Source organism: Herpetosiphon sp. (assembly GCF_003512625.1).
Classification (GTDB): Bacteria; Chloroflexota; Chloroflexia; order Chloroflexales; family Herpetosiphonaceae; genus Herpetosiphon; species Herpetosiphon aurantiacus.
Genome location: NZ_DOPT01000063.1, coordinates 46,571 through 97,939, shown reverse-complemented (window position 1 = coordinate 97,939; position 51,369 = coordinate 46,571). Strand labels below are relative to the sequence as shown.

General features: G+C 50.0%; 44 protein-coding genes. 23 read left to right on the top strand and 21 right to left on the bottom strand.

The features are described 5' to 3' along the window. Nucleotides 1-134: 134 nt before the first annotated feature. The 3 genes from uvrA to DEF47_RS14715 form a co-directional block, all read right to left on the bottom strand. Entirely contained in the window at nucleotides 135-3,176 is a 3,042-nt protein-coding gene (gene uvrA / locus DEF47_RS14725; protein WP_012192105.1) for an excinuclease ABC subunit UvrA, read from the bottom strand. A gap of 291 nt (nucleotides 3,177-3,467) precedes the next feature. Continuing rightward, nucleotides 3,468-4,403, bottom strand: a complete 936-nt coding sequence (locus DEF47_RS14720; RefSeq protein ID WP_012192104.1) for a cation diffusion facilitator family transporter — start codon at nucleotides 4,401-4,403, stop codon at nucleotides 3,468-3,470. After that, nucleotides 4,400-4,798, bottom strand: coding sequence for an ArsR/SmtB family transcription factor (locus DEF47_RS14715; RefSeq protein WP_012192103.1), 399 nt, complete (start codon nucleotides 4,796-4,798; stop codon nucleotides 4,400-4,402). The genes DEF47_RS14720 and DEF47_RS14715 overlap by 4 nt, the downstream gene beginning before the upstream one ends. 181 nt (nucleotides 4,799-4,979) lie before the next feature. On the opposite strand from DEF47_RS14715, the gene DEF47_RS14710 reads away from it, so the two are divergent. From DEF47_RS14710 to typA, 6 genes are all read left to right on the top strand, one after another. Beyond that, a complete protein-coding gene (locus DEF47_RS14710) occupies nucleotides 4,980-5,447 on the top strand; it encodes a GbsR/MarR family transcriptional regulator (RefSeq protein WP_287045207.1) in 468 nt (155 codons plus the stop codon). A gap of 2 nt (nucleotides 5,448-5,449) precedes the next feature. Next, a complete protein-coding gene (locus DEF47_RS14705) occupies nucleotides 5,450-6,352 on the top strand; it encodes an ABC transporter ATP-binding protein (RefSeq protein WP_012192101.1) in 903 nt (300 codons plus the stop codon). After that, nucleotides 6,342-7,154 (top strand): ABC transporter permease subunit, encoded by an 813-nt coding sequence (locus tag DEF47_RS14700; RefSeq protein ID WP_012192100.1) that lies wholly within the window; start codon nucleotides 6,342-6,344, stop codon nucleotides 7,152-7,154. Before DEF47_RS14705 ends, DEF47_RS14700 begins: the two co-directional genes overlap by 11 nt. Before the next feature lie 149 nt (nucleotides 7,155-7,303). Next, nucleotides 7,304-7,804: a GNAT family N-acetyltransferase gene (locus DEF47_RS14695; protein ID WP_012192099.1), complete on the top strand. Its 501-nt coding sequence runs from the start codon at nucleotides 7,304-7,306 to the stop codon at nucleotides 7,802-7,804. A gap of 186 nt (nucleotides 7,805-7,990) precedes the next feature. Beyond that, the gene (locus tag DEF47_RS14690) at nucleotides 7,991-8,500 is read left to right on the top strand and encodes a restriction endonuclease (RefSeq protein WP_012192098.1); all 510 of its coding nucleotides are present in this window, start codon (nucleotides 7,991-7,993) and stop codon (nucleotides 8,498-8,500) included. Between the two features lie 295 nt (nucleotides 8,501-8,795). Next, nucleotides 8,796-10,619: a translational GTPase TypA gene (gene typA / locus DEF47_RS14685; RefSeq protein WP_012192097.1), complete on the top strand. Its 1,824-nt coding sequence runs from the start codon at nucleotides 8,796-8,798 to the stop codon at nucleotides 10,617-10,619. A gap of 232 nt (nucleotides 10,620-10,851) precedes the next feature. Here typA and DEF47_RS14680 read toward each other — a convergent pair whose 3' ends face one another. Continuing rightward, nucleotides 10,852-12,870: an RICIN domain-containing protein gene (locus DEF47_RS14680; RefSeq protein WP_012192096.1), complete on the bottom strand. Its 2,019-nt coding sequence runs from the start codon at nucleotides 12,868-12,870 to the stop codon at nucleotides 10,852-10,854. A 702-nt stretch (nucleotides 12,871-13,572) separates the two neighbouring features. Here DEF47_RS14680 and DEF47_RS14675 point away from each other — a divergent pair. Together DEF47_RS14675 and DEF47_RS14670 are read left to right on the top strand one after the other, a co-directional pair. Beyond that, nucleotides 13,573-14,193 (top strand): RNA polymerase sigma factor, encoded by a 621-nt coding sequence (locus tag DEF47_RS14675; protein ID WP_012192095.1) that lies wholly within the window; start codon nucleotides 13,573-13,575, stop codon nucleotides 14,191-14,193. After that, entirely contained in the window at nucleotides 14,186-14,962 is a 777-nt protein-coding gene (locus DEF47_RS14670) for an anti-sigma factor (RefSeq protein WP_012192094.1), read from the top strand. The genes DEF47_RS14675 and DEF47_RS14670 overlap by 8 nt, the downstream gene beginning before the upstream one ends. 50 nt (nucleotides 14,963-15,012) lie before the next feature. On the opposite strand, the gene purF is transcribed toward DEF47_RS14670, so the two are convergent. After that, nucleotides 15,013-16,419, bottom strand: a complete 1,407-nt coding sequence (gene purF, locus DEF47_RS14665) for an amidophosphoribosyltransferase (RefSeq protein WP_012192093.1) — start codon at nucleotides 16,417-16,419, stop codon at nucleotides 15,013-15,015. 137 nt (nucleotides 16,420-16,556) lie between these two features. On the opposite strand from purF, the gene DEF47_RS14660 reads away from it, so the two are divergent. Next, nucleotides 16,557-17,192, top strand: coding sequence for a YqiA/YcfP family alpha/beta fold hydrolase (locus tag DEF47_RS14660; protein ID WP_012192092.1), 636 nt, complete (start codon nucleotides 16,557-16,559; stop codon nucleotides 17,190-17,192). 265 nt (nucleotides 17,193-17,457) lie between these two features. Then, nucleotides 17,458-18,594, top strand: a complete 1,137-nt coding sequence (sucC, locus tag DEF47_RS14655) for an ADP-forming succinate--CoA ligase subunit beta (RefSeq protein WP_012192091.1) — start codon at nucleotides 17,458-17,460, stop codon at nucleotides 18,592-18,594. Nucleotide 18,595: 1 nt separating this feature from the next. Here the strand turns inward: sucC and DEF47_RS14650 are convergent, their stop codons facing one another. Further along, nucleotides 18,596-19,027: a helix-turn-helix domain-containing protein gene (locus DEF47_RS14650; protein WP_012192090.1), complete on the bottom strand. Its 432-nt coding sequence runs from the start codon at nucleotides 19,025-19,027 to the stop codon at nucleotides 18,596-18,598. A 140-nt stretch (nucleotides 19,028-19,167) separates the two neighbouring features. On the opposite strand from DEF47_RS14650, the gene gmd reads away from it, so the two are divergent. Continuing rightward, the gene (gene gmd, locus DEF47_RS14645; RefSeq protein ID WP_012192089.1) at nucleotides 19,168-20,145 is read left to right on the top strand and encodes a GDP-mannose 4,6-dehydratase; all 978 of its coding nucleotides are present in this window, start codon (nucleotides 19,168-19,170) and stop codon (nucleotides 20,143-20,145) included. A 205-nt stretch (nucleotides 20,146-20,350) separates the two neighbouring features. Then, on the top strand, nucleotides 20,351-21,232 hold the full coding sequence (gene sucD / locus DEF47_RS14640) for a succinate--CoA ligase subunit alpha (RefSeq protein ID WP_012192088.1): 882 nt from the start codon (nucleotides 20,351-20,353) through the stop codon (nucleotides 21,230-21,232). An 82-nt stretch (nucleotides 21,233-21,314) separates the two neighbouring features. Here sucD and DEF47_RS14635 read toward each other — a convergent pair whose 3' ends face one another. The 4 genes from DEF47_RS14635 to DEF47_RS14620 form a co-directional block, all read right to left on the bottom strand. After that, the gene (locus DEF47_RS14635) at nucleotides 21,315-22,457 is read right to left on the bottom strand and encodes an ABC transporter permease subunit (protein WP_012192087.1); all 1,143 of its coding nucleotides are present in this window, start codon (nucleotides 22,455-22,457) and stop codon (nucleotides 21,315-21,317) included. Further along, entirely contained in the window at nucleotides 22,450-23,487 is a 1,038-nt protein-coding gene (locus DEF47_RS14630) for a carbohydrate ABC transporter permease (RefSeq protein ID WP_012192086.1), read from the bottom strand. Before DEF47_RS14630 ends, DEF47_RS14635 begins: the two co-directional genes overlap by 8 nt. A 167-nt stretch (nucleotides 23,488-23,654) precedes the next feature. Then, nucleotides 23,655-24,974 (bottom strand): extracellular solute-binding protein, encoded by a 1,320-nt coding sequence (locus DEF47_RS14625; protein ID WP_012192085.1) that lies wholly within the window; start codon nucleotides 24,972-24,974, stop codon nucleotides 23,655-23,657. A gap of 109 nt (nucleotides 24,975-25,083) precedes the next feature. Continuing rightward, on the bottom strand, nucleotides 25,084-26,328 hold the full coding sequence (locus DEF47_RS14620) for an ROK family transcriptional regulator (RefSeq protein ID WP_012192084.1): 1,245 nt from the start codon (nucleotides 26,326-26,328) through the stop codon (nucleotides 25,084-25,086). 143 nt (nucleotides 26,329-26,471) lie between these two features. On the opposite strand from DEF47_RS14620, the gene DEF47_RS14615 reads away from it, so the two are divergent. Further along, the gene (locus DEF47_RS14615) at nucleotides 26,472-27,833 is read left to right on the top strand and encodes an anaerobic glycerol-3-phosphate dehydrogenase subunit C (RefSeq protein ID WP_012192083.1); all 1,362 of its coding nucleotides are present in this window, start codon (nucleotides 26,472-26,474) and stop codon (nucleotides 27,831-27,833) included. Here DEF47_RS14615 and DEF47_RS14610 read toward each other — a convergent pair. Beyond that, nucleotides 27,826-28,704, bottom strand: a complete 879-nt coding sequence (locus DEF47_RS14610; RefSeq protein WP_012192082.1) for a tetratricopeptide repeat protein — start codon at nucleotides 28,702-28,704, stop codon at nucleotides 27,826-27,828. The two genes, DEF47_RS14615 and DEF47_RS14610, sit on opposite strands and share 8 nt — an antisense overlap. Before the next feature lie 88 nt (nucleotides 28,705-28,792). Next, on the bottom strand, nucleotides 28,793-29,488 hold the full coding sequence (locus DEF47_RS14605; RefSeq protein WP_012192081.1) for an aspartate/glutamate racemase family protein: 696 nt from the start codon (nucleotides 29,486-29,488) through the stop codon (nucleotides 28,793-28,795). A gap of 175 nt (nucleotides 29,489-29,663) precedes the next feature. Here DEF47_RS14605 and DEF47_RS14600 point away from each other — a divergent pair, with 175 nt between their 5' ends. Together DEF47_RS14600 and DEF47_RS14595 are read left to right on the top strand one after the other, a co-directional pair. After that, entirely contained in the window at nucleotides 29,664-30,557 is an 894-nt protein-coding gene (locus tag DEF47_RS14600; RefSeq protein WP_041304917.1) for a CPBP family intramembrane glutamic endopeptidase, read from the top strand. Between the two features lie 45 nt (nucleotides 30,558-30,602). Next, nucleotides 30,603-31,511: a hypothetical protein gene (locus DEF47_RS14595; RefSeq protein ID WP_012192079.1), complete on the top strand. Its 909-nt coding sequence runs from the start codon at nucleotides 30,603-30,605 to the stop codon at nucleotides 31,509-31,511. Nucleotides 31,512-31,551: 40 nt separating this feature from the next. On the opposite strand, the gene DEF47_RS14590 is transcribed toward DEF47_RS14595, so the two are convergent. From DEF47_RS14590 to DEF47_RS14580, 3 genes are all read right to left on the bottom strand, one after another. Then, the gene (locus tag DEF47_RS14590; RefSeq protein WP_012192078.1) at nucleotides 31,552-31,962 is read right to left on the bottom strand and encodes a hypothetical protein; all 411 of its coding nucleotides are present in this window, start codon (nucleotides 31,960-31,962) and stop codon (nucleotides 31,552-31,554) included. A 340-nt stretch (nucleotides 31,963-32,302) separates the two neighbouring features. Then, nucleotides 32,303-32,824, bottom strand: coding sequence for an O-acetyl-ADP-ribose deacetylase (locus DEF47_RS14585; RefSeq protein ID WP_012192077.1), 522 nt, complete (start codon nucleotides 32,822-32,824; stop codon nucleotides 32,303-32,305). A 255-nt stretch (nucleotides 32,825-33,079) separates the two neighbouring features. Further along, nucleotides 33,080-34,294, bottom strand: a complete 1,215-nt coding sequence (locus DEF47_RS14580; protein WP_012192076.1) for an aspartate aminotransferase family protein — start codon at nucleotides 34,292-34,294, stop codon at nucleotides 33,080-33,082. 271 nt (nucleotides 34,295-34,565) lie between these two features. Here DEF47_RS14580 and DEF47_RS14575 point away from each other — a divergent pair, with 271 nt between their 5' ends. After that, on the top strand, nucleotides 34,566-37,160 hold the full coding sequence (locus DEF47_RS14575; protein ID WP_012192075.1) for a RecQ family ATP-dependent DNA helicase: 2,595 nt from the start codon (nucleotides 34,566-34,568) through the stop codon (nucleotides 37,158-37,160). Here the strand turns inward: DEF47_RS14575 and DEF47_RS14570 are convergent. From DEF47_RS14570 to DEF47_RS14560, 3 genes are read right to left on the bottom strand one after another with little or no spacing between them, the layout of a single operon-like run. Then, nucleotides 37,157-37,330: a hypothetical protein gene (locus tag DEF47_RS14570; protein ID WP_287045206.1), complete on the bottom strand. Its 174-nt coding sequence runs from the start codon at nucleotides 37,328-37,330 to the stop codon at nucleotides 37,157-37,159. The genes DEF47_RS14575 and DEF47_RS14570 overlap by 4 nt on opposite strands. Beyond that, nucleotides 37,317-38,882, bottom strand: coding sequence for an acyl-CoA mutase large subunit family protein (locus DEF47_RS14565; RefSeq protein ID WP_012192074.1), 1,566 nt, complete (start codon nucleotides 38,880-38,882; stop codon nucleotides 37,317-37,319). Before DEF47_RS14565 ends, DEF47_RS14570 begins: the two co-directional genes overlap by 14 nt. A gap of 43 nt (nucleotides 38,883-38,925) precedes the next feature. Further along, nucleotides 38,926-39,483, bottom strand: a complete 558-nt coding sequence (locus tag DEF47_RS14560; RefSeq protein WP_012192073.1) for a hypothetical protein — start codon at nucleotides 39,481-39,483, stop codon at nucleotides 38,926-38,928. Between the two features lie 193 nt (nucleotides 39,484-39,676). Between DEF47_RS14560 and DEF47_RS14555 the strand changes: the two genes are divergently transcribed. Both DEF47_RS14555 and DEF47_RS14550 read left to right on the top strand, forming a co-directional pair. Then, nucleotides 39,677-40,207, top strand: coding sequence for a GNAT family N-acetyltransferase (locus DEF47_RS14555; RefSeq protein ID WP_012192072.1), 531 nt, complete (start codon nucleotides 39,677-39,679; stop codon nucleotides 40,205-40,207). Between the two features lie 215 nt (nucleotides 40,208-40,422). After that, nucleotides 40,423-40,617 carry a hypothetical protein gene (locus tag DEF47_RS14550; RefSeq protein WP_041304915.1) on the top strand — a complete coding sequence of 65 codons (195 nt, stop codon included), beginning with the start codon at nucleotides 40,423-40,425 and terminating at the stop codon, nucleotides 40,615-40,617. Between the two features lie 52 nt (nucleotides 40,618-40,669). Here DEF47_RS14550 and DEF47_RS14545 read toward each other — a convergent pair whose 3' ends face one another. Then, nucleotides 40,670-43,258 carry a CHRD domain-containing protein gene (locus DEF47_RS14545; protein ID WP_012192071.1) on the bottom strand — a complete coding sequence of 863 codons (2,589 nt, stop codon included), beginning with the start codon at nucleotides 43,256-43,258 and terminating at the stop codon, nucleotides 40,670-40,672. Nucleotides 43,259-43,405: 147 nt separating this feature from the next. Between DEF47_RS14545 and DEF47_RS14540 the strand changes: the two genes are divergently transcribed. After that, entirely contained in the window at nucleotides 43,406-44,083 is a 678-nt protein-coding gene (locus tag DEF47_RS14540) for a uracil-DNA glycosylase (RefSeq protein ID WP_012192070.1), read from the top strand. A 203-nt stretch (nucleotides 44,084-44,286) separates the two neighbouring features. Here the strand turns inward: DEF47_RS14540 and DEF47_RS14535 are convergent, their stop codons facing one another. After that, nucleotides 44,287-44,493, bottom strand: a complete 207-nt coding sequence (locus DEF47_RS14535) for a hypothetical protein (RefSeq protein ID WP_041304912.1) — start codon at nucleotides 44,491-44,493, stop codon at nucleotides 44,287-44,289. 36 nt (nucleotides 44,494-44,529) lie between these two features. Beyond that, nucleotides 44,530-47,412, bottom strand: a complete 2,883-nt coding sequence (locus tag DEF47_RS14530) for a PAS domain S-box protein (RefSeq protein WP_287045204.1) — start codon at nucleotides 47,410-47,412, stop codon at nucleotides 44,530-44,532. 147 nt (nucleotides 47,413-47,559) lie between these two features. Between DEF47_RS14530 and dprA the strand changes: the two genes are divergently transcribed. The 4 genes from dprA to DEF47_RS14510 form a co-directional block, all read left to right on the top strand. Beyond that, entirely contained in the window at nucleotides 47,560-48,669 is a 1,110-nt protein-coding gene (gene dprA, locus DEF47_RS14525; RefSeq protein ID WP_012192068.1) for a DNA-processing protein DprA, read from the top strand. A gap of 20 nt (nucleotides 48,670-48,689) precedes the next feature. Next, the gene (locus DEF47_RS14520) at nucleotides 48,690-49,133 is read left to right on the top strand and encodes a Fur family transcriptional regulator (RefSeq protein ID WP_012192067.1); all 444 of its coding nucleotides are present in this window, start codon (nucleotides 48,690-48,692) and stop codon (nucleotides 49,131-49,133) included. A 29-nt stretch (nucleotides 49,134-49,162) separates the two neighbouring features. Beyond that, a complete protein-coding gene (locus DEF47_RS14515) occupies nucleotides 49,163-50,308 on the top strand; it encodes an AI-2E family transporter (protein WP_012192066.1) in 1,146 nt (381 codons plus the stop codon). A 126-nt stretch (nucleotides 50,309-50,434) separates the two neighbouring features. Beyond that, on the top strand, nucleotides 50,435-51,369 hold a 935-nt coding region (locus DEF47_RS14510; RefSeq protein WP_287045203.1), incomplete at its 3' end, for a DUF4349 domain-containing protein.

Here is a 51,369-nt window from a genome sequence, read left to right as displayed (position 1 = left end):
GGGGCTAGGGGGTGAGGGCATAGTAGAACTGGTTATCAACCCATTGAATCATTACAACAAAACTCTAAGATTTTTAACATTAAATCCCCGCTAGCCATCACTAATGCGTAGCTAGCGGGGATTTCTAATTAATTTCAGTCAAGGTTCAGCAAATCGCGCAAAAAGACTGCTGTGTGCGAAGTTGGATGCAAGGCCACTTCTTCAGGCGTGCCTTGGGCAATAATATAGCCGCCGCCAGTACCACCCTCAGGCCCAAGATCAATAATCCAGTCGGCGGTTTTGATCACATCGAGGCTGTGTTCAATCACCAAAACCGTGTTGCCAGCCTTGACCAAGCGCTGAATGACCCGCAACAGATTTTGTACGTCGGCGAAGTGCAAGCCTGTAGTTGGCTCATCGAGAATGTAGATCGTGCGACCAGTGGCCACCCGCGCTAATTCTTTGGCCAATTTGACCCGCTGAGCCTCGCCACCAGAGAGCGTCGTCGCCGATTGGCCAAGTTTGATGTAATCCAAACCAACATCGTGCAAGGTTTGCAGCACGCGCTTGAGTTTGGGGTGGTTCTCGAAGAATTCGAGCGCAGTGTGCACATCCATATCCAGCACATCGGAGATCGTTTTGCCTTTGTAGCGCACTTGCAAGGTTTCGCGATTGTAACGCTTGCCTTTGCACTCATCGCAGCGCACCCACACATCAGCCAAGAAGTGCATTTCGATCTTTTGCTCGCCATTGCCTTGGCAGGCTTCACAGCGCCCACCCTTAACGTTGAACGAAAAGCGGCCTGGCTCATAGCCGCGCAGTTTAGCATCAGGCGTATTGGCAAACACCTCACGAATCTGATCAAATAACTTGACGTAGGTTGCAGGATTCGAGCGCGGCGTGCGGCCAATCGGCTGTTGATCAATATCGATCACTTTATCAAGTTGCTCTAAACCTTCGAGCGTATCGTATTTGCCAACCCGCAGCTGGGCGCGATTGAGCAAATTTGCCAAGGCTGGATAGAGCGTTTCGGTGATCAATGAGGATTTGCCTGAGCCAGAAACCCCAGTTACCGCGACCAGCGTGCCCAAAGGAATCGTAATATCAAGGTTGTTGAGGTTGTTGTGGGTTGCACCGCGCAAAGTAATATGACCATGGGCTGGGCGGCGGGTTGCTGGCACTTCAATTTTCAAGCGCCCCGACAAATAACTACCGGTCAACGAACCATTGCTGCTGATATATTCTGGCCGACCTTCAGCGACCACCTTGCCGCCGTTGACTCCCGCGCCAGGCCCGAAGTCTACCAGCCAATCAGCGGCTTTCATGGTATCTTCGTCGTGTTCAACCACAATTACGGTGTTGCCAAGATCGCGCAGTTTGGTCAAAGTATCGATCAATTTGCGATTATCACGTTGATGCAAGCCAATTGATGGCTCGTCGAGAATATACATCACGCCCATCAAGCCCGCCCCAATTTGTGAAGCCAAGCGGATGCGCTGAGCCTCGCCACCAGACAGCGAGGGAGCTGAGCGATCGAGCGTGAGATAGTGCAAACCAACATTCAACAAAAAGCCCAAGCGCTCACGAATTTCTTTGAGCACTTCGCCAGCAATTTCCAATTGCCGACCATCGAGTTTGGTCGGGGTTGGCGCGGCAGCCAACAACGGCAATACCGTGGTATCCAAACCATCACGGCTCACCCAGTGGGCATCGCTGCCAGTTAAACCACAGGCCCAGGCATAGCCTTGAGCCACAGTTTTGGCACAAATTTGTTGCACATTTTCACCACCAACCGTCACTGCCAAACTCTCAGGCCGCAATTTTGCGCCATGGCAGGCATGACAAGGCTGATCGCTCATCCATTGTTGGTAGTGCTCGCGCATATTTTCAACACCAGTTTGCTGGAAGCGGCGCATAATTTCTGCGCCCAAGCCCTCCCAACGACGATAATACTCGCCCTTGGACTGACCTTCGCTCCAAACATGCTTGACTTTTTCACTGCCTGAGCCTTGCATCAAAATCTCACGCACACGCGGGCTGAGGTCTTTCCACGGTGTATCAAGATCAAATTGATAGTGGGCGGAGATGGCTTGCAGAGCGCGATAGCCCCAGCTACCAACTTTTTTGCGCAACTCGCCCCAATAGGTTACCGCACCATCGTGCAACGATAAATTCGGGTTTGGCACGAGCAGTTCTGCATCAACTTCTAAACGCGTACCCAAGCCAGCACATTCTGGGCAAGCCCCTTGGGGAGCATTGAACGAAAACATTTGTGGGTTGAGTTCAAGGAACGAGATGCCACAATCAACACAGGCATAATCCTCGCTCATCACAATATCGCCAGCAGCGTTCATGCCGCTAATACGCGATTCTTCTTCGGGCAACAATTCTTCTTCATTAACTTCGGTAGCAACCGCTTTGGCCTTGGCTTTTTTGGATTTTGATTTTTCGGTTTGTTGGGCAAACTCAGGAATAGCGATAATAATTGTGCCATTGGCGGTGCGTAGCGCGGTTTCAACACTATCGTTAAGTCGTGAACGAAAGGTTTCGTCATCCTCGGTTGGCACGACCAAGCGATCAACCACAATATCAATTGTATGTTTAACTTTTTTATTGAGTTTGATTTCGTCTTGCAGATCACGAATTTCGCCATCGACCCGTGCCCGCGAAAACCCCTGCGAGCGGGCATCATCGAAAATATCTTTATATTCGCCTTTGCGAGCGGCTACCATCGGCGCTAAAAGCATAAAGCGCGTGCCTTTGGGTAACTCCAGCACCCGATTGACCATCTGCTCAGCAGTTTGTGAGCCGATCGCTTTACCGCATTTATGGCAGTGTGGCACCCCAACCCGCGCAAACAAGACCCGCAAATAATCATAAATTTCGGTGACCGTGCCCACAGTTGAGCGCGGATTTTTCGAGGCCGATTTTTGTTCGATCGCGATTGCTGGCGAAAGCCCACCAATAAAATCGACCTTGGGCTTTTCGAGTTGGCCTAAAAACTGGCGGGCATACGAGGAAAGCGATTCAACATAGCGGCGCTGGCCTTCGGCATATAAGGTATCAAAGGCTAACGATGACTTGCCTGAGCCAGAAACTCCCGTCAACACAACTAATTGATCGCGTGGTAGTTCGATGTCGATATTTTTAAGATTGTGCTCACGTGCGCCCTTGATGACAATTTTATCCTGCGCCATACACCCGCCTTTATCGTAAAATCTATAGTATTCAAGCGCAATTTTGCTGCTTGAACAGGAAAAAGCCCCGAACGTTGCTCCAATGGCAGCGCTTGGGGAATTGATAAATCGAACAGACGTGTTCATTATAACAGAGTTTGCCCGCCATGATCCGCGACTTTTGAATGAACTTTGTTAACTGAGGGATGAAGGATGAATTATGAAGGAAGAAATTTTTAATGCAGAATCACAGAGGAATGATTGCTCTAATCAAGTGGCCTTCATCCCTCAGCCTTCATCCCTCAGCCTTTCTCAATGTTGGTGTTGCTCAGTTAGGGTGCAATAGAGTTGTGGCGTATTGCATGAGCATTCAAGTTGCAAGGTAGCATGGCCAATGTTGTAGCGATGGCACAGCACTTCGTTAATGGTACTGATCAATTGTGGGCTACGCTGTGGGCCTTGTTGATCGGTCACAACATGGGCTGAGAGCGCTCGCATACTGGCAGTGATGCTCCAAATATGCAAATCGTGAATCGCTTGCACTCCAGGAATGGTTTGCAAATCGCTGACCACTTTTTCGACATCAATATCACGAGGCGTAGCTTCCAACAAAACATCGATCGAATCGCGCAGAATTTGCCAGGCATGCCAGATGATAAAGCCAGCAATTAATACTGAAACCAGCGGATCAAGCCAGCGCCAATTGGTGAAGAAGATCAAAACCCCAGCAATTGTTGCGCCAATTGTCGAAAGTACATCGCCCATCAAATGTACAAAGGCACTGCGCAGATTGAGGTCGTTTTCGCTGCCGCGATGCACCAACCATGCCGTGCCAGCATTAACCAAAACCGCCAACAACGAAACCCCGATCATCACCGGAGCATCAACTTCTAAGGGGCTGCGCAAGCGCTCAATTGCTTCCCAGCCGATGCCTAAGGCGATACCGACCAAGGTCAGCGAATTAACAAAGGCCGCCAAAATGCCAGCGCGATGGTAGCCAAAGGTTTTGCGGGCATGGGCTGGGCGGCGGGTTAGCCAGAGGGCAATCCAGCTAATCAACAACGCCAACACATCGCTGGCGTTATGGGCAGCATCGGTGAGCAAGGCCAAACTATTAGCCCACAACCCAGCAACAATTTCAACCCCCACAAAGCCAAACGTGATTGCCAAAGCCCAAATTAAGCGGCCACCAGCATCGGCAGGCACGCTATGATGGTGATGATGTCCGTGGTCGTGATGTCCGCTCATCGTTCTTCCTCCAACACAGCTAAAATGGGCGCAACCGATGGATCAGGCGTAGAGCCATGGCGAATATGATTCAGACAAACCAGCACGAGCACTCGCACATGGTCATCATCAAGGCTATAAAATACCAATTTGCCTTCGCGGCGTTGTTTGACCAAGCGCAACTGACGTAGCACCCGCAAATGCTGCGAAACCGCCGACTCGGAATAATTCAAAATTGCCGCCAAATCAGCGGTACAAAGCTCTTGCTCGAGCAAACAACCGACAATTTTGACCCGCGTCGAATCGGCTAAGGCTCGAAAGGTTTCGGCCATTAAAAAATAGCTTTCGTCGTCGTGGAGCATTTGTCGCCCACGTTCAACCATCGCTGGGTTAATTCCATCTTCATGTTCAACCATACGCCAAACCTCAAATGAACGATTGCACAATTGCTAAATTATCAAATCGAACACAACCCGTCAAGTATTTCGCAACCTTTTCTTTTAGACCACGTATCAAATTCATAAAGTTCAGTCTTGACTGAACATGTTAAACGTGCTAAGCTTGTTCAAGCAGTACTGAACAGGATGAACTATGGCCATGGATAATCTACAAGCACGTTTAGCGTATGCCGAGCGCATTGCCGTTTTTTACGAAAAAGCTGGGGGAATACCGCGTATGGCTGGTCGAATTATGGGCTGGTTGTTGATTTGCGATCCACCGCAGCAAAACGCGGCGGAGCTTGGGCAGGTGTTGAGCGCTAGCAAAGGTTCGATCAGCACGATGACGCGCTGGTTGCTGCAAATTGGCTTGATCAACAAAACTGCCGTGCCAGGCGACCGTCGCGATTATTTTGAGATTCGCAAAGGGACTTGGGCTGATTTGCTGGCCCAACAATTTCAAACGGTTGGCGCTTTTCGCGAATTAGCCACGCAAGGCCTGGATCTTTTGACCGATCCTGAGGGCGAAGAAGGCGCACGACTGCGTGAAATGCGTGATTTATATACATTTTTTGAGCGTGAATTACCGTTGCTCATTGAAAAATGGCGCAACGAACGAAAGGAATGACCATGACCACGGTTGTTCAAACCACAAATTTAACGAAAACCTATGGCAAAAATCGTGGAATTGATAGTTTAAATTTGCACGTGCAACAAGGTGAAGTTTTCGGGTATTTAGGCCCAAACGGCGCTGGCAAAACCACGACAATTCGCACTATTTTAGATTTTATTCGGCCAACCAGCGGCACAGCCCAGATTTTTGGCCTCGATTCGCAGCGCGATTCGGTGGTAATTCACCAGAAAATAAGTTATTTGCCTGGCGAATTGGTGATGTATGAAAAAATGACTGGTATGGAGATGTTGCATTATTTTGGCCAGCTACGCGGCAATGTGAGCCAGCAAGAAATTAAGCAATTGGCTGAACGTTTGGAGCTTGATTTAAAGCGACCAATTCGCACACTCTCCAAGGGCAATAAGCAAAAAGTTGGGCTTGTGCAAGCATTTATGGGCAAACCTGAGCTTTTAATTCTCGATGAACCAACCAGCGGGCTTGATCCGTTGGTGCAGCAAACCTTTTATCAACTAGTGCTCGAAGCCAAAGCCACTGGCCGCACGGTCTTTCTATCGTCGCACGTGATGTCGGAAGTTGACCATATTTGCGATCGGGTAGGCATTATTCGGGCGGGCAAGTTGTTGGCAATTGATACAGTTAAGGCACTCAAAGAGCGGGCGCGGCGCACCATCGATCTCTATTTCACTCAGCCAGTTGAGCTGAGTGCCTTTGCCCATATTCCCAATATTGATGGCTTGCAAGTGCTTGGCAACCATGTGCATTGCGCCGTAACTGGCTCGATTGACCAGTTGATCAAAACTGCGGCCCAATTTGAATTACACGATGTGGTCAGCCAAGCCACCGATTTGGAAGATATTTTCTTGGCCTACTACAAAGGAGAAATGAGCGATGTTGCGTAATATTTTTACCAAAATCATGTACGAACGCCGCCGCTCGCTTGTGTGGTGGGGGCTAGGAATTATTCTGCTGATCGCCATGCTGATGGGGTTTTATCCAGCGATGCGTAACCCCGCCACCAGCGAACAGCTTACCAAAGCCATGGAAGCTATGCCTAAAGAGATGTTGGCAGCCTTCGGCGTAACCGATGTCGCCAATTTGATCACGCCAGCCGGCTATATTCAAGGGCGTTTGTTTGGCTTTATGCTGCCGCTGATCGTTATGATTTTTACGATTGGGCTTGGCTCACGGGCGATTGCTGGCGAGGAAGAAGCTCGCACGCTTGATTTAATTCTGGCCCACCCAATTCGCCGTTCAACGATTGTGTGGCAAAGTTTTGCCGCGCTGAGTGTGCTTGCGATTGCCATGGGCTTGATTACATGGCTCAGCCTGTGGATTGGCGCAGTCTTGCTGGATATGGAGATTGGCGTTGCTGAGCTAGGTGCTGCATCGTTTAATATGAGTTTGATGGCGCTGTGTTTTGGGTCAATCGCCTTATTAATCGGGGCTGCCACAGGCAAACGCGCCATGAGCATGGCCGTTGCAACAATTTTGGCAGTAATTGGCTACTTTGCCAATTCGCTAGCCAGCGTGATCGATTGGCTTGAGCCATTTCAAAAACTCTCGCCATTCTATTACGCCGATTACAACCAACCATTGAAACATGGCTTCCATTATTTGCCAATTTTGGTCTTGGGTGGAGTGATCGTACTGTGTGGGTTTGCTGCGGTCAAGCTATTTGAACGCCGTGATGTGGCGGTGTAGTTTCGCTCAAGCGTAGTTGCATTTTTGTCAGGATAGGAGTTTAATAAAGCTAGGGTGGATGAGCAGGCGTTTGGCATTTTCCGATGCCCACCCTGCTCCCACAGTTTAAAGCGCGAGAATGAACTGGTAACAAGACAAGAGAGAGCACCATGCAAACAATTCGCACCGCCCGTTTAATTATTCGGCGGTTTGGCTTAGCCGATGCCGCCTTCATTGTGCAACTAGTCAATCAACCCTCATGGCTACGATGGATTGGCAACCGCAATGTGCATACCCTTGATGATGCTGAAACCTACCTCAGCAGTGGCCCGCTGAGCATGTACGAGCGCTATGGAGTGGGCTTGTGCGGCGTAGAATTAGCTGGCAAATTAATTGGCATGGCGGGCTTGATCAAACGTTCGCCCGAAGCCGAAATTGACCTTGGCTACGCCTTTTTGCCCGAATATTGGGGCCAAGGCTATGCCACCGAAGTGGCTCAAGCCTTGCTCAATTATGCAATTCACATGCTCAAACTACCACGGATTATCGCCACAACCCAGCTTGAAAATCAACAATCGATTAAAGTGCTCGAACGGATTGGCATGCAATTCGAGGGCATTATTCACGAAGGCGAAAAATCATTACGCTTGTTTGGTTATGGCAATCGCTGAATGAGGGTGTTGCAGAACGAAACCACGAAGCACACGAAGAGCACGAAGGGGGAAAACATTGCACCACATCACAACCCTCACCTAGATTTTCAGGTTCATCGATCAACTCCTGATCGTCATAAAATGCTATTTAGGGGTGCAGGGTGTTGATCGATCCAAATCAACGATGTAAATAAAGGAGGTACGATGAATATTTTTCCAGAATCATGGAATACTATTGGCCGATGGTTAATTATTATTTCAGCAGGAATTATTATCCTGACAATCATTATAAGTTTTCTAGAAGTATTTATTCGTCGTAGGCGACTAATACGTTCAGGCATAGTTGATGTTGATCGCATGAGTGGAACTGAATTTGAGCATTTTCTTGGTGTAGTGTTTCGCCAATATGGCTATCAAATTGAGCATACTGGCAAATCTGGTGATTATGGAGCCGATTTGATCATCAAAAAGGCTCAAAGCCGCACGGTTATTCAAGCTAAACGTTATACAAAAAATGTTGGGGTAAAAGCAATTCAAGAGGCTGTTGCTGCCAAAAAAGTGTATCATTGCCAAGGAGCGATTGTTATAACTAACAGCCATTATACAAAACAGGCTCAAGTTTTAGCCAAAGCCAATGATGTTGTGCTATGGGATCGCGAACGGCTGCTCAAGGTCATGCTGATGCTCAAGAATCAACCAATAAATCAGTCTTAGAGCCGATAACGATCCCGGGCAACTAGCGGTATGCTTATTGCTGGAAAACAGATGCTGCCTACTTTGGTGCTGGAGACATGAAGGTAGGTCTGAGTGGTTGCGGAGAGCCGCTCGGGCGGCGGGCTGGATTGGCCCGCCGAGTTGTTTAACCGATTGGCACGGGTTGTGTTGGTTGTACATGCAGTATCGCCAACCAACCTTGCGAACGAATTAACGAAACAACGTGTGGTACAATAGCCATGCTGACGTTTGAATGAGCTACCTCGGCCCCTGTGGTCGAGGTTTTTGGTGTGTTATGCAACGAACTGATTTACGCAATATCGCAATTATTGCCCACGTTGACCACGGCAAGACGACCTTGGTTGATGCCATGTTGAAGCAAAGTCGGATTTTCCGTGATAACCAACAAGTCGCTGAACGGGTGATGGACTCCAACGCCATCGAACGCGAACGTGGGATCACGATTATGGCCAAAAATACCGCTGTTGAATATAACGGCGTGCGGATTAATATTGTCGATACGCCAGGCCACGCCGATTTCGGTGGCGAGGTTGAGCGGGTTTTGAACATGGTCGATGGCGTGTTGCTGTTGGTCGATGCGGTTGAAGGCCCAATGCCCCAAACCAAGTTCGTGCTGCGCAAAGCTCTCGAACAAGGCCACCGCGCGATTGTCGTCGTCAACAAAGTCGATCGCCCGAGCGCTCGCCCCAATTATGTGGTCAACGAAACCTTCGATTTATTCATCGACTTGGGCGCAACCGAAGAACAAGCTGAATTCCCAATTGTTTATGCCAGCGGGATTGCTGGCACAGCTGGCCACGACCCTCACGCGATGCAAGATTCGCTGACCCCACTGTTTGAAACGATTTTGCAATATGTGCCCGCCCCCGATGTTGATGCCCATGGCCCGCCGCAATTGCTGGTCACTTCAACCATGTACGACGATTACAAAGGCAAAATCATCATTGGCCGTTTGAACAGCGGAACCATTCGTAAAGGTCAAGCGGTTGCTCACATCGCCGCAGGCAAAGATCCCAAGCCTGCCAAAGTGGTGCAAGTGTTCACCCACTATGGCATGGAACGGGTCGAAGTCGATGAAATCACTGCTGGCGATATCGTCGCCATGACTGGGATCAACGACGCTGGGATTGGCGATACGATTGCCGATAAAGATAATCCAGTCGCCTTGCCACCAATCAAGGTCGAAGAACCAACCGTTCAGATGACCTTCGGCGTGAATACCAGCCCCTTCAGCGGTCGCGAAGGCAAATTGGTAACCTCACGCAAAATTCGCGAACGCTTATATGGCGAAACCGAGCGCGACGTGGCCTTGAAGGTCGAAGATACCGACAACGCCGATACCTTCCGCGTCAGCGGTCGCGGTGAGTTGCACTTGGCAATTTTGATCGAAAATATGCGGCGCGAAGGCTATGAGTTCCAAGTCTCTAAAGCCGAAGTGATTTATAAAGATATTGATGGCACACGCCACGAGCCATATGAATTGGTCGAAATCGAAGTTGATTCCGATTATCAAGGCTCGGTCGTCGAATTGATGGGCTTGCGCCGTGGCACCATGCGCGACATGAGTGTTAGCGATTCAGGTTCGGTGCAATTCGTCTATCACGTGCCAACCCGTGGTTTGTTGGGCTTCCGTCAACAATTGCTCACCGCAACTCGGGGCACAGGCATTATGAACAGCTTGTTTGCTGGCTATCAACCTTACGCTGGCGATGTGCAAACACGCCAATTTGGCTCGTTGATTGCTTGGGAACAAGGCGTAACCAGCAGCTATGGCTTGTCGAGCGCCCAAGAACGCGGCCAATTATTTGTTGGCTCAGGCGTTGATGTGTACGAAGGCATGATCATTGGCCAACACATTCGTGACGAAGACCTTGAAGTCAATGCCTGTAAGAAAAAGCAACTGACCAATATGCGTTCATCAGGTGCTGACGATGCCTTGCGCCTCGACGTACCACGCAACATGTCGCTCGACGATTGTATCGAATACCTTGCCGACGATGAATTGCTCGAAGTAACTCCGCTGCATTTCCGGCTCCGCAAGCGTATCCTCAACACCGACGAACGCCGCCGCGATCGCAAATGGGCCAAAAATCGCTAAATTTGATTAGCAATCAACTCCCTTGCTCAGTTCTTTGGGCAAGGGAGTTATTTTTAATCGAGAATCGAAATTTAAGTATTACCCTCACTCCCTAACCTTTCAAAAGTAGGTTTTAACAAGGGTTGGGTGGGATGCCCAGTCGATGTTCATGCCCTCACCCCCTAGCCCCCTCTCCCGCACGCGAGGCGAGGGGGAACCGCGCTCAACCATCTGCCCTTCGTGGTTAAAAAAACTAATTCGTCAGTTTAAAGCGTTGGGCGTTGCTACTATTCCACGTCCATTGCTGAATGTTGGCGTTATCGGCGCTACTGCCACCAGCCACATCAACCACTTTGCCGGTTGCCCGATTGACAAAGCGCATAAAGCCATCGTCGAGCAGTTCAAGCCGCCATTGTTGGCTCGGGTTACTCACCGCTGTCCAGAGGTGAATGTTGGCCCCATCGGCATTTGAATCGCCCGAAACCGAGAGCATTTTGCCACTGCTGGGGTGGCGCAACTTGTAATAGCCATTATCGCTATGTTGAAATTGCCATTGCTGGGCCAGGCCAGCGTAGCAAGGCCATTGCAAAATATTCGTGCCATCAGCACTATTATTATTGGCAACATCAATACATTTATTGCTATTTTTGTTGGCGATTTGCAGTGTACCCACAGGCTGAATCCGCCATTGTTGGTCGGGATTGCCCAGCCAAGGCCATTGGTGAGTCGCAGCCCCAGCATCCACCGAACCATAGACGATCGAGAGATATTTGCTACTGTTGCGGTTGGCAATTCGCAGCCAACCATCGCTGACGGTTTGGAAATTCCACTGCTGATTCGATTGATTGTTGCCGCACGACCACTGATGGGCAATCCCACCATCGGTAGTGCTCCACGCCGCCAGATCTAAACATTTGCCAGTTGCTTTTGAAACTAATTGATAATAGCCACTTTCGGCCAAGCGTAGTTCCCACTGTTGCGCCGTCGCGTTATTACAGGTCCATTGCTGCACTTTGGTACCATCGGCGGCATTCGCCCCAGCAACATCCAAACATAGCCCACTACTGCGATTGATCAGATTAAAGGATGCAGCATTGGTTGGTGGCGGTGGTGGCGGGGTGGGAGTTGGCGGATTATCACCACCTGGCAAGGCGCGATAAACCAGCAACAAGCGTTCGTTGCGATTGCGATAGGCGGTTGCTACCAAGCCAAACGTGCCGTTGCCCCAATTAGTCACATGGCTACCATCGCCAAAGGCTCGCCACTTGCCATCAGCGCCCTGCTGGTAGCTCAAACCACCCCAATATTCCATACCTGTTGGACGTTGAATCCACAACTCAACTTTGTACAGTTGTTGGGCGGTTACGCTCGGCTGCAAATTAAGATCAACAAATTCGTTGCCATGCGAAATGCCAGCCCAGACTTGACCATTATCACTTTCGTCGATTTTGAAACCGCCAGTATAGATTTTACGTTTGCTGCCGCCTGGCGCATCGGCTTCCCAATCTTCCACATCACGCACATGCTGGCCCTTCAAGCCCCAATAAATGTGAGTATTGCGATTGTCGTAATGTTTATATTTGGCAGTGAGTACGCCCGCTGAACGCGGCAAATAGGTGTTGCCAGCGTAATAATCCTCGTCGCCAGGAAACATCACATCGGTAACAGCCACAATATCGTTGGTGGTGTTGATGGCAGTCAGGCTTTGGTTGGCATCCCAAGTTTGTTGGGCAGCAGCAGGCGTTTTGGGCACACGCACCTTGCCATCGGCCTGAATATAAAAACCAGTAGTATTGCGCTGCAACGTCCAGCCACAACAGGGTGTGCTAGCATTCCATGGCCCCAATTGATAGCCAGGCATGGTCTGATACGGTGCATACAAACCGCCATTGGCCTGCACCAAAGCCCGAATATCGTACTCGCTGTTGATCGCCCAACCGCGATTTTTGTTGCCAGTTGACCACAATACGCCGCTGGTAATATTGGGCACATTTGGCAAACTATAATCACTATTGACCAAATAATAGCTGCCCAGATCGCTATACGAATGGGTGGTACTCGGAACATATTCGTTAGCAACATTACTTTGCACTGCGTAATTAATGCCTTCAAACGTGACGCTACCATAGCTGCGGGTGGTATAGCCCTCAGCATTAACCGCAACTGGCTCGGCAGCACGGGTTGGCTGGGTCAACATCGCCCCAACCAACAGACTACTTAGGCAACTTAGCACCAGCCCCCAACGCCAATGACGATGATTGAAGCCGATCATCACAACTCCTTTTATTAACATTATTTAATTAATCATAGGCTGGGGCAACAACTTATTTCAATGACCAAAAGAAGCTAGATTTAGCTGTGGGGACGAGAGAAGTATAAGAATGGCAAAATTGCGGCTGTTAGCTAGGCAAAAAGGCACAATCGCCACTTGCAGATTTTGCGCGGAATGGCTAAACTTGTGAGAGCTAGATTGTAGGTTCAATCAGCCTTAGTGGGCAACCGCGCCTGATCACTCCATTACCCGCCCACCACATGCATTCTTCAAGCAGCGACATCCTATTTGAGCCAAATGCACGTATATGCTTACACCTTGCTGTTTGGTGGCGTAGCTTTTGCTCAAGCAGCCAACAAGCTCATCAAACAAGCATCAATTGAGCATTCAAGCAGCATTATTGATTGTAATTAATTATGTATATTTTTATCAAAATCTGTTTTTTATAAACTTAAATACAGTTCTTGATTAATTATAGCCATATTAATCGCATTAAATCATATTGCAGCACTTAATTGCAGTGAACACACAAAAATCACCGATTAGGTACTCGTTGAGGCAAAAAATAGGTTGGAGACGCAGATTTAGGATGGATGCACGCTATACGTTAGAATCAATTAGTCTGGATGCATACTGATTATCTTATGGCCCATCGCATCCATTTTTCGTTGGATGACGAACATAAGATCAGAAAGGATTTCAGTGGCAAATCAACCAGCTTCGAATGCGGCGCGGGCCGCAGCTTCGGGTGATCAGGCAGATTTAGCGTTGGCAGCCGAGCTAGCCGCAGGCAATATACAAGCCCTAGAAATATTGTACGAGCGCTATGCCCGACCAATTTTCTCGTTGGCACTGCGGATTTTGGGCAATGAGGCCGATGCTGAAGAAGTGATGCAAGATGTTTTAGAGCGGGTTTGGCGTTATTCAGGGAGTTTCGACGCACAACGTGGCCGCTTTGGCTCGTGGGTCTTAGGTATGACCCATCACGTCGCAATCGATGCAGTTCGCAAGCGTAGCCGCCGCCCACAAGCGGTCGATGCTGAGGCCAGCGAACTCATGCTTGGCCTCATTTCCGACCCAAACCAACCTGATATGACCGACCAAGCCATCCAGCATGAGCAAGCTGGACAGGTTCGTGATGCTTTGCGCAGTTTGCCCGAAGCCCAACAACAAGCGATCGAATTGGCATTTTTTCGTGGCCTGAGTCATCTGGAGATTGCCGCAACAACAGGTGAACCTTTAGGGACGGTCAAAACCCGCATTCGTCGGGGCATGGAACGGCTTCGCACCGTTCTCTCCAAAACAGGGGTATTCAATGACTGACCAACGTGACGAACTTATCGAACTGTATGCACTTGGTGCTCTGCCTGCTGATGAAGCAGCTGAGGTTGAGGATTATTTGGCCTCAAATAGCCAAGCGCAACAACGCTATTCTCAATATCGCCATATTTCCCAAGCATTGTTATGGAGCGTCGAGCAGCGCGATCCGCCTGCCGGAGCTTACGAGCGTTTTCGTGAGCGTATGGCTACGCCCTCAAATGTGCCTGCAAAGCCAAGTCAGCAACCAACCCAACGCTCATCGTGGTTGGCTAACCTGTTTGGCCGCCGCTACCGTTTAATGGCAACTGCACTCACGCTGTTCTTAGTACTGTTGGGCGGCGCTGGTGGTCGGATTTGGCAATTGCAAAACGAGGTTGGGGCATTACAACCCTTAGTTGAGCAAAATAAGCAATTAACCGCTTTGCTCGGCGAATCGGGCACGCAGCTTGTGCCATTGGCCGATACAGGCAACGGTATGGCTGGCGGCACAATCAACATCATCGTTAATCCGCAAACTGGCCAAAGCTATTTGCGAGCGAGCCATCTACCGCCTTTGACTGCCAACCAAAGCTACCAACTTTGGCTGATCGCCGATGGCACGCCACAAAGCATGGAAGTGTTTGGGGTCGATACCAGTGGCGATGCCTTAATTTGGATTGATCGGCTACCCTCGACAGGAGCCGAAAACTTGCTCGGAATTACGGTCGAGCCAGCTGGAGGCAGCCAACAGCCAACCTCAAATCCAGTCGCAGTCGGCACAATCGATGCCTAAAATAACAACCGCCAGGCAAGTTTAATGACTGGCGGTTGCTATTTAATGCTTTAGATGCTGGTTAGCTCGAAAATTTCTTTGCCTGCTTCGTGAATTGGGAAGGGATACTTGCCGCTGAAACAGGCTCCACAAAAGCCATTCGCATCTCGCCGCGTAGCGCGAATCAAGCCATCCATCGAAAGGTAGGCTAACGAATCGGCTCCAATCGTTTCGCAAATTTCAGCCTCCGTTTTGTTGAAGGCAATCAGTTCGGGCTGAGTAGCCATATCCACACCCATAAAACATGGATGGCGAATTGGCGGCGCAGATACGCGCATATGGACTTCGGTGGCTCCAGCTTTGCGCAAAAGTTTGATAATTGGCCCGCTGGTTGTGCCGCGCACAATCGTATCGTCAATCAAAATTACCCGCTTGCCATTGAGCACATTTGGCAATGGATTGAGCTTGAGCGCAACGCCTTGTTGGCGCAACCGTTGATCGGGCTGAATGAAGGTGCGGCCAATATAACGATTTTTGATCAAGCCATCGCCATAGGGAATCCCGCTGGCCTGCGAAAAGCCAAGGGCAGCTGGCAAGGCCGAATCAGGCACACCGATCACGATATCAGCCTCCGCCGGAGCTTCCCGTGCCAACTCATGGCCTAAGCGCATGCGTACTTCATGAATTAATTGACCTTGTAGATAGCTATCGGGGCGCGAGAAGTAAATATATTCAAATAAACAAAAGGCTTGCTGCTGAGCAGGGTGTTTGGCAATCGTGCGTGGGCCATCACGATCGATCTGCAACACCTCGCCAGGATCGATCTCTCGGATAAATTCAGCGCCAATTGTATCGAAGGCGCATGATTCCGAGGCCACGACCCAGCCAGCATCGCCAAAACGCCCAAGGCATAATGGCCGCAAACCCCATGGGTCGCGCACGGCGTAGAGCGCATCGCGGGTCAAGACTGTCAGACAATAGGCACCTTCGACACAGTTGGTAAAGGCATCGATGCGTTGTGACCAAGTATTACCCTCAAGGCCAGCGAGCAGCATCGTTGCCACTTCACTATCAGAAGATGTCATTAACCCGACACCACGTTCCATCAATTGACGGCGCAGCGAGGCAGCATTGGTCAGGTTGCCGTTGTGGCCAACTGCCAGTGGGCCAAGCAACGTGTGCATTGTAAACGGTTGGGCATTGATTACTTGTGATGAACCAGTGGTTGAGTAGCGGGTATGGCCAATCGCAATGTGACCTTTGAGGTGGCGCAGCGAACGCTCATCGAAAATCTGCGATACCAAGCCCATTTCTTTGTGGGTATTGATGGTCTTGCCATCGGAAACCGCAATCCCTGCGCTTTCCTGACCACGGTGCTGCAAAGCGTATAAACTGAAAAATGTGATACGTGCTACATCTTCGCTGGGAGCGTAAATCCCAAAAACGCCGCATTCCTCGTGGGGCGAATCACTGAACATGGTTAGCCCTTCCTTGATTCCAAGCTACGGTTGTCGCCGCGTCGTGCGACGGATCGTGTAATCATTATACAACTGTTCAGAAATATCCCCCGCATGCTTTAGAATACTGCGCAGAATGAGCCTGCCGAGGAATATCAATGCGTTATTTGTATAGTCATGGCTTCGCTTCGGGGCCAAATTCGCAAAAAGCAACATGGTTGGCCCAGCAATTTGCGGCCCATGGTCATGAATTATTGATTCCCGATTTGAACCGACCGTCGTTTGAGCACTTAACCATCAGTGACCAAATTGATTATCTTCAGCAATTAATTACGGTTTCAAGCGAGCCATGGTGTTTGCTTGGTTCGAGTTTAGGGGGCTTGGTAGCATTGCAGGCAGCCGCAATGATTCCGCAAATCGAGCGTTTAATCTTATTGGCTCCTGCGCTCTATTTTGCCCAAAATCGGCGGTTGATGCTCGGTGAAGCAACCCTCAAGCAATGGCAAGCTAGCGGTTGGCTTGAATATTACAATTATCGTGATCACGCTCCACGAGCAGTACATTATGGTTTAATTGAAGATGCTGAGGCCTACAATAGCGATAATTTCTCACGCAATATGCCGATTTTGATTGTGCATGGCACTGAAGATGAGAGTGTCAGCCACACCCAAAGCCAGCGGTTTGCTCAACCGCGCAATTATGTCACTCTGCACACTCCCGCTTGGGATCATGGTATGGTTGGGCATGTCGCTGAGTTGTGGGCGTTAATTGAATCTCAGCTATTCAATCAATAAAGCATGTTGAGCCACGCAGAACACGAAATAATGAATCTTAGCGGTTCTTTGCGCCCTTCGTGGTTCAATTTCATCATTCAATCTCTGCGCCTCGGCATTAAACCTAGCCGCTAATCCCTGAATCCTGCTTCCTTTGTCCTTTTGCCTTTTGATTTCTGACTTTTGATTTACTTTGACTTCTCTAGATGAGCCTGATACCATGCCCAAGGGCTAAACACCTCTGTTTAGCCATCTTGATTGATGCATTTACTCGTGCGGAGGTGCAATGAAGCTCCACGAATACCAAGCCCGTGATATCGTGGCTCGTTATGGCATTCCAGTAACAGGCGGCGGTGTTGCTGCGACGGCGGAAGAAGTTCAAAAAGTTGCCGAGCAAATTGGCGGCCCAGTGGCAGTCAAGGCGCAAGTGCATGTTGGCGGTCGGGGCAAAGCTGGCGGGATCAAGTTGGCCAACACGCCAGCCGAAGCCTTCGATGCTGGCAAAGCCATTTTAGGCATGGATATCAAAGGCCTGACGGTTGAAAAAGTGCTGGTAGCCGAAGCGATCACCTTTGAAAAAGAAATTTACCTTGGGGTGATTTTGGATCGTGCGACCAAGCGAGTTGTGCTGATTGCTTCATCAGAGGGTGGCGTTGAAATCGAAGAAGTCGCCAAAATCAATCCTGATGCAATCATCAAATTGGCAGCTGACCCCTTACTTGGCTTGCAACCCTACCAAGCTCAAGAATTGGCCTATAGCATTGGCATAACCGATGCTAAGCAAGCTCGCCAATTTTCAAGCATCGCAACCGGTTTGTATCGGGCATTTGTCGAAAACGATGCTGAATTAGCCGAAATCAACCCCTTGGTGGTGTTGCCAAACGGCCAATTGCAAGCCCTCGACTCGAAAATTGTGCTTGATGATAGCGGTTTGTTCCGCCACAGCGAAGTTGCGGGCATGCGCGATATCGCAGGCGAGCCAGAATCAGAAATCAAAGCTCGCGAAAATGGTCTGACCTTTATCAAGCTCGATGGCAATATTGGCTGTATGGTCAATGGCGCAGGCTTGGCAATGGCCACCATGGACGTGGTAAATCTGTTCGGCGGCGAACCAGCCAACTTCCTTGACATCGGTGGTGGGGCTAACGCCCAAAAAGTCGCCGCAGCCCTTGATATTATTCTTGATGATCCCAATGTTAAAGTTGTCATGGTCAATATCTTTGGTGGCATCACCCGCTGCGATGAAGTTGCCAAGGGGATTGTCGAAGCCCAAAAAATCATCAAGCGTCAAGTGCCAATGGTCGTGCGCTTGGTTGGCACCAACGAAGCCGAAGGCCAACGCATTTTGGCTGATGCCAGCTTAACTCCAGCTTCAACCTTGGCCGACGCAGCCCAAAAAGCTGTTGATATTGCCAAACAATAATTTAGCTAAGTTGGGCTAACATCGCCTGAATCAATTGGCGTTCATGCAGATCAACACAATTGCGGTGGAGTTGTTCTAAGTTGGTTTGCCAATGCAGTAGCATTTCGGCTCTAGCTGCTGGCAAACGTTCGCACCACGCCAAATCACGGGCACACAAGGCCAGTTGTAGCTCAACTTCGCTATAGCGCGGCGCAACGCTGGGCAAACGCAAACTTTTGCCTTCAGGGTAAAACGTATCGGCAACCAACTCATGGGGTTCGAGCCGAAACAAGCCTGCCAGCAGAATAACCGTGCGTTCCGAAGGCGTGGCCAAACCCATTTCAAAGTGGGAGATCGCCACCCGCGAAAGCGCCAAGCGATCAGCAAGGGCTTGTTGTGTCCAGCCATGCAAAGCCCGCAAACGGCCCAAACGCTGGCCAAATGATTCTGGCATAGAACAATACTCCCAAACATGGTGCTGTTGATGATACTGCACATTCGCCAAGGTGATTGCTAAGCCACTTAGCAGCCACCCCAACCATATCGAGCTATGCTAGAACGATATGAATCTAGCCTAGATCGAATGAGGATAGCATGACCAATAAAGTCGCAGTGGTGACCGGAATTACCGGCCAAGATGGTTCGTATTTAGCTGAACATTTGCTGGCTCAAGGCTACCGCGTAGTCGGGATGCTGCGGCGTTCCAGCACAGTTAATTTCGAGCGCATCAAACATATTCAAGATGATATCGAACTGGTCACGGGCGATTTGCTCGATGAAGTCTCGTTAATTAATATGCTGCAAACCTATCGACCTTCCGAGGTTTATAACTTAGCAGCCCAAAGCTTTGTCCAAACGTCGTGGTCGCAACCAGTCTTTACTGGCGAAGCTACGGCCTTGGGCGTGACGCGGATTCTTGACGCGGTGCGCACGGTCGATCCCTCGATTCGCTTTTATCAAGCGAGTTCGTCGGAGATGTTTGGCAAAGTGGTTGAAGTGCCGCAAACCGAAAATACGCCATTTTACCCACGCTCGCCGTATGGGGTTGCCAAAGTTTATGGCCACTGGATCACCGTGAATTATCGTGAAAGCTACAATATGTTTGCTTGCTCAGGCATTTTGTTCAATCACGAAAGCCCACGCCGTGGCCGCGAGTTTGTCACCCGCAAAATCACCGATGCAGTAGCGCGAATTAAGCTTGGCTTAGCGACTGAATTACGTTTGGGCAATCTCGAAGCCCAGCGCGATTGGGGCTTTGCAGGCGATTATGTCAAAGCCATGTATTTGATGTTGCAACAAGATCAGCCCGATGATTTTGTGGTTTCAACTGGCGAAACCCACTCAGTACGCCGCTTCTGCGAGATCGCGTTTGGCCATGTTGGCTTAAATTATGCCGACTATGTAAAAATCGACGAACGCTTTATGCGGCCTGCCGAAGTGGACTTGTTGATTGGCGACCCAGCCAAGGCCAAGCGTATTTTAGGTTGGCAACCAGAAACGCCCTTCGAGCAACTGGTGACCATGATGGTCGAAGCTGACCTCGAATTATTGAAACATGAATACCGTATCTAAAGGCAAAAGGCAGAAGTAAAAAGTCAAAAAGTACGATTACTGAATGAAGATGGCTCTTTGATTTTCATTGCGGCAGAAGTAAGAAGCCAAAAATAGATCTACTAATCATAGCCATTTTGCCTTTTGACTTTTGCCCTTTGATTTTCAGTGTCATTTTGCCTTTTGACTTTTGCCTTTTGATTTTCTGTCAAGGAGGACATTTCCATTGAGTATTTTGGCTGATAAAAATACCCGCCTGATTGTGCAGGGGATTACAGGCCGCGAAGGTGAGTTTCATTCGCGCCAAATGCTGGAATATGGCACAAATTTGGTCGGTGGGGTTACACCTGGTCGCGGCGGCCAAAAAGCCGTTGATGGCCGTGTGCCTGTGTTCAACACGGTCAAGCAAGCCGTCAAAGAAACTGGCGCAAACGCTACGGTAATTTATGTGCCCGCTGCGTTTGCTCCTGATGCCGTCCGCGAGGCCGCTGATGCAGGCATTCCGTTGATCGTTTGTATTACTGAAGGCGTGCCAGCGCTGGATATGGTGGCAACCTATGAGTTTGTTAAGCTCAAAGGTTCACGCTTGATCGGGCCAAACTGCCCGGGCTTGCTGACCCCCGGCGAAGCCAAATTGGGAATTATCCCCGGCTCAATCGCCAAACCAGGCCCAGTTGGCGTGGTCTCAAAATCAGGTACATTGACCTATGAAGCGGTCGATGCCTTGACCCGCATTGGCCTTGGCCAAACCTCAATCGTCGGGATTGGTGGCGACCCAATTATCGGCACCAACTTCATCGATGTTTTGGCGATGTTCCAAGCCGACCCAGCCACCGAAGCGATTGTGTTGATCGGTGAAATTGGCGGTAACGCTGAACAAGATGCCGCCGCCTTTATCAAGGAAAATGTCACCAAGCCAGTGGTCTCGTTTATTGCTGGTCAATCGGCCCCTCCAGGCAAGCGCATGGGCCATGCTGGCGCAATTATCGGCGCTGGTGGCGAAGGCACTGCCCAAGAAAAAATCGAAGCCTTGGAAGCAGTTGGCGCGAAAGTTGCCAAATTGCCCACCGATATCGCGAAATTGGTCGCCGAAAGCCTTGGCAAATAAGCCAATTGATTGGCACGAAAAAACCACTCCAATTGCTGGAGTGGTTTTTTTGTTTGCGATACCAAAAGCCCGCTGAAGCTGATTAACCTTTTACCCCGCCCAAGGTTAAGCCGCCAACGATATATTTTTGCAACGCTAGATAGACAATCGAGACCGGCAGCGAAATCATAATCGACATCGCCGCAAAATTCGACCAAGAAACCGTGGCATATTGGCCGGTCATGGTTTGCAGAGCAATTGCCAAGGTATAATTGTCGGCCTTGTTGATAAAGCGTGCGGTCAAAGCAAACTCTGTCCAGCCAGCCATAAAGCCCAAGAAGGCAGTTACGGCTAAGGCTGGGGTTGCCAACGGCAGAATAATTCGGAAGAAGATTTGGTTGGGTGAAGCGCCGTCAATAATCGCGGCTTCTTCCAACTCCTTGGGAATCGTATCCAGATAGCCTTTGAGATTCCAGATCGCGAATGGCAACGCGCCGGAAATCATAGCCAAGCCTACGCCATACAGCGAACGGCCAAGCTCAAATGGTCGGGCATTTTTAGGAATTTCAATCTGCGTGCCGCCCCATAAGAACAGCGCAGCCACCGCTAAACCACCAACCAAGAAGGCAGCTGAGCCAGCCCGAAAATCATCGGAACGAATCCGTGAGATCGTCATTAAAGCTAAGCCTGCTATTAACAAGCCTGCCATCGTGAAATAAATGATCCGCAACACTTCAAGGCTGGTGCTAATTTTAGCCAACATCGCAAAAAGTGGCGCAAGTGTGGCAATGCCTGGCATCAGCAAAATAAAGCCAATGCTCAAGAAAATCAACTTGCGTCCGACGAAGTTCAAGCGCGAGAAGGCATAGGCTGCGGCAACCCCGATCATCACCGAGAAGAACGAGACCCCTGCTGCCAAGAAAAAGCTATTGCCCATCAACTTCCAGAACGAAATATCACCTGCCGATTTCGACAGCGGCTGCTCAATCACTGCCTGATAGGAGCTTAATGTGATTGATGAAAGTGACGGTGGAATAACTTCCAATTTGAGTGGTCGGGCACTACCTGCTTCCTTGAACGAAAGCGTGACGATCCACATAATTGGAAACAAGACTGAAACTGCCACTGTCAAGCAAAAGGCTTGCAACAGCAATTGTTGCCACCATTCCAATTGACGGCCAGCACCGCGCCCACGAGCAAACAGGCCTTTGCGGCTGGTCGGTTGTGCAATAGATGAATTAGCCATCGTATGACTCCGCTACTCGTGAAATTCTGGCGGTAATTGCCGAGATACAGCCAAGAATAATAAAGATAAAGACGCTAAATGCGGCCCCAATCCCAAACAAGGAGTTATTATTGATCAGCTTATAGGCTTGGGTCACCAAGATTTCGGTTTGGCCGAGTGGGCCGCCGCCGCTGATAAAATAAATCACATGGAACAGATTGAAGGTTTGGATAATCCCCAAAATGGTTGCCGGAACCATGGCGGGGCGGAGCAATGGCAGGGTAATTGTCCAGAATTTATTCCAGCCAGTTGCGCCATCGATCGAGGCCGCCTCATACAATTCTTTGGGGATACTTTGGAGTGCACCAGTGGCCACAATCGTCATAAACGGCCAGCCCAGCCAAATATTGGCGATCAACATGGCAAAGTACGAAAGTGGTAAGCCAAAGGCGACTGGCTCAATCCGCTGGAGCCAATCAATCCCACCGCTGGGGAAGGCTGGGCCAAGAAAGATCTTCAACATCAAATTGATCGCGCCATATTGCCCATCGAACATATTGCGCCAAATCGTGGCAATAACCAACTGTGGCAGCACCATGGGTAAGATATAAATTGCGCGATAGATCTTTTTAAACCACAAACCCTCGACGTTCAACATCACGGCGATGACGATCCCCAGTGAAACGTGAAAAATCACATTCGAGAATGTCCACCAAATGTTGAAGCCCAAGGTGCGCCAGAATTTGAAGCTGGCTAAGTCGGCATTTTTGGTAGCCAACTTATCTTGCAAAATTAATTGATAGTTTTCAAAGCCCACATATTTGGGTGGCGTATAGTTTTTGGCAAGAGGGTTGATGCTGGATGGGCCAAAGTCGGTTAGCGACATCCAAAATTGGTAGAGAATGGGATAGAACGTGATGATCGACATCACGATCAGAGCGGGAAAAAGATACGTATAGGCTGTTCGCGAGGTTCTGGTGCGTGCCCACCACGAAGGTCGTGGGATGGCGCTATCACTAGCACGCTCGACGCTACTTTCTGCCGATGCCATGGCGTGGCTCCTTTGCTGACAGGGGCGGGGTCTGTGATGATTTGGTATCGCGTGAGCGAGGAACAGGCCAGACTACGGCATCGTTACAGCACTATCTTTCGGTAAGCCCACCATAGCCTTGGCTCGACCCGTTCCCTCGCAAGGAAGGAACGGGTCGGTTGATTGCCTTATTTACCGTTAGCGGTATCCATTGCAGCACAGGCATCAGTGATCGCCTTGGTTGCATCTTCGCCGCCATCAAGTGCTTTGGTTACAGCATCGCCAACTGGAGTCCAGAAGTTGTTAAGTTCTTGGTCTTGTGGGCGAGCATAGCCAGTTGAAGCAGCTTGGCTGAAGCCGAGCACCAACGCATCGGTTGGTACAACGTTGACATCAGCTGGAACGTGGCCAGCTTTTTCGGTGTAGATTTTTTGTGATTCGGTGTTGGTCAAGTACATTGCCAAAGCAACTGCACCTTCAACATTTTGGCTGTTGATGTTGACATAGAAACCGTCAACGCCAGTCAATGGACCAGCAGGACCCTTAGGACCAGCAGGCATTGCGGCAACACCAAGTTTGTCGCTCAAAGCAGCTTGGTAGTCGGCCAAAACCCATGGCCCGTTGATGATCATGTCAGCTTGGCCTTCGCGGAAGAGCGCATCAGCTTGAGCACCATCGGTTGAGAAGGTTGCGCCAGCAGCTTTGAGATCTTGCAAATACTTCAAGGCATCGCCGCCACCATTGACCAAGCCACAAGCCTTGTCAGCGGTGAACAAGCTAGCACCGAAAGCTTGGAAGAAGCCAAAGTTGTGGTAAGCGCTTTGGTTCAAGACCAATTTCTTGCCATCTTTGACCAATTGCAACAACTCGTCGGTGGTTGATGGTGGGGTGGCAATCGTTGATTTGTTGTAGTACAAAGCAACCGCTTTGAATGATTCTGGAATACCATAGAGCTTGCCATCAACCGACATCCCAGCAACGCCAGCAGGAGCGATGTTGGTCAAGTTAGCTTTGTAAGCATCAAGGTCGGCCAACAAGTTCTTGCGAGCCAAATCGCCCAAGCTATCGTTTGGAGCCAAGAGCAAGTCTGGGCCGCCAGCAGCAGCAACGTCATTTTCAAACTTGCTGAATACTTGGTCGAATGGTACTTGCAAGACGCTGATGTTAGCATCTGGGAAAGCAGCTTTGGCTTTTTCAATCAACTCGGTTAAGGTTGCATCTTCAGCGCCACCGGTGCTGTAAGCGTGCCACAAAGTGATATCGCCAGTTGCTGCCATCGTGTCGCCACCAGTTGCAGGGGCGGTAGTTGCTTCGGGAGCAGCGGTTGCTTCTGTAGTTGCAGCGGCGGTTGCTTCTGGAACAGCGGTTGCTTCTGCCGCAGTGGTTGGGGCGGCGGTTGGTTCTGCTGCAGTGGTTGGAGCAGTGGTTGGGGTAGTTTCGCCACCACAAGCTGCCAATAAACCGACCATCATGATACTGACGAGCAGGAAGCTCAAAATACGCTTCATTGCTGTACACTCCTTTGTACCATATTGAGAAATCTGTTACCGTGCCGATTAGGGCGAACAGGTGAATAGTAGCGCGTGACGCTAGGCCACGCTCCAGCAAAGGCAATTGTTAGCTTGCCAACGAACCAACCTCGTTGGAATGCACCCCTAAAGTTGCGGGGCGTTCCAGGGCTGGCGGCGCAAATAAGCGCTCGGTAGCAAGGGCTGCGGCTCCTAAAGCTGCGACATTGCGGCCTAGTGCGCCTGGTACAATCGAGGTATTATTCACTGCAATCGATAAAGCGCGTCGCGCCACCGTTGCTCGAATCGTCTCGATTAATAATGGTGAGGTTTCCGGAATAACCCCGCCAATCACAACCCGATCAGGATTGAATATATTAATGATACTGGCAATTGCCACACCAAGATAGTGGGCAGTTCGCCGCAAAATAGCTTGAATTTCAGGGCTGCTCTCGGCTTTACGCACCAAGGTATGCACATCATCATCGGCACTAATCAGCTTTTGCTCGCGGGCCAGCCGTAAAACCGTGATTTGTGAAGCCAAGGCTTCGAGCGAGCCAGCGTTGATTGGCCCAAATGATTCATCGTTTTCGACGCTGAGAGTGGTATGGCCAACCTCGCCAGCGCTGCCGATCGAGCCACGGAATAAATGACTATCAATAATCAAGCCAGCACCAATCCCGGCGCTACTCATATATAAGTAGACCATGTTTTGAGCGCCTTGGCCTGCGCCCCAACGATACTCGGCCATCGCGGCCAAGTTGGCATCGTTATCAATTGATACGGGCAAACGGAAGGTTTGGCTTAACTCTTCGCGAATTGGCACGTTATCCCAACCAGGCATAACTGGCGGGGCAATTGTGCGGCCATTGCGAAAATCCAATGGGCCAGGCACGCCAACTCCAATTGCACTAATGCGGCCACGACCAACCGGCGATTCGGTCAGCATCGTGCTAATCAATTGTTTGATCAGCGGCATGCCAACGGTGGGGCCGTCGTTAACATTGAAGGAAATTTGACGGCGTGAACAGATTCGGGCGTTCAAATCGGTAATAACGGCGCTAACGGCGTTGCGCGAAACATCAAGCCCAATAATATAATTGGCTTGATAATTGAATTCGAGGATAATTGGCCGTCGGCCACCTTTTGAGGTACCAATACCCGTTTCCGTAACAAGGCTTGCGTCAATCAGATCGTTAATGATGCTTGAAACGGTCGAACGACTTAACTTGGTGTGCTTGGCGATATCTGCCCGCGAAATCCGTCCTTCACGCCGAATTAACTGGAGTACCAGGGCGCGGTTGAGTTCTCGCATCAAACTCAGATCAGCTGTCAATGCCGAAGGACGATTCATTTGCAAGCTCCTACTTGGTAAGTGGCTCCGATTTTAGCAACTATTTGGTACTTTGTCAAGACAACAAACAAACATGACTGTTTTATGATAGAATGCGATTTAGGCCATTCTAAAGCTTTAAATCGTAATTGAGGCTTGTCGCTATGGATGATCGATTATCAATCAGGCTGGAGCAATCACTCGATTTTTGTATTAAATGTAATATTTGTACTACCGCATGTCCGGTGGCAGCGGTCACCGATCAGTTTCCTGGCCCCAAGTATGTCGGGCCGCAAGCTGGGCGTTTTCGCCACGATCAAGCTGAGCATTCACCCGATCATTCGGTGGATTATTGCTCGGGCTGTCGAGTTTGCAACGAGGTTTGCCCAACTGGCGTGCCAATCGCTGAACTCAATGCCCGTGCCCGCGCACAGATGGTGCGCGAACATGGCTTGCCCTTGCGCAACCGCATGCTTGGGCGCTCGGAGTTACTGGGCATGCTGGGCACACCCTTCGCCCCGCTAGCCAACTGGACAATGAGCAATCGGCCAATTCGTTGGCTAATTGAAAAATTATTTAAGATCGATAGGCGTGCGCCGCTGCCCCAGTGGGCTGGCTATACCTTGCGCGGCTGGGCACGCAAACATCTGCCGCGTGCTGCCACGCCGTTGCGCTGGACCTATGGCCTGCGTTCATGGCTCAGCCGCACTGCACTTGTGCCACTTGAGCAACGTCGTTTGGTGCAAACTCAAACTCAAAAACCAGCAACTTCGACAATTTCGCGCAAAGTCGTTTATTTTCATGGTTGCTCAACCAATTATTATGAGCCACATGTTGGCAAGGCTGCCCTAGAAGTGCTGACCCGCAATGGTTGCGAGGTGGTGTTGGCTAATCAAGGCTGTTGTGGCTTGCCGATGCTTTCCAATGGTGAATTTAAGGCTGCCCGCCGTTATCACGCCGCTAATGTCCATGCCTTACTGCCATGGATTCGTCAAGGCTATGTGGTGGTGGGTACTTCGACCAGTTGTACCTTGACCCTCAAAGATGAAGCCCCCGAATTGTTGGGCTGGCATGATCCTGAGGTTCAATTGGTGGCCGAACAAACCTACGATATTTTTGAATATTTGCGTTTGCTCGACGAGGCAGGCAAATTTGATCGCAACTTGGGCGCAATCGAAGAAACATTGCCCTACCATCCACCTTGTCAATTAAAAGCCCATCGCATCGGCTTGCCAGCTCGCGATATTTTGGCGCATATTCCAGGTTTGCAAATTGAGCGAAGCCAAGCAGCCTGTTGTGGAATTGCTGGCACCTATGGCCTAAAAACCGAAAAATACCCAATCGCAATGGATGTGGGTAAACCGTTGTTTGAATGGGCCAGCCAGCATCCCGCTGATACGGTGCTGTGTGATAGCGAAACTTGTCGCTGGCAAATTAGCCACGGGACGGGCTTGGCGACCCGTCATCCCGTGGAGCTTTTAGCCGAGGCCTATCGCCGATTTGATCAGCAGCGCCAACTTAGCTGACGCTGGTTTCAACTTTGGCTCGCCATGCCGCATGAACATAGCCACCTTCGCGGTCGGAGTATTCGATTCGTTCAAAGCTTGAGCGGGCGGCATCAACCTGACCCAAGCTACGTTGCAATTGGCCAATTCGATAGAGCAATTCAGCTTGTTGCGGAATTGGGCAGCCATTCAACAAAAGTTCAGCTTGATCCAAGGCTAATTGGACTTGACGTTCGTCGTTAGCCAAAAAAGCCAATTCAGCGCGGGCGACATACAGGCTGGCTTTGGCGGCAACATGCGGCGCTAAGGCCAAGCCTGCTTCGATCCATTGTTTGGTGGTTTGGCTGGCTTCATCGAAATGCAAGCTCAACAACGCGTTATGGCTATAGCTCAAGGCCAATTGCTCGTCCAACACCAAGGCCATGCTGGCATAATGGCGAGCTTCGTTCCAGTCGCCGTGAGCAGCCAAAGCGCGGCTCATTTCTAAATAAATTGGGGCGTGAAATGGATACAGTTGGTCGGCGCGTTCGATCGCTTTGATGGCGGCTTCGGTTTCGCCTTGCGCCAATTGAATCGAACCCATGGCCAACCAAGCATCAGCTGAATCAGGGTAAATGCGTAACGACCATAAAACGAGGCGTTCAGCTTGGGCATACGAACCGCGTGCCCAAGCACGTCCGGCATACCAAACCAAGGCAATCCGAGCAACAAATAAGCCAATCAACAACTCGCCGAGCAAAGCCACGCCAACTGCCTGATTGGTTAAAAAGTACAAGCCACAGAGCGCTGGAAACACCACAAGTTCTGGCATTAGCATCACCGCTCGACCAACCCGTATTCCAGTGGTTAGCTGTCGTCGTTCCTGCCGTTGCGCCGTCATGATTGTTGCCATAGCTCAACCCCTTGTTATATATACTCGTATCAGGGTTAAGTATCGCCCAAGGTTGTGACAACGAGTGTCACAACCTTGAAAATTTGTGCTATTTTGCTAAACTCCAAGCGACCGCTGCCTGACCATGCAACAGGGTGGTATCGAACAGTGGAACATCGCAATCAGCTTGGTTAATCAACAAGCCAATTTCGGTGCAGCCCAAAATAATGCCCTGTGCTCCGGCTGCCACCAGATCGTTAATCACCGCCAAATAGTAGGTTTTGGAGCTAGCGTCGATTTTGCCAAGGCACAATTCATCGAAAATAATCCGATGAATTTCATCGCGCTGTTCGGGTTCAGGCGTGACGACTGCTAAGCCATAGCGTTGGCGCAAACGCCCAGCATAAAAATCGTGCTCCATGGTGAATCGGGTTCCAAGCAAACCAATCGTGGTTAATTGTTGCTGCTGAATCGCCGCTGCCGTTGGATCGACAATATGAATAAATGGCACTTCGACAGCTTGCTCAATTGCAGTTGCCACTAAATGCATCGTGTTCGTGCAAAGCACAATACATTCAGCGCCAGCCGCGACTAAATTACGAGCAGCTTGGGCCAAAATTTCCCCAGCAGTTTCCCATTGATCAGCCTTTTGCAACGCGGCAATTTCAGCAAAATCAACTGAATACAAGACACATTTGGCTGAATGCAATCCCCCAAAACGCTGTTTGATCGTTTGGTTGAGCACCTGATAATAACTGACGCTCGATTCCCAACTCATCCCGCCAATGAGGCCAATCGTTTTCATGCAAAGCTCCTTGGTACAGCAAACATCAATATGGAGCAATGGTTGGTTGGCCATATGCTACGCCGCCTATAATACGCGCTTTTGCTTACGACAATTCTGCGACAACGCTGCGATTGGCTTGTGACAAGTGGCAAGTATGCTCAGGATGTTCGTTTTTGCGCATAGGAGCATTGCCTTGAACCAGCCTCAATCAACTCAAACAGCTACTAATGGTGCGAAAATTAGTACATTTTTACTGCTAACCACAGTTTTGACGGCAATTTGTTATTATTTTTTGGTTGGCCCAAATCCTCAAGAGGTGTTTGGATTAGGTTTGATCTTCAGTCCAGCGCTAGCCGCAATCATCACCCAATTCGTTTTCGAGCGACGATTGGCAGGTTTAGGCTGGAAAATCGCCGCACCCAAGGATTTATTGCTGAGCTATAGTTTGCCGTTGGGCTATGGCTTAGTGGTGTATAGCGTGGTTTGGCTGAGCGGCATCGGTGATTTTTCGTTGCAAGCCTTAGCAAGCCAGGTTGGCCTCGCCACACCTTTAGCAATCAGCGGCTTTTGGGGCTATTTGGGCGAGGCTGCAACACTGGGCATCGTTCGATCAGCAATCTTGGCATTTGGCGAGGAATTGGGTTGGCGCGGATTTTTAGTGCCAGAGTTGAGCAAACGCTATTCGCTCGCTGCAACCGCGACAATCAGTGGGCTTATTTGGGCGATCTGGCATTATCCGGCAATTTTGCTGGTTGAGTATAACAATGCTGGTGCACCGCTGTGGTTTGGCTTATGCTGTTTCACAATTTTAGTGGTTGGCCTGAGCTTTGTGATGGCGTGGTTGCGCTTGAAATCGGCCAGTGTTTGGCCGGCAGTGTTGTTGCATGCCAGCCATAATATTTTCATCCAAACTGTTTTTAATCCACTGACCAGCAAAAATGCCATCACGCCCTATGTAATCGATGAATTTGGAGTTGGTTTGGCGCTCGTCGTGGGAGTATTAGCGTGGTTGGTTTGGCAACGAACGAAATCAAGCCAAGATAGAACCTCTAGCAAAGAGCAAAATCTTCCTTCTATCCAAATATAATGCAATACATTACTATACCAATAATTGGCAAAGATGGAGAGATTTATGTTTTCTAAACGAGGATGGATTGAGCAGATTGGCATGTTATGTTATTTGCTGCTTAGCAGTTGTGGTAACCAAGCAGCAGATGATGTTTGGCATAAAGCTGGACGTTATGCGGTACAGTTTGTTGGAATAGTTACAGCGAAAGCTCATGAGCCAATCCCAATCCAGCTAGCATTTATTGATGTTGGGACTCCACGCCGTACCAGCGAACCCCAATTCAATCAATTAACCATCGTGAGCGATCAGGGCGAATTAACCACCCAGTCAGTAACCCTTTCACCATCGCCAGCAACAGCCAATTCGCGGTTTTTCTCGGTTTTGGCAATGCTTGATGGGCTTAATCCAGGCAGTTATCACTTTAGTCAAATTCGCTATCTTGATGAACAGCAGCGTGAGCAAACTATCACCGTAGGCGATTGGGAGCTTACAGTGCTTGATTTGCCAATCGCGACACTCAAACTTGGTAGTCATAGCGTGGTAACGATGGGGCGGGCTGAACGGTTTGAAGCTGAGTTGATTAATCCAACTGATCAGGCGATCCAACTCTTTGCTAGTAGCATCAAAGGCACTAAATATCCGATTTCAGCAACCCTACACATAGCCCAAACCAAGGCTGTGGCAAGCCAACCGATGCTTGGTGATGCGCCACCCCAACCCCTATCAACTGTAGAAGTGACGATGATCGATCTCCAGCCAAAACAAAGCCAAAATATCATTTTTCAATTGCATGGGATCGAGCAATTGCCAACTGATTTTTTGGCAATTCAGCCTACAATTAACTATAAACAAGGCCAAACTGTGGCTCAAACATTTATTTTGCCATTACAAGTATTTTCGCCACCGTTTAACGACGATCTTGCCGTTAAAAAGTACCTTGATTTCCTGCCAGTGAGTGCTTTTCACGAATAAACCAAGGCTCCTGATCAGTTGATCAGAAGCCTTGGTTTAGTTACAAAACAGGTGAGATGAAGGTGGGGAGGGCGGTTACGGGGTTGACCATCCCGCGAAATTGCTTGCCATAGAACGAGGCAATGACCTTGATATGGCCAAGAATGCGGGTGTTGAAATTGTGAAATTCTTCGATTGGCACTAAAAGTTCACGATGACGGCGACGAATGCCCACCGATTTAACCGCAAATTGGCGAGCATATTGTTCGCTTATTTCAAATTCGGCCACAAATCCAGCATAACCAGCCTCAGCATCCTTGGTTTTGACTGATTCAGCAACATGGCTGGCATACTCAAGGTTGAGGATTGGATAAGCAATTGGTGGCTCGGCCAATTGTGCTGGGAATGAACGATAGCCCGCTTGCGCAATTAATGTTAGTTCTTCTAACCCAACAGGTCGATATAGGATCATCTGCTTGTCCTTTCCCTTGTGCCACCAAGGTGTGATTGTAAGAAGCTATAACGTATCGTTTAAAGGTCACATCACACTCAAATTATTCCACATCTATTTAGATACAAATCAGATTTTAATTTTGCATGAAATTTGGTGATTAATCAAGGGATTTTTGGCCGAATTTGGCTTAATCCACTATCAATAGTGTGTCAGGAATCCAAAGCATGAACCATACCACAATTGAATCACCCGCCGACAACTGATCAATTGGTTCGTTGGTATGCGGTTGGTATTGATTGTGGATTAAGCCTTATATAGCTATATACATTGAGGTTTAGCAAATTGGATGCATGAGCTATCACTTGGCTTGATAGGCTTCCCACGCGACGCAATAGGCTTGATAAACTGTGGCTTCAAAACAGATCAAGCTGACTTTTTCGGGGATTGAATTGGTCGTAAGAAAGTTGGCAATCGTTTGGATCGCAATTGGGGCGGCTAATTCGACTGGATAGCCATAAATTCCACAGCTAATCGCTGGAAAGGCCAGCGTTTCAAGCTGATGTTTGGCAGCAAGTTCGAGGCTCTGTTGATAGCAGTTGGTCAGCAATTCGGCTTCGTGTTTATTACCACCCTGCCAAACTGGCCCAACCGTATGAATGATTGAGCGAACAGGTAAGCGATAGCCTTTGGTCATTTTAGCTTGGCCAGTTTTACAACCACCCAACATAAGGCATTCCAAGCCAAGTTTTGGGCCGGCTGCCCGATGAATCGCCCCATCAACGCCACCACCACCAAGCAACGAGCTATTAGCAGCATTAACAATCGCTGCACCAGCAAATTTGGTAATATCGCCTTGCAAAATTTCGATGCGTTGGTTCATTGGAAATTCCCTCTCAGTTTAATTGCTAATCCACGAAGAGCGCGAAGAACACGAAGGTTAAGTTTTAGCCACAGATTGCACAGATTTGCTTGATTATTTGATTGTTGAATCGCGACACCTAGCTCATCATCCCTCATCCCTACTCTCTGCACTAATTCTACTGATCCATCAAAAAAGCACATTGGCTATCGGATGTTGGAGTCATTACAATTCCCCAAAATATTCCGATAGCCGAGTGCCTTCATTCAGCCAGATTTAGCTCACAACTTGGCTAATTGCATCGCCCAAACGGGTGATGAGCTGCTCAACATCATTATGTCCAATAACCAATGGTGGAATAACCCGCACGACATCAGCGCCCGAACCAACCAACAACAAGCCTTGATCAAACGCTGCTTCGGTAATGTGGGCCGCCGTTGGGCCTTGGAATTCAACACCCCACATTAAGCCACGCCCACGTACAGCACTAATTACATCAAAGCGTTCGCCTAAATCGCGCAGGCCTGCCCCTAATTCTGCGCCAACTGAGCGCACATGATCCAACATGGTGGGATGGGTAACTTTTTGCAAAACAACGTTGGCAACGCTACAAATAAAGGGGTTGCCACCAAAGGTTGTGCCATGATCACCATAATTCAACGCTTTGGCTGCCCGTTCGTTAACCAAGACTGCGCCAATCGGCAAACCACCACCAAGCGGCTTGGCAAGCGCCATAATATCAGGATTGACCCCCAAAGCTTGGTGTGCCCAAACATCGCCAGTTCGGCCCATGCCACATTGAATTTCATCGAAAATCAATAAGGCATCGACTTGATCGCAACGGCGGCGCAAGGCCTGGGCAAATTCAGGGCTAATTGGCCGAATTCCGCCCTCACCTTGAATTGGCTCAACAATCACGGCAGCAACACTCGCATCGATTGTCGCTTCGAGCGTCGCTTGATCGCATTCAAGATTGATAAAGCGCACGCCTGGGATTAATGGATTAAAAGGAGTACGGTAGGCCTCGCGTGAGGTAACTGATAACGCGCCCATCGAACGACCATGGAATGCATCGTTAAAGGCCACAAAGCCCGTTTGTTGCTCAGGGCGTTGGTTGTAGGTATAGCGGCGGGCAAATTTCAGGCTAGCTTCAATCGCCTCGGTACCCGAATTGCAGAAAAAGGCCTTACTAGCCCATGGGGTTAAATCAACCAAACGTTGGGCCAATTCGGCGACCGACGCAGTGTAATACAAATTTGAAGTATGCAGCAAGCCTGTTGCTGCTTGTTGAATTGCAGCCACCACTTCAGCATCGCCATAACCCAAGGCATTGACCGCAATCCCTGCGGTTGCATCCAACAAACGTCGTCCATCGGCAGCATGTAACCATGCGCCTTCGCCACCAACTAAAGCGAGTTTGGCTCGTTTGTAAAGCGGCAACAAAAATGTATCACTCTGCGCAATAATCGCTTCGTGTTCGCTTTGTGTCATGGCCTAGATTCCATCCCGTGCTAGCAAACAATCAATTGGCGTGCATTGTAGCACTTTCTTGAAAGCCAAAAATCAAAAGGCAAGGTCAGCATAAAGCCGAAACTCATGAAACTCCAAAGAACCCAATGATCAGGCTTGATTGCCATATCAATAGCCAATAGCTAGATTGATTTATGAGGTTAACAACCACCATCATTTTCCCACCCCACTGCCATCTACAATTCAATCATGTGATATGCTTAGAAACGGATTTGCTACTTTTGAGGCGCTTATGACATTGGTTGATCCTGAAACGCCGCTGTTTACCTTCGATGAAGCTGAAGCCCAGCCGACGGCCTTAGCCAATGAGTTGACCGAAGCCTTACGCGAGCATTTTGGCTTGCCTGGCTTTCGTAGTGGTCAGCAACAAGTAATCGAACGGGTAATGGCTGGCCGATCAACTCTGGCTTTGATGCCGACTGGCGCTGGTAAATCGTTGTGCTACCAATTGCCTGCATTGCTGCTGCCTCACGCCACGATCGTGATCTCGCCGCTGATTGCCTTGATGAAAGATCAGCTTGATGGCTTGCCTGAGGCGGTGCGCGAACGAGCAACCTTTATCAACAGCGCAATTCCCTTCGATGAAGTTCGCACACGCTTGCGCGGTTTGAGCGAGGGTCGCTATAAATTGGTGTATGTTGCGCCCGAACGTTTGCGCCAACGCCAATTTCTTTATGCCTTGCAACAAGTTGGCATTTCGTTGTTTGTGGTCGATGAAGCCCATTGTGTTTCGTTGTGGGGTTTCTCGTTTCGCCCCGATTATCTGTTTATTCGCGAAGCGCTGCGCGAGCTTGGCAATCCGTTGGTGTTGGGCTTGACGGCAACTGCTAGCCCAGCCACCGAAAAAGCTATCTGCGAGCAACTTGGCGATTTAGAAACTGTGCGAACCAACGTATTTCGGCCAAATTTACATTTCGAGTTGATCAAAGCCTCGAATAAAGAGAAAAAACAAGCGGCGATTCTTAGTTTGTGCAGCCAAATTGATGGGGCAATTATTGTCTATGCCCGTTCGCGCAATAGTTGTGAAGAATTGGCCGAGCAGCTGCGCAAAACTGGCGTTGTGGCCGAAGCCTATCATGCTGGCTGCCCCGACCGTGATGCCATTCAAGATCGCTTTATGCGTGGCGAAACTCGCGTGATTGTCGCGACCATCGCTTTTGGCATGGGTGTTGATAAGCGTGATGTGCGGGCGGTGATTCACGCCAATTTGCCCAAATCGCTAGAAGATTATGCCCAAGAGGCCGGACGAGCAGGCCGCGATGGCCAAATTTCGCGCTGCATTATGCTCTACAACTTTTTCGATAAACGCCAACTCAAGGAATGGCTCGAAAGCAGCCATTTCGGAGTCGAAGAATTACGCGAACTCTACAAGGCAGTTTTGGGGCAAATCGGCAAAGGCCAAGGCACAATCAATCAAGCTCAGCTGATGGAGCTTTCGGGCTTTGATGAAACCCGTTTGCGCGTGGGCTTGGGTATTTTGGAGCATGTTGGGCTGGTGCGTCGCCATTTCGATCTGCCGCGAGTTTGCAAATTACGTCGTGGCGAAGCTCCAGCTACACCCGAAATCAACCAACTTTGCGAGTGGTTTAGCTTGGGGCGTTGGTGGCAAGATGTGAGCAGCCTCGATTTAGCCGCTGCACTGCGGATTGCCCCTAGCCAGCTTGAGCCAACCTTGCTCGCTTGGCAAGAACAAGGCTTGCTGGGCTACGAAGGCGTGGCGCGGGAAGTCTTGCTCGAAGTTTTGCCCTCACCCAAAGATACGCGCGAACGCATGTATCAAGTTTTGAAGCAATGGCGCAGCACCCAAGAACGCCAACTCGATTCATTAACCCAATATGTTGAGGCCAGCCATTGCCGCCATCGAATTTTGGCGGCGCAGTTTGGTCAACGTCTGCCTGCTTGTGGCAATGCCTGTGATATTTGCCAATCAGGCCGCATCACCATCAGCCGACCACCAAATGTTTTGCAGCCCCAAACCATGCCGCTGGTTGGCTCCAATTGGGGCAATGGCGGGGCGATCAGCGACCATCAACGAATTATGGTTGAGGCGGTGCGCGAACATCCCCAACAATTAACCAGTCGCGATTTGGCGCATATTTTGGCTGGCTCACGCGGTTATAGTTCGCATCCGTTGTTTGGGGCACTCGCCGAACGCTCGTTTGACTCGATTCGCGCCGAGATTGATGTGTTGGTCGATGCAGGGACGTTGGCTTATCAAGGCGCAACCTTGGTGGCAGTCGTGGCAGCGCCCAAACGCACAGGCAATCAACAACGTGATATCGCGTTGCAAGTGTTAGCGACGCTGACTCGTTTGCCCTATCCCTTGGGGCGAACTGGCTTGGTGCGCTTGCTCAAAGGGGTCAGCGATGCCAAACGTTCGCCGGATCATGGCGTTTTAGCCCATGCCACGATGGAGCAAATTGAGGTGGTGGTTGAGGCGTTGGTTGAGGCTCAGTTGTTGGATCGCCAGCAGCAGGGCTTATATCCGTTGTTGGCCTTGAATAGTGCAGGCCGTGCGGTTTTGAATGATCCTCAGAGCTTGCCAGTGCTCAACATTCAGGGCAAACGTGATTCGGCCAAAGATGAGCAGCTTCAGGCTGATGGCGAATTGTTGCTCTTGCTCAAAAGCTGGCGCTCCGAGCAGGCCCGCAAACTCAATCTACCGCACTATATGATTATTCCAGATAGCGTGTTATTTGATTTGGCGGCCTATCAACCAACCAATACCCAAGAATTAAGCACAATCAAAGGCATTGGCAGCCAAAAATTAGCCCAGTGGGGTGCAGATTTGCTGAGTTTAATTACAACTGGCAAGCCGACAAACTAGGCTTGTTTGCGTCGCCACCACCAAGCAGCAACCGCCGCTAGCGCAACCCCAACCATCAGATAACTGCCAACGTTGCCATCGATCTGCTCAAATAAATTTGGGGCAAGTGTGGTGATGATCAGCACGATCAGCACCACACTTGCTAAAATAACACCCTTAGATCGCCACATCAGGTCGATATTCTCCCCAAATTCGGCGCAATACCCCACAAACCTCGCCCACCGTTGCCCGTTGGCTCAAGGCTTCGCGCATTGGATACAGCACATTGGCACTGCCCTCGGCGGCGCGTTGCAAATCGGCCAAAGCCGCATCAACCGCCGCTTGATCGCGCTCGGCCCGCAGTTTGGCCAATTTGGCACATTGTTCGGCGGCTACCGCTTCGTTAGGCTTGAAGATTGGCACTGGGGCATCATCGGTTACAAATTTGTTGACCCCAATCACCAGTTGCTCGCCACTTTCAACCCGATTTTGATAATCGTAGGCGGTGTCCATAATTTGAGCTTGCACGAAACCATCTTCGACAGCCCGTACTGCGCCGCCCAAATCATCGATATGCCGAATTAATTCCAAGGCGCGTTGCTCGATCTCGTCGGTCATGCTTTCGACCAAATACGAACCACCCAAGGGATCGGCGCTAGCTGTCACGCCACTTTCATAGGCGATGACCTGTTGGGTGCGCAAGGCGAGGGTTGCAGCTTCGGTGGTGGGCAACGAAAGCGCTTCATCAAAGCCGTTGGTGTGCAGCGATTGCGTGCCGCCCATCACCGCCGCCAACGCTTGCAAGGTTACCCGCACCACGTTATTGAGTGGTTGCTGTGAGGTTAAGGTCGAGCCGCCAGTTTGGGTGTGGAAGCGCAAGGTCAAGGCGCGTTCATCGGTTGCACCAAAACGCTCACGCATAATTGTGGCCCACATGCGGCGAGCAGCGCGGAATTTGGCGATTTCTTCGAAGAAATTGTTGTGGGCATTGAAGAAGAACGATAAGCGTGGGCCAAATTCATCGACATGCAAGCCAGCATCAATTGCGCCCTGAACGTAGGCAATGCCGTTGGCCAAGGTAAAGGCCAATTCTTGCACCGCCGTTGCCCCAGCCTCGCGAATATGATAGCCGCTGATGCTAATCGTGTTCCAGCGTGGAATCCGCTCGGCGCAATAAGCAAAGGTATCGGTAATCAGCCGCATCGAAGGCCGTGGCGGAAAGATATAGGTGCCACGAGCAGCGTATTCCTTGAGAATATCATTTTGAATTGTGCCCGTGAGCGTTTTCGAGGCCGCGCCTTGTTGAGCGCCAACCAACTCGTATAACAGCAACAGCACACTGGCGGGCGCATTAATCGTCATCGAGGTACTAACTTTATCCAGCGGAATGCCCGCGAATAAGGTTGCCATATCGTCGATTGAATCGATTGCCACCCCGACCTTGCCAACCTCGCCCTCAGCTCGTGGATCATCCGAGTCGAGGCCAAGCTGGGTTGGTAGATCGAAAGCGACGGAAAGCCCCATTTGACCTTGGTTGAGCAAATAGCGGAAGCGTTCGTTGGTTTCGTGGGCTGAAGCAAAGCCAGCATATTGACGCATCGTCCACAAACGGCCTCGATACATCGTGGGGTAAATGCCGCGTGTATAGGGAAACTGGCCAGCATCAGGTTCGGGCTGGCGGTCGTTATCACGATAAATTGGCTCAACTGGAATGCCAGCATCAGTTGTAATTTGACTGCCCATCAATCACCTCGTTGTGTCTGCGAGCGCTAACTGAGCTACCATTTTAGCTGCCTGCACTAGATAATAAACCATCGCGAATCGTTTGCAGCAAACGTTCGTCGGCTCCTGCCTCAAGCGCCGTTTGCGCCACCACCCGCGCTTGGGTTACCAACGGCCCAAATGGCGAATTGGTCTGACTATCGAGCAATTGTAGCCCTTGAGCAGGAATAATTGCCATCCCAACCGTAACTGGAGGATGATTATGGCGATAGATTGCCACACATGCCTTGGTAAACCGCCCAACGAACCGAGCCAAGCGGCTCAGATCAAGAGTTGAATTATTGGAGTAGCCCCAATCTGGCCGCAACTGGCAATTTTGCATCAAACTATTGGTCGTCCACAACACCTCATCGCGGTTGTAGGAATCGATATAGCGTTTGTTGCCATTGGGCGTTGCCAAATTACAGCCAAAACTATTGCCATAGAGCGCAACTTCAATCGGGTCGATCCATCCGTCGGGCGGCTCAAAATAATCGTCATTCGGGGTAACAAAAGCCGTCAGCAGAATCCGGCGACCGGTGATGATCTGCGGTTTTAGGCGTGTGTACGCAGCGTTCGTCATAGCAGCACACCAGCTAGAGAAGAATAGAATAGCGTTGTGGCTTAGTATACTACACAACGCTAGCTTAGGCGGTAATGCTTTCGCGCCAGCAGCATGCGATTTGCACTACCCCGATCGGCCTTGAGTTGCATGCCAATTTGCTCAGGCTATGCTAGGCTTCCCTAAGCTTTTTTTGATTTGGAAGGATGCTGCAATGGCTGGCGAATTAACTCTGCAAATTTGCAAAAGTGCCGATTTAACCACTGATCAAGCACGGGCGATTTTAGAACTATGTAGTTTAGCCTACGAAGAAGATTTTGCGCCTTACCTGATTTATGAAAATCCGGTGCATGTACTGGGCTGGCTTGGCTCAGAGTTGGTCAGCCATGCGATGTGGGTTGAGCGCTGGTTGCAAATTGGCGACGAAGCTCCCCGCCGGACTGCTTATATCGAAGCGGTCGCCACCCATCCCGATCATCAAAAAAAGGGCTATGCCAGCCACGTCTTGCGTCATTTAGCCAATGCTATCAACGATTTTGAGCTAGCCGCGCTTAGTCCATCGGATGCAGCGTTTTATCAGCGGCTTGGTTGGGAACTCTGGCGCGGGCGGTTGTCGATTCGCACCGAGCAAGGCATTGAGCCAACTCCTGATGAAGAAGTAATGGTTCTGCGTTTGCCCAAAACCGGTCTGATCGATCTGGATGCGCCAATTTCAGCCGAATGGCGCGAAGGCGAAGTTTGGTAAGTTGCTTGGCAAATTGCACAATCTTGTATACTTTCCACAACAATTGGGCCATGAGCTTATGGCAATCTGACCATAGTTAATTGTTTTAAACCACCCTATAATCGAATTCATAGACCAGAAGTGGTCTGGTGTGTCCGTGACTGGCGTGCGGCGGTGGGAGTCCCGGCCCTCCGCCCTGCCGAAATCAGCGTGACCACCCCGAGGTAGCCTAATTCATGCAACAATCACCCGAACCCTCAAAACTCTTCGATTTGCCTCCTCACGATGTTGGTTGGGAAGGAATCTTCTTTTTCAGTGCAGGTTATTTGCTGGCAGCTCTAGTGTTATTTATGCTTTTGGGCGTAACCCTGACTAGCACGTTGTTGGTTGGAGGTCTGCTCGGCTTCTTGGGAATTAATTTCTGGCATTAACCCGATTAAATTCAAAGCCGCTGGATCAAGCTTGATCCAGCGGCTTTTTGGTTTATTTCATGGTCAATGGCAGGTAGATTCTAAAGGTTGGCGGCACAGCAGTGGCGGTATTAGTTGGGGTATTGGTCACTGTCGCCGTCGCTGTGTTGGTTGGCGTGTTCGTAGCAGTCCCTGTCGCCGTAGGTGTTGGGGTGGCACATAAGGCGGTTGCACCATCAAGCTGGGCGCGAAGCTCGCCACCCGGGAAATTGCTGCTATGAATATTAATGTAGGTCTGGCCGGCCAAAATATTGGCTTCTTGATTTTCGGCGTAGCTGACCGAGCCAACTTTGCTAGCACCAAGCGGCAAGTTGAATAATACGCCAGCATTCGAGCCACGCGGCGCAAAACCATGAATATGCGCGGCAGTTTCGGCGCTGCTCAAATCGTGGTAGCTGAGATTGTAGTTGATCGTGTTGGCAACCGTATTAATTTCAATCATGCCCATCACCATGCCATTGCTGTTATTCGGTGGTACTTCTTGCGAACCACTGCCACTTACCGTCATGGTGATACAGCTTGGTGGTGGTGTAACGATTGGGGTTAGGCTTGGTGTGGCCGTGCCTGTTGCGGTTGCGGTCGCAGTTGCCGTAGCGCTTGGCGTAACAGTTTCGGTCGGGGTTGCGGTTGGCGGTGGACAATTAATCGTCGCACCATCGATTTGGCCGCGAATTTCGCCACCAGGGAAACTATCGGTATGAATATTAACGTAGGTTTGGCCGGCCAAAATATTGGCTTCTTGATTCTCAGCGTAGTTGAAGGTGCCAACTTTGGGCGAACCAGTGCTCAAGCCAATTAAGACTCCAGCATTGGCTCCACGTGGGGCAAAACCGTGAATATGCGCAGCCGTTTCGGTGCCGCTCAAGCCCTGGTAGCTGAGGTTATAGCTCAAAATATTGTTGACGGTATCAACATCGACTGTGCCGCCGCCAGTTGCAGTGCTGCCGCTTGGCGGCACTTCCTGCGAACCTTCCAAACTAACCATAAAGCGCAAACAGCTTGGAATTGGCGTAGCAGATGGGGTTTCAGTGGCAGTTGGAGTAGTCGTTTCGGTTGGCGTAGCGGTTGGCGGTGGACAATTAATCGTTGCACCATCGATTTGACCGCGAATTTCGCCACCAGGGAAACTATCGGTATGAATATTGACGTAGGCTTGGCCGGCCAAAATATTGGCTTCTTGGGCTTCGCTGTAGTTGAAGATGCCAACTTTGGGCGAACCAGTGCTCAAGCCAACTAAAACGCCAGCATTGGCTCCGCGTGGAGCAAAACCGTGAATATGCGCAGCCGTTTCGGTGCCGCTCAAGCCTTGGTAGCTGAGGTTATAGCTCAAAATATTGTTGACGGTATCAACATCGACTGTGCCACCGCCAGTTGCATTGCTGCCACTTGGTGGTACTTCTTGCGAGCCTTCCAAACTAACCATAAAGCGCAAACAGCTTGGCACGGCGGTTGGCGATGGGGTTTCGCTCGGCGTTACTGTCGCAGTTTCAGTGGGAGTTGGCGTAGCTTGAACTGGGCTGGGCACAACGATAATTCCACGAAACGCTGTGTTGGCCCCAACCGGAACGATGGGATTTAGGGCCGCAGCATTAATTGGTTGGTTATAAGCTGCGGTATCGGTCAATTTGCTCAGGCTATTGGTTCCGCGAGTCAGGTATAAATCAACGCCGTTGGCTCCATTATCTTGGGCTGCAATATGAAACCCAGTGCTTGGCTCAGCCCAAACACCTTGCAATGTCCAGGTTGTGCCATCGAAGGAGAATTTACGCAAGTTTGTTGATGTATCATCAACCACATACAACGTGTCAACGCCTGCCACACTTGGCTCACGATCTAAAAAGACAAAGCCATAGGGCGAGGTTGCGCTAGCGATTGGCGTAATCGTTTGGCCTGCGCTGGTTGGCAGGCCATTGCCAATTTGGAAAATACCACGCGATGTAGCTGATGATGACGAGAAGTAGAGATTACCACCATAGGTATGTACAACGCGGGTGTTGGTTGGGGTGATCAAGGTTGTGGTTGTGCCCATCCCATTCAGAAAACGTACTCCGCCCGGATTACCAGTTCCGGTTGCCCAAAGGTTGTCGCCGTTACCTGTTGCGCCACGAATATTGTTAGCGCTATAGGCATCAGTAATCACGTTGGTTGTATCAATTAGGCTACTGAGGCTGACTTTGGCAACCACCCGATTGACCGTGGCACTATTGCTTGATGCAACACTCGTCGTACCAACATCAGCATCGTAGCCTGCTAGCAATAACCACTGACCATCGCCTGAAAGGCTGAGTGCACCCTCCGAGGTTGCCGAACCCGACATGGTAAGGCGGCGATTATTGCCATTCAAGGCAGTTGGCATAGCAACAGCTTGCACAAAATCGCCGTTGGGGGTGTACTCATCGAGAAAAACTGGAGTTGCAGCATTTGAAAGCGTGCCACTGCCATTACCAACCCGTACTACCACCAAATTGCCTGGGGTAAAGCCACCACCGCCTTGAGTGGTGCGCGGGGCTGCTTGGGCTAAGTTTAGACCAACGACAAGGCTAAATAGCGAGAGCAATGTTACGAACGAGAACATGCGAGGTGTTCGAAACCGATTCAGCACACTGATACTCCTTACTCAAAGCCAACTTCAGCTACTCCAAGCTTGTGACAACCATTGACACAGGCTTGGGTGATTCTTAAGCTGTATGATATGGGCAACTTGTGCAGATGCAAGAGCCAACTTTGTGTGAATATGAGGACAACAACGATGGCATTAACGATTCCTGCTTTGTGGCAACCAGTGCTCGCCGACGAAACCAGCAAGCCCTATTGGAACGATCTCGAAGCATTTGTCGCCGCCGAACGGGCTGAACAACAGGTGTTCCCGCCAGAAGATCAAGTTTTTTCAGCTTTAGAATTAACCTCGCCTGAGCAAACCAAAGTGCTGTTGTTGGGGCAAGATCCTTACCATGGCCCAGGCCAAGCGCATGGCTTATGTTTCTCGGTGCTGCCTGGGATCAAAGCGCCGCCATCGCTCAAAAATATGTTCAAGGAACTCAAAACTGATCTTGGTTGTGTTGTGCCTAATAATGGCTACCTGCTACCGTGGGCCAAACAAGGTATGTTAATGATCAATGCGGTGATGACGGTACGGGCGCATACCGCCAATTCACATAAAAATCGCGGCTGGGAGAAATTCACCGATGCCGTGATTCGCCAGGTCAATGCCAAACCAGAGCATGTAGTGTTTGTATTGTGGGGAGCATATGCCCAAAAGAAGGCTAGCTTAATCGACAACAGCCGCCATACGATTATTCAATCGGCGCATCCCTCGCCACTTTCGGCCGATAATGGTTTTTTTGGCAGCCGCCCATTCTCTAAAATCAACGCAGCCCTTGAGGCTCATGGTCAAAGCCAAATCGATTGGCAAATTCCAAATTTATAAGGTAGGTTTTGAACAATGACTGGGGAGGATTTGTAGCCGATTTTCATGCCCTCACCCCTAGCCCCTCTCCCGCCCAGCAGGCGAGGGAAACCATCTCATCAGATTGGAATGCCCCTCTCCCGCCGCAGTGGGAGAGGGGTTGGGGTGAGGGAACGCAAGCAATCATTCATGGAAGGAGTAAGGTTGAGGGGATTTAGGCTTGGCTAACGATTGAGGCGGTTGTGTAAAAAGAGCAAAATAATCATAAACAACATCAACGCAGTCAAACCAACAAACATCGGGAAGGCTAAGGCAAAATTACCACTGTATAAGCCCGTCAATGCTACCGCAAAGAAAATCACCATCACAATGCCTGTAATGTACATAAACCGCCGTGGCCATGGTGATGGTTTGGGAGAACGCCGAGACATAACTGCCCCTTTCAAAAAATTGCCAACGCGGCATGGCTAGAGCCGTAATGCCGTGAGCTTATCGCGGATCTCCTCAATCATAAATGGTTTTGCCAGAAATTGGGTTGTACCAGTAGTACCAAATTGTTGGCTCACTTGTTGTTCATTATAGCCGCTCATAATCACCACGCGAATCTCAGGCTGAATCTGTTTGAGCACTTCGAGCGTGCTTTGACCATCGAGATCGGGCATGGTTAGGTCGAGAAAAACGCCCGCAATTTCTTGATGATGGTCGCGGAAGAGGCTAATGCCCCGATTACCACCCTCGGCTAGTAAGGTTTCGTAGCCCAAACGACGCAAAATCCGATCAATCACGATTCGTACATCAGGCTCGTCGTCGATCACCAAAATTTTGCCTGGGCCAGAATCGACTAAGGCTGGTTGTTCGCTGGCTAGTTCAGTTTGTACTGCTGTCATAATTGGCAGATAAATTCCTATTGTCGTGCCCTGTTGAGGGCGACTCTTGACCGCAATGCCACCGCGATGGCCGCGCACAATCCCTAAAGTAACCGCTAAACCCAACCCGCGTCCAGTAAATTTGGTGGTAAAAAATGGGTCGAACATGCGCGAGATCGTCGCATGATCCATGCCTAAGCCTTGATCGCTAATTTCAATCGCGATATATTGGGCGGGCAAAAATGTGCCTGTCGTATAGGTGTGGCCCTCGGGTGCTCCTTGCAAATCGCGCAAGCTGGTGGTAACTGTAAGCGTTCCGCTGCTCGACGCTTCAAGCGCATTGATCAGTACATTGCTGATCGCTTGGCGCAGATGTTGTTGATCACCCTCGATCAGCGGCAAGTTATCAGCTAAGTTGCTCTGAATATGACGTTGCTGGGTTAGGCTTGAGGGCAGCAAACGAATTGAGGTCTGAACTAATTCGTTGATCATCAGGCTGCGCCGCACATCAAGATTTTGGCCGGTGTAGGCAACCATTTGCTTGGTGATTTGCGCTGCCCGTTTGGCCGATTGTTCGATTTCGGCTAAAAGCGGACGCAGGTTGGCTTGCTCAGGCAGTTCGAGCATAGCTAAATGGGTATTACCAAGAATTGACATGAACACATTATTGAAATCGTGGGCAATCCCGCCAGCAAACACGCCAAGGCTTTCTAATTTTTGGGTTTCTGAAAAGTGTTGTTCAATTTCTAGGCGTTTTTGCTCGGCCTGCTTGCGTTCGCTAATATCGCGAATAATCACTTGGACTGAATTTCGATGCTCAAATAAAATTGCTGAGGTTGAACATTCGCCATAAATTGGCGTGCCATCACGGCGCAAAAAGGTTGTTTCAATAAAACTGGTGGGCATGGTGCTGGCATGGCGAATCAGCACATAAAAATCATCAGGATCTTGTGGCCGTAAGCCACTAAGCACCGACTGGCTAAGCAATTCGCTGCTGGTGGTTTGGGTCAACGCCAGTCCAGCCTGATTGGCATAGACAATTCGATCATCCTGCACTACAAACAGCGGCAAGGGCAGCATCTCAACAATATGGCGATATTCCTCGGAGATATCGATCAGTGTGCCAACCATACGCAAAGCTTGGCCATCGGGATCACGCAGCACATGGCCGCGATCCTGCACAAAGCGATAATGTTGATGTTGATCGAGAAAGCGATATTCAGCCGAAAAAACATCGCTATGGCCAGCGAAAATATCGGCAGTTCGTTGGATGAACAACTCACGATCATCGGGGTGCAGATGTTCTTCCCACCAGGTTGGGCTGCTGGCAACCTCTTCACTGGTATAGCCAAACACCGTTGTAAAGCTCCGATTCACCACTGTGGTCTGCTGAATCATATCCCAATCGTAGATGCCGCCATTCAGCACCGTTTGGGCCAATTCAAACCGCTCATTCAGCGAACGCAACTGCTGTTCGACCCGCCGACGTTCGGCCAGTTCAGTTTGGGCTGCGGTGTAGAGCATATGCTTCTCCAGTGCAAGCGAGGCAAAGCGGGCAAATTGTTGCACCATTTCAAGCATCGTAATGCTAATTTGAATCTGACTTGGCTCGTAGATAATCGCTAGTGCGCCAGCGACTGTTTGTTCACGGAATAATGGTAATACCAACAGGCCATTACCAAAACCATCTTGCGGCGTAAATAAACGCTCACTCCAGGCGGAGTAATCATCAATAATTAATGGCTGACCGCTAAGGCCGACCGTGCCAACTGCACCTTGGCCTAATTCGATGTGCTGGATTACGTTGATCGCCCCGCGACTCACGACAGATTCCATGGCTTGACCATCGGCGCTGCGAATATACATCACACCATATTCGCTGCCGACCAAATCGGTTGCCTTCCACAGAATAATTTCGAGCAAATCGGGCAGGGCGGCCTGATCGATCAAGGCCAAGGTCACATCGTGCAGCGAGCCAAGATAGGCATTTTGGCGTTGCATTTGGCGAATCGTCTGTTTATGGGCAGTTACGTCGTGAATTAAACAAAATAAGGCTGGTTGCTGTTGATATTCAAAGGGAGTGATATAAACTTCAACATCGCAGACCATTCCTGAACGTAAGCGATGGCGAAACTCATAGCGATTGCTACCACCAAGCTCACCGTTGCGAATGGCCACCCGATGTTCTTTACTGGTCAATACATTTAAATCGCGAACGTTGAGATTACTAAACTCGGCTTGGCTATAGCCATAAAAACGGCAAGCAGCAGCATTGGCCGCCAAAACTCGCCAAGTATCAGGCTCAACAATTAACTCAATCGCTTGAGTTTGTTGAAAAAATTGCAGATTGCGCTGTTCGCTGGCGAGCAAGGCCTGCTTGGTAGCAGCCAGCTCAGCCTCTAAACGAGCGATAGTTTGGGTTAATTCAGCGAGCGTTGGTTGCTCCATGGCTGGTTGGAAGGACGTAGCGCTAAAACTATTCATAAACTCGGCCAGTGTGGAAAAAAGCCATAATAGCTTCATTATACCGTGAAGCACATAGCTTTTGATACCGCCCGCAATTCCTATTTGCTTTTGCTACCTACTTGACTGATGTATAATTAAAGCGTTACACATGTGTGGGAGTCTGCAATGGATGAACGTCATGCCTACATTGCCTTTAATCTCACTCCTGGTATAGGACCACAGCGCCTCCAAGCCCTGATTAAGCATTGTGGCTCGGCGGCGGCAGCTTGGTCGGCTACGCTCGACGATTGGCGGGCGGCGGGTTTGGATCGTCGCAGCATTCAAGCCTTGCAGCATGCGCAACAACATTTAGACCTTGAGGCCGAGCTGCGCACAATTGCTGAACAAAACATCAAGGTTGTGCTGCAAACTGATTCGGACTTTCCAGCCATGCTGCACACAATTGATCCTGTGCCGCCGTTGCTGTATTTGCGTGGTTCACTGATTGAAACTGATCGTTGGGCGGTAGCAATTGTCGGTACGCGCAACCCTACCCCCTATGGTCGTGAGGTCACCTATAAGTTTGCTGGCGAGTTAGCCCGCGCAGGGTTGACGGTGGTTTCTGGTTTGGCCTTGGGCATCGATGCAATCGCCCATCGCACCGCCTTAGATAATAATGGGCGCACCTTGGCGGTGCTTGGCAGCGGGCTGCAACAGATTTACCCTTCCCAACATCGCCAATTAGCGGCTGATGTGAGCCAACAGGGAGCCTTGCTTTCGGAGTATGCCCCGACGACCGAGCCATTGAGTGGCAACTTCCCCGCGCGTAATCGCTTGATTAGCGGGCTAAGTTTGGCAACAATTGTAGTTGAAGCAGGCGAACGTAGCGGCGCATTAATTACTGCCCGCTTTGCGCTCGAACAAGGTCGTGATGTGTTTGCCGTGCCTGGCTCAATTCTCAGTCATAGCAGCGATGGACCAAATCAATTAATCGTCGATGGTGCAACACCCTTGCGTTCAGTCGAGCAATTGCTGGAGCAGCTGAATCTGCATCAAGCGCAAGCCCAACAAACGGTCAGTACGATTGTGCCCGAAACACCCGCTGAGGCCTTGCTCTTGCCCCATTTGAGTGGTCAGCCCACCCACATCGACGAATTAGGGCGCTCGTGTGGGCTAGCGGCCCATGATCTGGCGGCAACCTTGGGCTTGATGGAACTCAAAGGCATGGTTCGCCATGTTGGTGGAATGCATTATGTGCTTGCTCGCGAAACGCCTGCACCCTATGATCTCTCATAACCTAGTAAGGAAATTTTTGTATGGCTTGGGAAAATGATGTTTTACGCTCGCTGAACGAGCAAGGTTGTCGCATGACTGGCCCACGGCGCTTGATTGTTCGCACGATTGCCAGCCGCCGCGAAGCATTTACCGCTGAACAACTTGTGGTCGAATTGCCCGATGTTGGTCGCGCCACGATTTATCGCACCTTGGATATGCTGGCGGCTAGCCATTGGTTGGCTCGGATTCACCACGATGAAGGTGATCATGCCTATTTGCCAGCCCACCCCCATCAACATCAATTAGTTTGTACCCGTTGTGGCACTGCGGTTGCTTTTAATACCTGCGATCTCGATGGCATTTTGAATCAGCTTGGGAAATCGACTGGCTTTGTGATTCAAGGTCATGCCCTCGAAGCCTTTGGCCTGTGTGGTCAATGTCAACATAATCGCCCTGAACTGCGGCTAAACCCACGGCTAGGCTAAGTGTTTCGGGTCGATGGAAGGTAGCGCATATGCCCAAAGAATTAACCGTGCGAGTGAGTGCCCGCACCGTCGGCTGGACACTGCTGATTTTTTCAGGGGTCTGGATTACGATTCTGCTGAATCATGTGTTGGTGCTGTTTTTTGTGGCGGTGCTGCTAGCAGTGGCAATTTCGGGGGTGGTGCAACGCTTTGAACAATTGCGCATCGCCCGCCCCATCACAATTTTGGTGATTTATACAATCATTATTGCGATGTTTATTAGTTTGGGCTTTGTGCTAGTGCCAATGGTTAGTCAACAGGTGCGACTTCTGGCTGAGCAATTCCCTAATTTGGTGCGCCAACCAACCCAACAAGCTAGCGCTTGGCTGGCCCAACAGTTTCCAACCTTGCGTGTACCCTTGCCCACTGGCGATTTGGCTGGTCAGGCGGCACATTACGCGGGTACAGTCGTTGGTGGGTTTAGTGGCGCAGCCTTCACTTTTGGGCGCACCTTGATGGGTGTGATTATTAATTTTATTGTGGTGTTGGTTTTAGCTTTTTTCCTGGTTAGCCGCGCCAATGTTGCCAGCAATTTTATCAAATTGATGATTCCCAATCGCTTTCAAGAACGCTTAATCAATGTGACCAATGTGATTGGCCGCCGCCTTGGGCGTTGGGTTTGGGCGCAACTGACAGTTGCCACCTTCTATGCCGTTTGTTTTGGTATGGGCTTGTGGATGTTGGGCGTACCCTATCCGGTCGCCTTAGGCGTAATTGGCGGCATGCTTGAGCTAATTCCCTATGTTGGCGGTTTCGTGGCCACCATTCTGACCATGCTCGTGGCCTTCACGGTGCAGCCGATGTTGGCGGTTTGGGTGCTGGTGTTGCATTTGATTGTTGGCAATATTGAAGTGCATATCATTGCGCCAAAAGTCATGGGCCACGCAGTCGAAACCCATCCAGTGATCACGATTTTGGCCTTGTTTAGCGGGATCGAGCTTTTGGGGATTATCGGCGGGGTGATTGCGATTCCATTGGCGGTGGTTGGCCAAGCATTGGTTGAAGAATTTTGGATCAAACGGATTCGTGAAGCCCAACCTGCGGCGGAGTCGCTAGCCGTTCAGGCTAAAGCTCCAATCGTGCGCCGAACTCAATTGCGTCGCCGCCCCACATTGCGCAAACGTCAAGGGATCTAGTATCAATTTTTGAGCGGATGGCTAAATAGCTATTTAGTCGGGAACAAATTGAACATTCGTAACGTTGATGCTCTAGAAACGTCGCGACAATCCAAAATTTGACCCATCCCGCGAAAGGAAATTGGTATGTTAACCCAAATTCGCTCACGCAAACGTTTATTGGCGATTGGCGCTGCTGTCTTGGTGTTCTTTTTTATCGTGACAACGTTGTTAAATGGTTCGGGTAATTCAGCAAGCGATAAATTCCAAACTGTTTCCGATGCTTTGGATCAAGCTGCAATGCCGGAATCTGCGCCAGCCGCTGAGATGGAGCGTCAAGTAACTACCGATGGTTTAATGGATGAATCCGATGTTGCTGCTGCGCCGGCACTTGGCGGGGCTGCTCCTGCCGATGCTGAAAATTCACAAGAACCAAGTGCCGCCCCCAACCAAGCTACTGATCGTTTGGTAATTAAAAATGCTGATGTTGAAGCCTTAATTGATTATAAGCAAATGCGTTTGGCCAGTACCCAAATTGAAAATATGGTGCTACGCTTGGGTGGCTACATTGTTTTGACTGACGATGCTAGCAGCAATGACGAAGATCAAGCCTATATTTCGCTGGCCTTTCGGGTTCCGGCTGATCAATTTGAAAAAGCCTTGAATGCCTTTGAAGAAAATAAACTCGAAGTTGTGCGCCGTGAAGTTTCTGGCCAAGATGTTACCGAAGAATTTGTCGATAATCAATCACGATTAACCAACTTAGAAGCCACTGCTGCACGCATTCGTGAATTGCTGGCCAAAGCCGAAACCATCGCCGACACGATTAAAATCAATGAAACTTTGGCGCAATACGAAAGCCAAATCGAAATGATTAAAGGCCGCCAAAAATATCTAAGCGATAGCGCTTCGATGAGCATGATTACCTTGTTGATTCGGCCCAAAACCGCTGATTACAGCATGTTTACCAAAATTGATATTGGTCAAAATATTCGCAATGCCTTAGCTAAAGCCGAACGTCCAGGCTGGACACCGCTCGCCGCCGCAACTGGTGCTTGGGACGATGTGTTGGAAATTGGCAA

Bases quoted from the DNA above. Each gene is read 5' to 3' on its own strand.
- uvrA (WP_012192105.1), bottom strand. From the start codon at position 3,176: ATGGCGCAGGATAAAATTGTCATCAAGGGCGCACGTGAGCACAATCTT.
- DEF47_RS14720 (WP_012192104.1), bottom strand. From the start codon at position 4,403: ATGAGCGGACATCACGACCACGGACATCATCACCATCATAGCGTGCCT.
- DEF47_RS14715 (WP_012192103.1), bottom strand. From the start codon at position 4,798: ATGGTTGAACATGAAGATGGAATTAACCCAGCGATGGTTGAACGTGGG.
- DEF47_RS14710 (WP_287045207.1), top strand. From the start codon at position 4,980: ATGGATAATCTACAAGCACGTTTAGCGTATGCCGAGCGCATTGCCGTT.
- DEF47_RS14705 (WP_012192101.1), top strand. From the start codon at position 5,450: ATGACCACGGTTGTTCAAACCACAAATTTAACGAAAACCTATGGCAAA.
- DEF47_RS14700 (WP_012192100.1), top strand. From the start codon at position 6,342: ATGTTGCGTAATATTTTTACCAAAATCATGTACGAACGCCGCCGCTCG.
- DEF47_RS14695 (WP_012192099.1), top strand. From the start codon at position 7,304: ATGCAAACAATTCGCACCGCCCGTTTAATTATTCGGCGGTTTGGCTTA.
- DEF47_RS14690 (WP_012192098.1), top strand. From the start codon at position 7,991: ATGAATATTTTTCCAGAATCATGGAATACTATTGGCCGATGGTTAATT.
- typA (WP_012192097.1), top strand. From the start codon at position 8,796: ATGCAACGAACTGATTTACGCAATATCGCAATTATTGCCCACGTTGAC.
- DEF47_RS14680 (WP_012192096.1), bottom strand. From the start codon at position 12,870: ATGATCGGCTTCAATCATCGTCATTGGCGTTGGGGGCTGGTGCTAAGT.
- DEF47_RS14670 (WP_012192094.1), top strand. From the start codon at position 14,186: ATGACTGACCAACGTGACGAACTTATCGAACTGTATGCACTTGGTGCT.
- purF (WP_012192093.1), bottom strand. From the start codon at position 16,419: ATGTTCAGTGATTCGCCCCACGAGGAATGCGGCGTTTTTGGGATTTAC.
- DEF47_RS14660 (WP_012192092.1), top strand. From the start codon at position 16,557: ATGCGTTATTTGTATAGTCATGGCTTCGCTTCGGGGCCAAATTCGCAA.
- sucC (WP_012192091.1), top strand. From the start codon at position 17,458: ATGAAGCTCCACGAATACCAAGCCCGTGATATCGTGGCTCGTTATGGC.
- DEF47_RS14650 (WP_012192090.1), bottom strand. From the start codon at position 19,027: ATGCCAGAATCATTTGGCCAGCGTTTGGGCCGTTTGCGGGCTTTGCAT.
- gmd (WP_012192089.1), top strand. From the start codon at position 19,168: ATGACCAATAAAGTCGCAGTGGTGACCGGAATTACCGGCCAAGATGGT.
- DEF47_RS14635 (WP_012192087.1), bottom strand. From the start codon at position 22,457: ATGGCTAATTCATCTATTGCACAACCGACCAGCCGCAAAGGCCTGTTT.
- DEF47_RS14630 (WP_012192086.1), bottom strand. From the start codon at position 23,487: ATGGCATCGGCAGAAAGTAGCGTCGAGCGTGCTAGTGATAGCGCCATC.
- DEF47_RS14625 (WP_012192085.1), bottom strand. From the start codon at position 24,974: ATGAAGCGTATTTTGAGCTTCCTGCTCGTCAGTATCATGATGGTCGGT.
- DEF47_RS14620 (WP_012192084.1), bottom strand. From the start codon at position 26,328: ATGAATCGTCCTTCGGCATTGACAGCTGATCTGAGTTTGATGCGAGAA.
- DEF47_RS14615 (WP_012192083.1), top strand. From the start codon at position 26,472: ATGGATGATCGATTATCAATCAGGCTGGAGCAATCACTCGATTTTTGT.
- DEF47_RS14610 (WP_012192082.1), bottom strand. From the start codon at position 28,704: ATGGCAACAATCATGACGGCGCAACGGCAGGAACGACGACAGCTAACC.
- DEF47_RS14605 (WP_012192081.1), bottom strand. From the start codon at position 29,488: ATGAAAACGATTGGCCTCATTGGCGGGATGAGTTGGGAATCGAGCGTC.
- DEF47_RS14595 (WP_012192079.1), top strand. From the start codon at position 30,603: ATGTTTTCTAAACGAGGATGGATTGAGCAGATTGGCATGTTATGTTAT.
- DEF47_RS14590 (WP_012192078.1), bottom strand. From the start codon at position 31,962: ATGATCCTATATCGACCTGTTGGGTTAGAAGAACTAACATTAATTGCG.
- DEF47_RS14585 (WP_012192077.1), bottom strand. From the start codon at position 32,824: ATGAACCAACGCATCGAAATTTTGCAAGGCGATATTACCAAATTTGCT.
- DEF47_RS14580 (WP_012192076.1), bottom strand. From the start codon at position 34,294: ATGACACAAAGCGAACACGAAGCGATTATTGCGCAGAGTGATACATTT.
- DEF47_RS14575 (WP_012192075.1), top strand. From the start codon at position 34,566: ATGACATTGGTTGATCCTGAAACGCCGCTGTTTACCTTCGATGAAGCT.
- DEF47_RS14570 (WP_287045206.1), bottom strand. From the start codon at position 37,330: ATGTGGCGATCTAAGGGTGTTATTTTAGCAAGTGTGGTGCTGATCGTG.
- DEF47_RS14565 (WP_012192074.1), bottom strand. From the start codon at position 38,882: ATGGGCAGTCAAATTACAACTGATGCTGGCATTCCAGTTGAGCCAATT.
- DEF47_RS14560 (WP_012192073.1), bottom strand. From the start codon at position 39,483: ATGACGAACGCTGCGTACACACGCCTAAAACCGCAGATCATCACCGGT.
- DEF47_RS14555 (WP_012192072.1), top strand. From the start codon at position 39,677: ATGGCTGGCGAATTAACTCTGCAAATTTGCAAAAGTGCCGATTTAACC.
- DEF47_RS14550 (WP_041304915.1), top strand. From the start codon at position 40,423: ATGCAACAATCACCCGAACCCTCAAAACTCTTCGATTTGCCTCCTCAC.
- DEF47_RS14540 (WP_012192070.1), top strand. From the start codon at position 43,406: ATGGCATTAACGATTCCTGCTTTGTGGCAACCAGTGCTCGCCGACGAA.
- DEF47_RS14535 (WP_041304912.1), bottom strand. From the start codon at position 44,493: ATGTCTCGGCGTTCTCCCAAACCATCACCATGGCCACGGCGGTTTATG.
- DEF47_RS14530 (WP_287045204.1), bottom strand. From the start codon at position 47,412: ATGAATAGTTTTAGCGCTACGTCCTTCCAACCAGCCATGGAGCAACCA.
- dprA (WP_012192068.1), top strand. From the start codon at position 47,560: ATGGATGAACGTCATGCCTACATTGCCTTTAATCTCACTCCTGGTATA.
- DEF47_RS14520 (WP_012192067.1), top strand. From the start codon at position 48,690: ATGGCTTGGGAAAATGATGTTTTACGCTCGCTGAACGAGCAAGGTTGT.
- DEF47_RS14515 (WP_012192066.1), top strand. From the start codon at position 49,163: ATGCCCAAAGAATTAACCGTGCGAGTGAGTGCCCGCACCGTCGGCTGG.